The sequence below is a fragment of the Geovibrio ferrireducens genome (genome assembly GCF_026226615.1).
Lineage (GTDB): Bacteria > Chrysiogenota > Deferribacteres > Deferribacterales > Geovibrionaceae > Geovibrio > Geovibrio ferrireducens.
Genome location: NZ_JAJAPB010000012.1, coordinates 1 through 57,671, shown reverse-complemented (window position 1 = coordinate 57,671; position 57,671 = coordinate 1). Strand labels below are relative to the sequence as shown.

Annotated in this window: 49 protein-coding genes (1 of these 49 running past the window's edge); 13 read left to right on the top strand and 36 right to left on the bottom strand. The window is 48.5% G+C overall.

Features of this window, described 5'->3' with window-relative positions:
• From OSQ85_RS11550 to OSQ85_RS11515, 8 genes are all read right to left on the bottom strand, one after another.
• A protein-coding gene (locus tag OSQ85_RS11550; RefSeq protein WP_265823257.1) for a hypothetical protein crosses the window boundary here: on the bottom strand, positions 1–112 show its start. Its footprint begins 749 nt before the window's first position; the window shows 112 of its 861 coding nt (coding positions 1–112); it begins with the start codon at positions 110–112; its stop codon lies off the left edge, out of view.
• A 13-nt stretch (positions 113–125) separates the two neighbouring features.
• Positions 126–824, bottom strand: coding sequence for an FkbM family methyltransferase (locus OSQ85_RS11545; protein ID WP_265823255.1), 699 nt, complete (start codon positions 822–824; stop codon positions 126–128).
• A 177-nt stretch (positions 825–1,001) separates the two neighbouring features.
• A complete protein-coding gene (locus OSQ85_RS11540; RefSeq protein WP_265823254.1) occupies positions 1,002–2,147 on the bottom strand; it encodes a radical SAM protein in 1,146 nt (381 codons plus the stop codon).
• Positions 2,144–3,541, bottom strand: coding sequence for a B12-binding domain-containing radical SAM protein (locus tag OSQ85_RS11535; protein WP_265823252.1), 1,398 nt, complete (start codon positions 3,539–3,541; stop codon positions 2,144–2,146). The genes OSQ85_RS11540 and OSQ85_RS11535 overlap by 4 nt, the downstream gene beginning before the upstream one ends.
• Positions 3,538–4,155, bottom strand: a complete 618-nt coding sequence (locus OSQ85_RS11530) for a class I SAM-dependent methyltransferase (RefSeq protein WP_265823250.1) — start codon at positions 4,153–4,155, stop codon at positions 3,538–3,540. The genes OSQ85_RS11535 and OSQ85_RS11530 overlap by 4 nt, the downstream gene beginning before the upstream one ends.
• Positions 4,148–5,866: an FkbM family methyltransferase gene (locus tag OSQ85_RS11525; protein ID WP_265823249.1), complete on the bottom strand. Its 1,719-nt coding sequence runs from the start codon at positions 5,864–5,866 to the stop codon at positions 4,148–4,150. The genes OSQ85_RS11530 and OSQ85_RS11525 overlap by 8 nt, the downstream gene beginning before the upstream one ends.
• A 32-nt stretch (positions 5,867–5,898) precedes the next feature.
• Complete coding sequence (locus OSQ85_RS11520; RefSeq protein ID WP_265823248.1) at positions 5,899–9,072, bottom strand: hypothetical protein; 3,174 nt, start codon at positions 9,070–9,072, stop codon at positions 5,899–5,901.
• Positions 9,073–9,080: 8 nt separating this feature from the next.
• A complete protein-coding gene (locus OSQ85_RS11515) occupies positions 9,081–10,079 on the bottom strand; it encodes a PilZ domain-containing protein (protein WP_265823247.1) in 999 nt (332 codons plus the stop codon).
• Positions 10,080–10,556: 477 nt separating this feature from the next.
• Here OSQ85_RS11515 and OSQ85_RS11510 point away from each other — a divergent pair, with 477 nt between their 5' ends.
• Positions 10,557–10,955 (top strand): hypothetical protein, encoded by a 399-nt coding sequence (locus OSQ85_RS11510; protein ID WP_265823245.1) that lies wholly within the window; start codon positions 10,557–10,559, stop codon positions 10,953–10,955.
• Between the two features lie 8 nt (positions 10,956–10,963).
• Entirely contained in the window at positions 10,964–11,164 is a 201-nt protein-coding gene (locus tag OSQ85_RS11505; RefSeq protein WP_265823244.1) for a cysteine-rich CWC family protein, read from the top strand.
• A 241-nt stretch (positions 11,165–11,405) separates the two neighbouring features.
• Here the strand turns inward: OSQ85_RS11505 and dapB are convergent, their stop codons facing one another.
• The 6 genes from dapB to OSQ85_RS11475 form a co-directional block, all read right to left on the bottom strand.
• Positions 11,406–12,212, bottom strand: coding sequence for a 4-hydroxy-tetrahydrodipicolinate reductase (dapB, locus tag OSQ85_RS11500; RefSeq protein ID WP_265823243.1), 807 nt, complete (start codon positions 12,210–12,212; stop codon positions 11,406–11,408).
• Positions 12,213–12,219: 7 nt separating this feature from the next.
• Positions 12,220–13,101, bottom strand: coding sequence for a 4-hydroxy-tetrahydrodipicolinate synthase (gene dapA, locus OSQ85_RS11495; protein WP_265823241.1), 882 nt, complete (start codon positions 13,099–13,101; stop codon positions 12,220–12,222).
• Positions 13,102–13,117: 16 nt separating this feature from the next.
• Positions 13,118–13,933, bottom strand: a complete 816-nt coding sequence (gene dapF / locus OSQ85_RS11490; protein WP_265823240.1) for a diaminopimelate epimerase — start codon at positions 13,931–13,933, stop codon at positions 13,118–13,120.
• Between the two features lie 115 nt (positions 13,934–14,048).
• The gene (locus tag OSQ85_RS11485; RefSeq protein WP_265823239.1) at positions 14,049–14,531 is read right to left on the bottom strand and encodes a HyaD/HybD family hydrogenase maturation endopeptidase; all 483 of its coding nucleotides are present in this window, start codon (positions 14,529–14,531) and stop codon (positions 14,049–14,051) included.
• Between the two features lie 127 nt (positions 14,532–14,658).
• On the bottom strand, positions 14,659–16,359 hold the full coding sequence (locus OSQ85_RS11480) for a nickel-dependent hydrogenase large subunit (protein ID WP_265823237.1): 1,701 nt from the start codon (positions 16,357–16,359) through the stop codon (positions 14,659–14,661).
• Between the two features lie 13 nt (positions 16,360–16,372).
• Positions 16,373–17,482, bottom strand: a complete 1,110-nt coding sequence (locus OSQ85_RS11475; protein ID WP_265823235.1) for a hydrogenase small subunit — start codon at positions 17,480–17,482, stop codon at positions 16,373–16,375.
• 424 nt (positions 17,483–17,906) lie between these two features.
• Here OSQ85_RS11475 and OSQ85_RS11470 point away from each other — a divergent pair, with 424 nt between their 5' ends.
• Positions 17,907–18,851 carry a radical SAM protein gene (locus OSQ85_RS11470; protein WP_265823233.1) on the top strand — a complete coding sequence of 315 codons (945 nt, stop codon included), beginning with the start codon at positions 17,907–17,909 and terminating at the stop codon, positions 18,849–18,851.
• Between the two features lie 186 nt (positions 18,852–19,037).
• On the opposite strand, the gene OSQ85_RS11465 is transcribed toward OSQ85_RS11470, so the two are convergent.
• The 4 genes from OSQ85_RS11465 to argB all read right to left on the bottom strand — a co-directional run bounded on the left by OSQ85_RS11465 (position 19,038) and on the right by argB (position 23,005).
• Entirely contained in the window at positions 19,038–20,210 is a 1,173-nt protein-coding gene (locus OSQ85_RS11465; RefSeq protein ID WP_265823231.1) for a M24 family metallopeptidase, read from the bottom strand.
• A complete protein-coding gene (locus OSQ85_RS11460; RefSeq protein ID WP_265823229.1) occupies positions 20,210–21,169 on the bottom strand; it encodes a sigma-70 family RNA polymerase sigma factor in 960 nt (319 codons plus the stop codon). The genes OSQ85_RS11465 and OSQ85_RS11460 overlap by 1 nt, the downstream gene beginning before the upstream one ends.
• 340 nt (positions 21,170–21,509) lie before the next feature.
• On the bottom strand, positions 21,510–22,127 hold the full coding sequence (locus OSQ85_RS11455) for a protein-L-isoaspartate(D-aspartate) O-methyltransferase (RefSeq protein WP_265823228.1): 618 nt from the start codon (positions 22,125–22,127) through the stop codon (positions 21,510–21,512).
• Positions 22,127–23,005: an acetylglutamate kinase gene (gene argB, locus OSQ85_RS11450; RefSeq protein WP_265823227.1), complete on the bottom strand. Its 879-nt coding sequence runs from the start codon at positions 23,003–23,005 to the stop codon at positions 22,127–22,129. Before argB ends, OSQ85_RS11455 begins: the two co-directional genes overlap by 1 nt.
• 151 nt (positions 23,006–23,156) lie before the next feature.
• On the opposite strand from argB, the gene OSQ85_RS11445 reads away from it, so the two are divergent.
• Complete coding sequence (locus OSQ85_RS11445; protein ID WP_265823225.1) at positions 23,157–24,482, top strand: S41 family peptidase; 1,326 nt, start codon at positions 23,157–23,159, stop codon at positions 24,480–24,482.
• 34 nt (positions 24,483–24,516) lie between these two features.
• Here the strand turns inward: OSQ85_RS11445 and glmS are convergent, their stop codons facing one another.
• The 12 genes from glmS to OSQ85_RS11385 all read right to left on the bottom strand — a co-directional run bounded on the left by glmS (position 24,517) and on the right by OSQ85_RS11385 (position 39,167).
• Positions 24,517–26,340, bottom strand: coding sequence for a glutamine--fructose-6-phosphate transaminase (isomerizing) (gene glmS, locus OSQ85_RS11440; protein WP_265823223.1), 1,824 nt, complete (start codon positions 26,338–26,340; stop codon positions 24,517–24,519).
• A gap of 67 nt (positions 26,341–26,407) precedes the next feature.
• A complete protein-coding gene (gene glmU, locus OSQ85_RS11435; protein WP_265823222.1) occupies positions 26,408–27,763 on the bottom strand; it encodes a bifunctional UDP-N-acetylglucosamine diphosphorylase/glucosamine-1-phosphate N-acetyltransferase GlmU in 1,356 nt (451 codons plus the stop codon).
• A gap of 95 nt (positions 27,764–27,858) precedes the next feature.
• The gene (locus tag OSQ85_RS11430) at positions 27,859–28,293 is read right to left on the bottom strand and encodes a hypothetical protein (RefSeq protein ID WP_265823220.1); all 435 of its coding nucleotides are present in this window, start codon (positions 28,291–28,293) and stop codon (positions 27,859–27,861) included.
• Positions 28,277–29,245: a PilW family protein gene (locus OSQ85_RS11425; RefSeq protein ID WP_265823218.1), complete on the bottom strand. Its 969-nt coding sequence runs from the start codon at positions 29,243–29,245 to the stop codon at positions 28,277–28,279. Before OSQ85_RS11425 ends, OSQ85_RS11430 begins: the two co-directional genes overlap by 17 nt.
• Positions 29,242–29,748, bottom strand: coding sequence for a type II secretion system protein (locus OSQ85_RS11420; protein WP_265823217.1), 507 nt, complete (start codon positions 29,746–29,748; stop codon positions 29,242–29,244). The genes OSQ85_RS11425 and OSQ85_RS11420 overlap by 4 nt, the downstream gene beginning before the upstream one ends.
• Positions 29,738–30,178 carry a pilus assembly FimT family protein gene (locus OSQ85_RS11415; protein WP_265823215.1) on the bottom strand — a complete coding sequence of 147 codons (441 nt, stop codon included), beginning with the start codon at positions 30,176–30,178 and terminating at the stop codon, positions 29,738–29,740. The genes OSQ85_RS11420 and OSQ85_RS11415 overlap by 11 nt, the downstream gene beginning before the upstream one ends.
• Positions 30,175–35,379 carry a pilus assembly protein gene (locus OSQ85_RS11410; RefSeq protein WP_265823214.1) on the bottom strand — a complete coding sequence of 1,735 codons (5,205 nt, stop codon included), beginning with the start codon at positions 35,377–35,379 and terminating at the stop codon, positions 30,175–30,177. The genes OSQ85_RS11415 and OSQ85_RS11410 overlap by 4 nt, the downstream gene beginning before the upstream one ends.
• 1 nt (position 35,380) lies before the next feature.
• A complete protein-coding gene (locus OSQ85_RS11405; RefSeq protein ID WP_265823213.1) occupies positions 35,381–35,671 on the bottom strand; it encodes a hypothetical protein in 291 nt (96 codons plus the stop codon).
• A 181-nt stretch (positions 35,672–35,852) separates the two neighbouring features.
• The gene (locus OSQ85_RS11400) at positions 35,853–37,139 is read right to left on the bottom strand and encodes a nickel-dependent lactate racemase family protein (protein WP_265823211.1); all 1,287 of its coding nucleotides are present in this window, start codon (positions 37,137–37,139) and stop codon (positions 35,853–35,855) included.
• Entirely contained in the window at positions 37,099–38,088 is a 990-nt protein-coding gene (gene moaA / locus OSQ85_RS11395) for a GTP 3',8-cyclase MoaA (protein ID WP_265823209.1), read from the bottom strand. Before moaA ends, OSQ85_RS11400 begins: the two co-directional genes overlap by 41 nt.
• On the bottom strand, positions 38,081–38,848 hold the full coding sequence (gene tatC / locus OSQ85_RS11390) for a twin-arginine translocase subunit TatC (RefSeq protein ID WP_265823207.1): 768 nt from the start codon (positions 38,846–38,848) through the stop codon (positions 38,081–38,083). The genes moaA and tatC overlap by 8 nt, the downstream gene beginning before the upstream one ends.
• Positions 38,841–39,167, bottom strand: a complete 327-nt coding sequence (locus OSQ85_RS11385; RefSeq protein WP_265823205.1) for a twin-arginine translocase TatA/TatE family subunit — start codon at positions 39,165–39,167, stop codon at positions 38,841–38,843. The genes tatC and OSQ85_RS11385 overlap by 8 nt, the downstream gene beginning before the upstream one ends.
• A 137-nt stretch (positions 39,168–39,304) precedes the next feature.
• Here OSQ85_RS11385 and OSQ85_RS11380 point away from each other — a divergent pair, with 137 nt between their 5' ends.
• The 4 genes from OSQ85_RS11380 (at position 39,305) to OSQ85_RS11365 (ending at position 42,096) form a co-directional block, all read left to right on the top strand.
• Complete coding sequence (locus OSQ85_RS11380; RefSeq protein ID WP_265823203.1) at positions 39,305–39,988, top strand: JAB domain-containing protein; 684 nt, start codon at positions 39,305–39,307, stop codon at positions 39,986–39,988.
• Positions 39,989–39,999: 11 nt separating this feature from the next.
• On the top strand, positions 40,000–40,878 hold the full coding sequence (locus OSQ85_RS11375) for a complex I NDUFA9 subunit family protein (protein WP_265823201.1): 879 nt from the start codon (positions 40,000–40,002) through the stop codon (positions 40,876–40,878).
• 80 nt (positions 40,879–40,958) lie between these two features.
• Complete coding sequence (locus tag OSQ85_RS11370) at positions 40,959–41,450, top strand: TlpA family protein disulfide reductase (RefSeq protein ID WP_265823199.1); 492 nt, start codon at positions 40,959–40,961, stop codon at positions 41,448–41,450.
• A 166-nt stretch (positions 41,451–41,616) separates the two neighbouring features.
• Positions 41,617–42,096 (top strand): bifunctional nuclease family protein, encoded by a 480-nt coding sequence (locus tag OSQ85_RS11365; protein WP_265823197.1) that lies wholly within the window; start codon positions 41,617–41,619, stop codon positions 42,094–42,096.
• Positions 42,097–42,378: 282 nt separating this feature from the next.
• Here the strand turns inward: OSQ85_RS11365 and OSQ85_RS11360 are convergent, their stop codons facing one another.
• From OSQ85_RS11360 to OSQ85_RS11350, 3 genes are all read right to left on the bottom strand, one after another.
• Positions 42,379–42,897, bottom strand: a complete 519-nt coding sequence (locus tag OSQ85_RS11360) for a metal-dependent transcriptional regulator (RefSeq protein WP_265823195.1) — start codon at positions 42,895–42,897, stop codon at positions 42,379–42,381.
• Positions 42,898–43,077: 180 nt separating this feature from the next.
• Positions 43,078–44,394 (bottom strand): hypothetical protein, encoded by a 1,317-nt coding sequence (locus tag OSQ85_RS11355; RefSeq protein ID WP_265823193.1) that lies wholly within the window; start codon positions 44,392–44,394, stop codon positions 43,078–43,080.
• A gap of 127 nt (positions 44,395–44,521) precedes the next feature.
• Positions 44,522–47,545 (bottom strand): hybrid sensor histidine kinase/response regulator, encoded by a 3,024-nt coding sequence (locus OSQ85_RS11350; RefSeq protein WP_265823191.1) that lies wholly within the window; start codon positions 47,543–47,545, stop codon positions 44,522–44,524.
• Positions 47,546–47,759: 214 nt separating this feature from the next.
• On the opposite strand from OSQ85_RS11350, the gene OSQ85_RS11345 reads away from it, so the two are divergent.
• Entirely contained in the window at positions 47,760–48,500 is a 741-nt protein-coding gene (locus OSQ85_RS11345) for a M15 family metallopeptidase (protein ID WP_265823189.1), read from the top strand.
• 40 nt (positions 48,501–48,540) lie between these two features.
• Positions 48,541–50,571, top strand: a complete 2,031-nt coding sequence (locus OSQ85_RS11340) for a PAS domain S-box protein (protein WP_265823187.1) — start codon at positions 48,541–48,543, stop codon at positions 50,569–50,571.
• Here OSQ85_RS11340 and OSQ85_RS11335 read toward each other — a convergent pair.
• Together OSQ85_RS11335 and OSQ85_RS11330 are read right to left on the bottom strand one after the other, a co-directional pair.
• Entirely contained in the window at positions 50,562–51,311 is a 750-nt protein-coding gene (locus OSQ85_RS11335; RefSeq protein WP_265823185.1) for a lysophospholipid acyltransferase family protein, read from the bottom strand. The two genes, OSQ85_RS11340 and OSQ85_RS11335, sit on opposite strands and share 10 nt — an antisense overlap.
• A complete protein-coding gene (locus OSQ85_RS11330) occupies positions 51,292–52,173 on the bottom strand; it encodes a GNAT family N-acetyltransferase (RefSeq protein ID WP_265823184.1) in 882 nt (293 codons plus the stop codon). Before OSQ85_RS11330 ends, OSQ85_RS11335 begins: the two co-directional genes overlap by 20 nt.
• A 190-nt stretch (positions 52,174–52,363) precedes the next feature.
• Here OSQ85_RS11330 and OSQ85_RS11325 point away from each other — a divergent pair, with 190 nt between their 5' ends.
• From OSQ85_RS11325 to OSQ85_RS11315, 3 genes are all read left to right on the top strand, one after another.
• Positions 52,364–54,775 carry a glycosyltransferase gene (locus OSQ85_RS11325; RefSeq protein WP_265823183.1) on the top strand — a complete coding sequence of 804 codons (2,412 nt, stop codon included), beginning with the start codon at positions 52,364–52,366 and terminating at the stop codon, positions 54,773–54,775.
• Entirely contained in the window at positions 54,775–56,034 is a 1,260-nt protein-coding gene (locus OSQ85_RS11320; protein WP_265823181.1) for a radical SAM protein, read from the top strand. Before OSQ85_RS11325 ends, OSQ85_RS11320 begins: the two co-directional genes overlap by 1 nt.
• 90 nt (positions 56,035–56,124) lie before the next feature.
• Entirely contained in the window at positions 56,125–56,574 is a 450-nt protein-coding gene (locus OSQ85_RS11315; protein ID WP_265823180.1) for a MarR family winged helix-turn-helix transcriptional regulator, read from the top strand.
• Positions 56,575–56,680: 106 nt separating this feature from the next.
• On the opposite strand, the gene OSQ85_RS11310 is transcribed toward OSQ85_RS11315, so the two are convergent.
• Complete coding sequence (locus tag OSQ85_RS11310; RefSeq protein ID WP_265823179.1) at positions 56,681–57,538, bottom strand: glycine betaine ABC transporter substrate-binding protein; 858 nt, start codon at positions 57,536–57,538, stop codon at positions 56,681–56,683.
• Between the last annotated feature and the right edge of the window lie 133 nt (positions 57,539–57,671).

Below are 57,671 nucleotides of genomic sequence, written 5' to 3'. Positions count from 1 at the left end.
TCAGAATGTACGCCGTTTTTCCGGTGTATGCTCCCTTGAGAACGGAGAGCTTTTCATATATGCCGTCACATTTCTTAATTTTTTCTCTGATCAATGCTGTTGCTCTGTCCATATATCAAACCTTTTTATATATTTGGATTAAGTTTCCTTACTCTTTCGGCGGTCAATGTTTTGCGTTGTTCAAAGGATGCATAATGGTGTGTTTCTCTCAATACGCTTCCATTTGCAACAAAAACAAGATCAACCTGCCCCAGAGCATCATCCAGAGGCCTGTATGTGGCTCCGAAAATATCGTAAACTGAAAAATTTCTTTCATTCATAAATGCGACCACATCAAAAAATGTTGGCGATTCTTTATAAAACTGAAATAAAGAGACCTCCATAATCACGATTTCAGTCTCTTTAAGAATTTTCTCTGCACCTTTAAGCACTTCAAGCTCAAAACCCTGAACATCGATCTTTATTACAAACGGTCCCTTAAGACCGTATTTTTCAGTTTCACCGTCCAAGGTCACCACCGGAACGGTTCTTTCCACACCATCTACATGAGCTCCCTCAGACTCCTTCAAAACAGATGAGCCGCTCATATCAGGATGCACATTCATCGTAATGCTTCCTTCTCTGCTCCCGGCAGCAGACAATGTGTAAACTGCCGGATATTCAGATGCAATTTTATCCAGAACTCCTTTGTACTCCTCCAGCGGCTCTACCATAAGATAACGTACAGAGTCAAAGATTCCGTACAGTCCGTTTGTTCCGTAGGCAACTCCCACATCTATAATCGTCTGAGGATTTACACCCTTGTTTTTTATATGGGTAAGCACTGATAAAAGACCGTTACGTTTAAACATTTTTCTCTCCCGCTCAAAATTGTGCCGACTCGGTGCACTCAGGCATATATGCCTTAAGAAACGAGTCTATTATATATTCTATGGAACAATGAACTATTCTATCGTAAATATCATTTTTTTATTCCGGAAGAGTTACTCATATGAATTCCCTTATAAAAAGATCTCTGTTTTGCATCCATGTGCTGATATTTTTTCAGCCAGAAGCATTTGTCTTTCAGCTATATCCGCCGGTCTGTTCTGCCCTGTCAGCCCTGCCGCCTTTGTGCCCGCATTTGCAGAATATCTGAAAATGAAGGCAGAATCTATTTTTACTTTCCTGAAAATATCCGCTGTAAGTTCAATATCCTCTTCAGTTTCACCGGGAAAACCAGCGATAAGATGAGTTGAAATCACAAGCTCAGGTTTTTCAGTTCGCAATCTGCAAAGCATCTCCGTCACTTTCTCTATATCATAAACTCTGTTCATCCGCCTCAACACGTCCGGACTGCCTGACTGCAATGGAATACCTATCTGAACCACCCGCCCTTTTTGAATAAACCGGATGATTTCAGCACCGTATTTCAGCAGATAACGAGGGTGCACGTCATTGAGGCCCCACTTTACACTTTCATCATCGGAAGCTTTATCCAGTGCGTTCAGCAGTTCGGGATAGCTCAGCCCTATGTCCTCTCCGTAGGAGGCAGGATCATTTGCATGAATTGTTACCCGTTTATGCCCGCAGTCCAGTATGCGCAGATAATCGCTCACGCATTCCTCAAGGGGCTTGCTTTTCAGGCGTCCAAGAGCCATAGGGTGGGAGCAGTAGCTGCATGAATTATTGCACCCTTCGCTTATCCTGAGGATCGGCGCGGGCTTTTTTGATTTTACATTGTTCCGCACTTCAACCGGGTTCAACGCATCAGGATCAAAAGGACTCATAACTCTGATATCCGGCTCAAACGAATCCGGAACATCACAGAGTTTCACGGTAAATTCAGGGAAAAACTCTTCTAGCCCTTCCGGATTTTTTGTGCTGAAAAATTCGCCGCTGAAAACCTTCTCAAACTCATCATGTGCCATATCCGGCAGACAGCCGTAAACTATCAGCCTTTTGCCCTGTTTTTTGAGTTCCTCAAGCATACCCACAGCAGTTGCGGTATATGACGAGACAAAGGCGCATGTAACGGCTATAACCGCATCAGCACTCTCCGCTGTTTCCGCCTCTGTCCATCCGTTGGCGGCGAAGTATCTCTTAAAGCGTTCCGTGTCAAGCCCGCGTTTCATGCAGACCTGATTACCCGCAAAGTATATTTTCATAAGAACAATTCTTTTATTTTGGAATGATTTTTATACGCATTTTCCAAAGAATAATTCCCTTTATTTTTCTTAGATCCGAAATGATAAAGCCATACCTCTGCAAGATTTTTATAGAATTCCGCCATATCTCCTGTCATCCACGGGCGTATTTGAAGATTTATCATATCATTAGGAGGAACAGGCACAACTTCCACATCAGACATATTCTCAAAGGCAAAATCAAGCTTGACTCCTTGCCTCTCATATTCCTCAACAATACGGTCTTTGGGCTGCGGGGCATAAAGATAAAACATTGAAACCGCTTTACCGTCTGAAACTCCATCGATGATTTTAGCAAGCCCCACACTCTGCCGTATATCATCAAACTCTTCACCCGGAATACCAAAGAGAAATGCAGTAACAAACGGTACAGAGGCTGAAGTAAGATTTCTGATCAGTGCAACGGCTTTGTCCGTGTCTATATGTTTATTCAGAATTTTCCTTATTCTAGCGGAACCTGATTCAATACACATAGTTACGCCGATTTTCCCTTTTATCAGCGCTTCTTGAATTTTCGGAGTAAAGTTATTCAAATGTCCGTAAACCCTTTGTATTCTATATCCTTTTTTCTCAGCATGAGCAAACACATCCAGAGCACGGTTCTCATTTATAAGAAAATTGTCATCAATAAAGCTGAAGTTCGTGCATGAGAAACTCACAGAATTGCTGTCCATCTCGTCAATAATTGACTGAGCTGTTCTCAGGAAATATTTCCCTTTTTCATTAAAGGTGTTATAGCAGAAACTGCATTTGTAGGGACAGCCTCTTGAGGTTATTAAAGGGATGGAATTCATTTTCTTGATCCCTTTTTCCCACAACCTCAAATCTATTGCCGGAAGATTTTCTATATCTCCATTGAAACTGTACAGACGGCCTATTTCATACTTATTTTCATCTTTCCTAAAAGATATATAAGGGTTGAACAGAACTTTACCCGGTTCTTTATCAGCAAGGTAGGCCGCAAGCTGAACAATAGTCTCCTCTCCTGCACCCATAACAATAAAATCGACATCGGCCTTCCTGAAGCATTCCTCAGGAAGAGACGATGCAAGAGGCCCTCCCCAGACAACCGGTAAATCTGGACGCATAGCCTTTACTTCCCTCGTCAGCTTTAGACAATTTTTCAGATTTGCCCCCATATACGCAGACATACCGACAAACAGCAGTTCATCGTCAAGAGCAATACGGATCATCTCTTCATAATTTTCCTCAACTTGAGGGTCGACAAAGATAACCCTATAGCCGCTCTCACGGAGTGCCGATGCAACAGAGATAATACCCAAAGGAGGGCCGAATGAGGAATAACGGCGTTCACTCACAGAAAATGAAGAGTTTATAAGAAGCACCTTTTTCACTTTGCCTCCATGCTCATCATGACAGTGTATTCATCAAATATATTGATTTTCCTGAAGAGGCTCATTCCGAGTTCATAACGTTTCCGCCATGAATCATGCAGGATTACGAGCCCCTTTTCGGCAAGGCACCTGCTGGCCGCAAACATACATTCGTTCCGCCTTCTTCCGTCCACAAACACAAGATCAAATTTTTTACCTGTTGAGAAGGGAAATGTTGCATAATTATATTCCTCAGCATCCCAAGGCCATATCTGCCCTGTCTGAGAAATGCTGCAAGCCTCCAGATAAGGCTGGCAGGGCCTTAATTTCTCCAGAATATCATCCTGATATTTCTTGTTATCGTCTATGCTCAGAATATACTCCGTACCCCATATGCCTGCAAAATAGCTGAAAAGATAGGTGGAATACCCGCTGCCCCATTCCAGAATATGGCGGGGTTTAATATCAAGCGAACACAGAAGAAGGTAAAATTCGTTAGCATGAACTCTTGCGTAAAAGGGCATAGCCTCCCATTCCGAAACAGACAGCATCAGAATATCAAGCACTCTGCTGTCCGGTTCCGCATAATGTCTGAATTCGGGTTTCACCACCCTTACATCATTCGGTTCAGTCATCCGACTTTCTCCGTGATGTAAAAAAGATATTCATAGACCATTTGTCAGCAGGAGCGGCATTCTTACGCCGGATGCGCCTGCCGCTTATTTCATATTCAAACCCTTTATCTTCGAGAAGATGTAGAATACTTCCCAAACTGTTCTCTGCCGTTTCAGAATCATAATGATACTCAATGAAGCCTGCTCCGCAGTTTTCAATCAGCTTATCCTCCGCTTCCCTGCACACAGCTTCCTCAGCTCCCTCTATATCCAGCTTGAGGAAGTCGGTGTATTCGCTCATGTGCCTGCTGAGGCGAACGGTCTGAACATCTATTGTACGGGACTCAAGGGCTGAGAACCTCCCTGCTATCCCTGAGCCCATAGGCATGGCCGGGTAAACGGTGAACTGGACCGTTCCTTCGGAATCACTCAAGGCATAAGGATGCAGGGTAATGCCCTTCCACCCGTTTGATTCTATATTCTCTTTGCAGATTTCAAAAAGTTCGGGGTTCGGCTCAAAAGCGGTTATAACAGATGAGGGATAAAGCCATTTGAAATAGGCAAGTGCCATTCCAGCATTCGCACCGCCGTCTATAATGAAAGGTGCTTCCTTCTCGCTTGTAAAATAGTAGTTTTCTTCAAGGAAGATCTCCCTGAACTGCACAAGGACATCGAAAGGACTGGCAATTTTCAGTCTGAAACCAAGAACATCAGCGAAACCCGCCCCGGCATTTTCCCGAACCATTTTCTCCAGAGCCGCATACTGCAAACCAACAGACATTCCGAACCGTTTTTCTGCCCGCTCAATATCAGCAAGCAGTCCATAGTTTTCTGACAGTCTCTCGGCATCAGCCTCAGCATAAATGCCCGTGGAGCGTCCGCGCCTTTTATCCTCTGCCAGAAGATACGCATAACGCGGAGTATCAAACACTGATGAAAACCTGAACAGCCGAGAATAACCGTCTCTCAGAGAGGAATCTGCACTGTACGCCGTTTCAGTATTTTTCTCGGCATCTGCCGTTCTGCCCTTACGGGCAAGCAGTTCAGCATATTTCAGCCTCTGCTCAGGCGACATTCTGCCGCATGCATCGTCCTTTTCAAACCATATGAGGGCAGCGGCATAATTTTTCATCAGCAAAAACTCTGCGGCAGCCATTGAGAAACCGTCTTTCAGAGAGGAATCTGCACTATATGCCTCGTTAATCAGCTTTTCTGCCATGTCTGCCTGCACAGGCGCAATAATACGCCCAGCTACAAGCTTAAAACCGTTTGTGATGCGGCCGAGTTCAATATCCCTTTTTATAATTTCAATAACTTCCGCGCGTTCAGCTTTCCCCGCACGGAGAAGAGACCAGCCCATATGACCGAAGCCGTTCACCGCCGCAGTATTTTCGGAATACGTTTCCAGAACTATTGCGGAAGCAGTGGCAGCGTCACCGCTCAGCGCAATACATTCAGCATGACGGAGTTTTCCCCACCATGTCTGCCTGCCGGAGGCACTGTCTTTTTCAAAAAGTCTGAGCGCATCATTGTACTGTCTGATATGTGCCAGAAAATAGGCAAGGCGGGAGAGGGCATTTTTATATTCAGAGTCTGTTTTATTGATTTTATCCGCTGCGGCCTCAGCCTCGGCAAAGTCAAAATATTCTTTATCAGCAGCTTCTTTCAGCATCATAAGCCAGCGGTAATCTGCAGGCATTGAACCGAAAAGCAGTTCCATGAATCCGTTCAAAAAACACTCCGTTTTCTAAAGATAGAGATAAGCTATGTATCGTAAATTCCGGTGAAATGATAAGCCTGAAAAGCATTCTCAGAAACAGGTATCTTATCCCAGAGATGTTCTTTATAAGCGTAAAAATTATCCCGATGGGCGAAAGAATCTCGAATCCGTGATGCATCCTGATACCCAAGGCCTCTGGAAACCAACGCAAGAAGAAAATATAAAGCCGGCAGATTGGTATTCAGAAAAAACTCTTTATCTTTCTCATAAAGCCGACCCATAAAAGCGTGGGCAGAGTCAAAATCTTTCAGAAAAACCTTAACGAACGCAGCCTGAAGGAGAGAAAGCGATGCCAGAGGTCTGCCTGTGTCCGCTTTCTCAATAAACTGTCTTGCCGCACTCAAATCACCGTATAAAACAAAAAGAGCAGAATAAACAATATACTGCTCATTTTTTATATTTCCGGCGGCAGTCTCCCTTGCGAGGGTGTCCGATGCCTCTTCTGCCCTGCCGCTGTGGATAAGCGCACGAATCAGGAAATCCAGCCCTGCGGAGTCAAGATTTCCGGCTGCGTATTCCGTCAGCATCATATCCCTCAGCAGTCCTACCGCTCTGCGGTCGCCTTCGGGAGTTTTGTCACGCTCAAGGTATTTATACATCAGCATCAGAAGCGGGCGGAGTTTTTGTACCGTAATGTTTTTCCCTGACATTAAACTGCCGGGCAGAAGCTCCTCTTCTGCTATTTCAGCACCTTCATCCAAACGAAGATAATTCCGCAGAAACAGCGCCGGAACACCTCCGGTTTCTGAAAGATCTCCGTAAAGATGCCCCATCCCTTTAATCTCATCGTACAGCCCTGCGAGTACCAGGGTAAAGCAGTATTCATACGTATGTTCCGCCTGTTCCGTGCTGAAATCCGCTTCACGGATAAACTTACGCACTGTCGGCAAGAGAGCGGGCACACAGCAGAACTGCAGAAGCTTAATAAGCACCATAGCAGGGTCTGCCGCATATCCTGCCATGTCAATGTTAAACAGATGGCCGCGCACCGAAGCAGTAACTGAGCCGAACGGCATATGAACAGCCTTCTCCCCAAAGGATGCGAAATACTCAGCATCGGCAGGGTCATTATACACAATAACAGCATTTTCCGTCAGCCGCAGAAAGCTTTTTAGTCTCTCATCCGCATGGCTTATGCTTCCGTTCAGACCTAATAGAACGGTCCCCGCCGGGTATTTTCCCTTTAACTCTGCGGCATCTGCCCTTATTCGCTTAACGATTACCGAAGCCCCGTTCAGAGTCCGGTTTCCGCCGCTTATCCGATATATCTGCCTGACCGCTTCACGACCGTATGTTTTATGCAGGAGGTAGTATTCCTCCGCCTTTGATTTATATTCCCCGGTGAAGGCTATGCCGCCGGATAAATCCCTGAGCGCCACACCTCCGGCTCCGTTATTCAGTTTTTCATACTCGTTAAAAGCCTCTCCGCTGGGGGAAGGAAAGGTGCTGAGATAAATATCGATAACATGAGCATAAACCTGCGGTTCCACCCGCCCTTCAAAGAAAAACCGTTTTTCAAGACCGTATTCTTTCAGCTTCGGCAGTATGTTATCCGTGCCCCCGTCCCCGCAGGCAGCGTAAACAGAATCCGGGCATGCACGCATAATCTCCGCCACAGTCTCCAGACAGCCCTCCCCTTCAAGCTTGATAAGTCTGCCTATGCTGCCGAAAACCACCGCACCTTCCGGGAATTTTTTCCTGACGGCATCCGCCTTCTTCTTCGCCTCAGCCAGTTCCTCCGCAAAGAAAACATCGCTCTGCTTCAGGGAAAAACGCTCAAACCCCAGCTCATTCTCCTGCATATTTGTTCCGATATGGGTTATGCGCCTGTCTATGCCGTCCACATCGTACTCGAAATTGCCGTGGCACCAGTAAACCTGCTCCGGCGCGGTGCGGCAGGCAAACAGAAAATTGAATATCTCCCTGTTGTTGCACATTATCAGTTCCTCAATGCCGTCATTCATGATCCTTTCACGGAAAATGCGGCACTTTTCAAACCTGCTGTAATAACTGCCTGTGCTTCTGTCAGGTATCAGGGAATGGGCGCTGACATATTTCACGCCCAGCATAGTTATCATCATTATATATTTCTGTTCGGACGGACTTTTCTCTATACATTCGTAGTCATAGACAGTGTATTCGTCTTTACTCCCCTCTTTTTTAAGCTTTTCAATGAGAGAATAGAGGAGCTTCACAGGGGAACTCCCCACTATGCGGTCAAAAACAAAGCCGACTTTTTTCACGCCGTCGGTTTTCTTCCCGCGGGTGCAGGGTTTTATGCCGTATTCGGGCACTACTCTGTCTGTTATATATCTGCTGAAAGGTTTCTCCACATCTTCATTAAACTGCCTGAATTCGCCCTGAGTGTGCGCGAGGTTCATATAGACGTGGGAGAGGTGCAGGTGCATGAAGAACACAAGCTCAGTCATGTTTTTCTGCATGGCTTTTCTGAAAATATCCAGCCAAACGGGGTAGACCGCCTTAAACTCCCTCTCTATACCGAAGCATGTCCACAATATTGGAAATACCCACAGGAAGCAGGACTGCTTAGCCTTGAGATCACCGTTCCAGAACCTGCCTTTGAAGATTCTGTTTATGAAAATATCCAGAATATATTCCCTTGTGAAAAGAGAGCGCATAAGCTCCATAAATCCGCTCAGGTACTTATATTCCGGAAGAAACGTATTTGTGTTCAGAGTGCAGATCCTCTCCAGAAGATCAGACTTCGCGTCTTTTGCACCCCTCAGCGCGTCCAGAACGAACATGCAGAAGGCTAGGTTCAGTTTGGCGTAATGCTGTTTTTCGTCCTTTAGTGCTGAAAAAGCATCGGACAGTTTTTTATAATAAACTCCGTCCGAAGGGTTTTTCTGCACCTTGAATCCGCTTCTGAAAATCATATCGGCAATGCGGATAAGGTCGTGGTTTATGCTGCCTGCCTGAGCAGCGGGGTAGAAGTATTTCTCCCTAAGTACGGAGATAATTTTCTGCTGAATATTCTCCGTCTCTTTCCGACAGAGGAGGGAGTGTTCCTTCTCATAAACAAGCCAGCTGACAGGGGCATGGGCAGCCCCGGAGGAGAGGTTCAGGCAAATGCTTTCCAGATAGTTTATATGTCCGTCAAAGTCTGTGCGGGCAGCGGAATTTTCTAGATTGTCCATGTACAGGCTCAGGTCAGTTCTTTCTCTATTTTTTTCATTCTCTCAATGAGGTATCTCTTAATGAGAGCCTCCTGCGAATGATCCGGAAAAGTCTCAAGCCCCATCTTGCATATCTCCTCACAGAAGATATATTTCAGCTTGCCGCGCAGGATCATGTCCTTCCCCTCATCAAGCGGAAGGGTGAAGCTCAGCCTCACCTCTGATTCCGAAACGGAAATATTCTCTTTCAGGCTCAGTGAGACACCACGCAGGGAGACATCCACAATCTCCACATCCGTCCGGCTGCCTTCGGAAAAAAGCGCAGCGGGAATTGCCTGCTCCGGCTTAAGGCGGTAAATCTTGCGCCTGTCAAAGGGTTTTTTCAGAACAACAAGGTTCACCAGTTCAACAATACACTTTTCCGCATCAATGCTCTTCACATCCGCAGTTATCTGCTGCGGCAGAAGCTTGTGCGTTATGCATGTGTAGCCTTCCATCTCAAGTGCCTTGATCTGCTCCGGATGAACCTGCATTATGATACTGTCATCATCGCGGATCTCCGTAATCTCAGCCGCATGGAACACACGCAACCCTTTATATGAGTTGAGAAGCTTCGCTGTTGTATCGTTATTTTTGATAAAGCGGAACAGTTCGCGCACTTCCGAGCTGTCAGCGGTTTCAAACTTTTTAAGCGGTCTGCACAAAACCTCAAGGGCTTCCAGAAGGCGTATATGCATATCCGGTTTCACGGGACCGTTTTTTATATCCTCGCATATTCTGCACAGTGCCCAGGATATGGCTCTGGAAAGGGGAACCACCACGGAGCCGCCGTTAACCCCGGCATCTCTTACAGCATTGCTGAAATCCTCCGCAGGTCTGCTGCCGGGAATGCCTGTGAAGCAGTTGTCAAAAAACTGCCCGACACCGAAAAGAACTTCATGGTCAGGCGCAGAGCCGTTTATGTTTTCATAATATCCGCTGAACACCGAAATAAATTCGCTTTTTTCAAATGTGCAGTCTTTCAGCATAATCCACCTTTATGAGATTCTTTATATGTCAGAATTTTTTTACATTATAAAAGCCAGAATACATTAAAACAATGATGAAACCAACACTCATTTAAACTGTTTATTACGGCTGACCCCGAAAACCGTAAACCGCATGTATTAAATGTGTAATAATTTATTTTTAATGAATGCCCTTTTTTATTATCAAAGAAATAATAGTTGTTTGATGTGATTTTATGAAAAATAAGTTTGAATTTCTAAAAATTGTGTTATAGTAATCGCTGAGGGGGGAGTCCTTCTTTTTTCGGAAGGCTCTCATGAAAATAGCTTTATTTATCTGATTCGGGCTGTTTTCGAAACTGAGTACCGATAGCTGACCAGAAAATGAAGGAGGCGGATGCCTCCTTTTTTAATATACAAACTTATTCTGAACAAAACCTCTCCGGTATGTTCAAATCATATAATTCATATAAGCAGTGCTTAATTTACGGAGGAAAAATGAAGAAGATTTTTATACCTGTTTTTATTCTGGCAGTCGGAGCCATGATTCTTATTAGCGCATGGCCGTCTATCACTGAATCAAGAAAACCGATCAACATGTTCATCGCAAAAGCAAAGGCCGAAGGCGCACTGCCCCTGCTCCAGTTTGTTAACACACAGCAGGAGGGGAGCATAACTCAGGCTGAGATCGCAAAATTCAACAGCATGTCCGGCGGAATCAAACTTTCCGCAGGTGTTTTCATTGCATCAGAAAATATGGACTCACTCAATCACTACAGGATGCAGTCACCCGGCTTCATAATATTTGACGCGGACGGAAAAGTTGCCGTTCAGCAGAACGGGCTCGCAGAAGCCGCAGCCCTGCTGAGAATGACACAGGATGTCCATACCCACTAAGAGGATAAATGCGCGAACCTGCTGATGTATGCCCCATCTGCGGGCAAAACAATAAATGTGCCGCCCATGACAAATCAAAAGGCACATGCTGGTGTGTGGGCAAACCGCCGCTCCCGGCGGAAGTGCTTACGCAGTATGAGTGGCGGCCGTGCTTCTGCGAAAGCTGTTATGATAAAATAATTGCGCAGACAAAAAATAATCAGCAGTAAAAAATAACCGATAAAACCGTTTTAGAAAAAAATCTCTCTCTGCGGGAATCCGCCCTCACACCCTCCCTTGCGGAAGGACGGGGTTTTCTCATTGTCAGTAATAACTTCCCCCTTTTATAAAGAGGGATTTAGGGGGATTTTATAGAGATGAATAAGCATGTTACGGTGTTTGTCGTCAGTCTGTAAAGGGAACCCGCAGAACAGGTTCCCTTTTTTATTTAATATAAGACAGTTTACTTAACTACAGTCCAAGCACATCGTACATATTGTACAGACCCTTATCTTTCCCTTTCAGCCATGCGGCGGCGGAGATTGCTCCCTGAGCAAAGGTGTCTCTGGTGTGCGCACGGTGGGTTATCTCGATCCGCTCACCCTGTCCGCAGAACATCACCGTGTGCTCGCCGACTATGTCACCTGCACGGAGAGTCTGCATGCCGATCTCCCTGTCAGTGCGTTCGCCTATTATGCCTTTACGGCAGAAAGCCCCGTCCTTGTCTATGTTGCGGCCGGTGGCGCTTGCAACCACCTCACCCATCTTCATGGCTGTTCCGCTGGGGGCATCTTTTTTGAGCCTGTGGTGCGCCTCCACTATCTCTATGTCGTATGTGCTTCCGATTGCTTTCGCAACCATCTCAAGCACCTTGAAGGTGAGATTCACGCCGAGGCTCATATTCGGGGACACAAGAAGAGGCATTTTCTCCGATGCCTCCTTAAGCTTCGCCGTCTGTTCCGGAGTGAAGCCTGTGCTTCCGATTACGGCGGGTACACCGAGGCGGACATATCCGGGGAGGGCGTGCATTGTGGGCTCGCATCCTGTGAAATCTATAATGACATCGCAGCCTTTCACTGCCGTATCAAGATCAGATGTAATGTTCACGCCGTTTTTGCCGCAGCCTGCCACTTCACCCGCATCCATGCCGAGAAATGAGCTCGCCGAATGTTCCAGCGCGCCCTTAAGCTCTGCCTTGTCACTTTCCGCCAGAAGGCAGATTATGCGGCGCCCCATTTTTCCGGCCGCGCCGACCATACAAACTTTTGTTTTATCCATTAATCCATTACCTTACAAGTTTAATACCCGCGGCAGTGAGCGCGGTTCTGAGTTTTGCTGTTCCTTCTTCCGTCATGGGAACGAGAGGAAGCCTGATCTCATCCCCGATGAGCCCCATGAGGTAAAGGGCTTTTTTCGCAGGGATAGGGTTTGTCTCAAGGAAAAGGGACTTGAAAACAGGGAGCAGCTTGTAGTGAAGCTTTTTTGCCGTCTCCATGTCACCCTTCTCAAAGGCATCCCACATATCGCCCATATCCTTTGCCACAACGTTTGTGGAGGCGGAGATGACCCCTTTTGCGCCAATGCAGTACAGAGGGTAGGTGAGTGAATCCTCACCGCTGAGGAGTGCGAAGGATGAATCTGTCCCGGCGATTATTTCCCCCGCCTGATCCATGGAGCCGCTGGCCTCTTTTATACCGACTATATTGTCGATTTTCGAAAGCCTGATAACAGTCTGCGGAAGCACGTTGACCGCTGTTCTTCCGGGAACATTATAAAGCAGAAGGGGGATCTTCACTGACTCGGCTACAGCCTTAAAGTGCTGATAAAGCCCTTCCTGCGTGGGTTTATTGTAGTAGGGAGTGATGACAAGCGCGCCGTCAGCACCGGCTTTCTGCGCATGCTGAGTGAGAAATACGGATTCGTGGGTGCTGTTTGAGCCTGAGCCTGCGACAACAGGAACACGCTTCTTCACCTGATCTATGACTATCTCTATTACTCTGCAATGCTCTTCATAAGTGAGAGTGGCGGATTCTCCGGTGGTTCCGCAGGGAACAACACCGTCCGTGCCGTTCTCTATCTGAAACTCGACAAGGTTTCTTAAGCTTTCCTCGTCCACCTGTCCGTTTTTCATGGGGGTCGCTATAGCTACAAAGCTGCCTCTGAACATCTATTCCCTCCGTTCATCAGTACATATAGGATTCTTCGGTAAATTCTCCGGTGTAAATCACCCTTGCCTCGCCCTCAAGGAAAACTTTTTCATCGCTTTCGATGTGGACTTTGAGGTCTGTTCCGCCCATAGTGCGGAGAGTTACCGGACTTTTCGCAATGCCGTCTTTAACGGCGCATATGGCGCAGGCAACGGAGCCTGTGCCGCAGGCGAGAGTTTCGTTCTCCACGCCTCTTTCGTATGTTCTTATCTTAAATGAGTCTTCACCGGTTCTGGCATAAACATTGAAGTTTGTTCCCTTCGGTGCGAAGTACTCATGGTAGCGCACTGCTCTGCCTGTGTTAAAAACATCAAAGGCATCAACATTATCAGTAAGAATAACAGCATGGGGTACGCCGGTATTCACGAACGAAAGCTCCCGTTTGCTGCCTGCAACGTCAAGCTCTATGCCCTTTTTATACCCAAAAGGTTTGGTCATAAGCACCTTGACGTTAACGCTCTCCTTGATCTCCGCTTCTATTATTCCCGCCAGAGTCTTAAAGCGCATGGTTTTTCCTGCTATTCCGTTGAGGAAGGCGTATCTGGCGACACATCTTGCGCCGTTTCCGCACATCTCCGCCACGGAAGCGTCAGAGTTGAAAAACTGCCACTGAAAATCCGCTTCGTCCGAATTTTCTATGAAAAAAACACCGTCTGCGCCGACGGAAAGGCTCCGTGCGCATATCTTCGGTATAAACTGTTTGGGATCGAACTTATTCATTTTGCCGTCACGGTTGTCAATGATGATAAAATCGTTCCCGCTTCCGCTCATTTTCCAGAACGCAATACCCATGTTCACCTTCTGCGAGATTAAAAGATTCCGGGGCGCAAGTTCCCCGTCTTTAGAATAATACTTTTGAGGTAAAAATAACACTGAGGGCTTTTTTTGTCAAAATAACATTTGGAATTTATTCTGTCCCGGCACGGGCGGAGAGAAAATTTTCTATCTCATCCTCAAGATATTTGCGGAGCTTGGGGCAGTTTTCCGCCACTTCCGGGGAAAGTGTCATATCCATCTGGATCGATTTTACCTGAATACCGTAGAGAACTACCTCAGGCGGGCGGTATCCGGCAAGCTCGGCAGTGAGCAGCATATCCTTCATCCCCATCTGGTGGGGGGAAAGCTTGTTTTCAAAAACAGGGGAAACATCTTCTCCCTCAATCTTAACAACCGTGCCTGCGGGAAGATCCAGATCAACGGCATCCGCAAGCACAAGCCTGTCCGCCCATTCAAGCATGGGGAGCAGATCAAGTCCCAGTGTTCCGCCCTCAATCACACGCAGATTTTCGTCAGCATCCGCGTATTTCTCCTCCAGACTGCGGACAACAAGCGCACCCGCAGCATCATCATTCATAAGCACATTGCCGATTCCAAGCACGAGAAGCTTCATTAAACCACCGTTAATAATAGTTGATATCTTCGCTCCCGTTTGCAATGTCCGAACTGCGGGGAGCGTAAGCGGCGCAGCAGTCTGCATTTGCAGAAGGCAAGGGGAGCCCGGAGGCTCCCCGTTTTTCCTAGAGTATTTTAACCTTGCTTTTCAGCTCGTTCTTTTCATCATACACATGCACTGCGCATGCAAGGCAGGGGTCGTATGAGTGTATGGTTCTGAGTATTTCAAGGGGCTTTTCGGGATCCGCTATGGGCGTACCGATGAGAGCTTCCTCATAGGGGCTTCTCACTCCCTTGTCGTCTCTGGGTGCGGCGTTCCATGTGGAGGGAACAACAGCCTGATAGTTTTTGATCTCTTTATTCTGAATAACTATCCAGTGGCCGAGGGCTCCTCTGGGTGCTTCATGCCATCCGTAACCCTGTGCCTGTACCGGCCATGTGGAGGGATCCCACTTGGAGTTATCATGTATGGCGTAGTCGCCTGTGTTTATATTGGCAGCCAGAGCCATAAGCCAGCTTTCCATCTTTCTGGCGACTATGAGCGTTTCCACCGCCCTTGCGGCTGTTCTGCCGAGGGTGGAGAACAGAACCTCAGGCCCCACTCCGAGAGTTGTGAGCACATGGTTCACCACATCCTGAACCTCTTTATGTCCGGAGGCGTAAGCCACAAGCATCCTTGACAGAGGCCCCACCTCCATGGGTGCGCCCTCATATCTGGGCGACTTCACGAAGGAGTATTTCTGTTCAACATCAAGATAGTCATAGGGCGGTTTCGGGCCGATGTATTTTTTATCTGTCGCGCCTTCCCACGGGTGTCTGGGGCCGGTGTCTTCATACCATGAGTGGACAACATCCTCTGTTATTTTGGTGTGGTCAACGGGATGAACTGTTGAAAGATCGCCGTTTTTGATTATTCCCGCGGGGAGCCACAGATTGTTCGGGTGACCTTCCCTTCCGTCAGGGAATTCACCGTAGGACATATAGTTGCCGGAGGTTTTGCCTATGCCCGCCCAGTCGAGATAGAAGGGGGCAACGGCTATAATATCCGGGATATATACTTTTTCCACAAACTCTCTGGCCGTTTTGTTGCACTCCATGATCATCGCTATCTTATCAGCGTTGATCGCGTTCTGGCTGTTCGGGTCGCAGGGGATGGACATACCGCCCGTGAGGAAGGTCTGCGGGTGCGGGTTCTTGGAGCCTAAGATCGCATGAACCTTGATTATCTCCTTCTGCACCTCAAGAGCCTGAAGATAATGTGAAGCAGCCATAAGGTTGGCCTCAGGCGGAAGCTTATACGCCGGGTGACCCCAGTATGCGTTGCCGAAGGGTCCGAGCCTGCCTGTTTTGGCAAAGGCAGCGAGCCTGTCCTGAATACCTTTGAAATAGTCTGCGCTGCTGTACTTCCAGTCTGATATGGATTCCTGCAGTGCCGCTGTCTTAACCGGGTCTGCGGACAGTGCGGAAACTATATCAACCCAGTCCAGAGCGTGGAGGTGATAGAAGTGTATCACGTGGTCCTGCACATACTGCATCCCCATGATCACGTTTCTGATCATCTCTGCGTTGAAGGGAACCTTCATGCCCACAGCATTTTCCACTGCCCTGATTGAGGCTATGGAGTGAACCGTTGTACAGACTCCGCAGAATCTCTGTGTGATGTACCACGCATCACGGGGGTCACGCCCCTGAAGGATTTTCTCTATCCCGCGGAACATGGTGCTGCTTGACCATGCGTCTGTTATGACGCCGTTTTCTACCTTTGCTTCTATTCTTAAATGCCCCTCAATTCTGGTAATGGGGTCAACGACAATTCTGTCAGCCATCTAAACACCTCGCCTACTTCTCTTCTTTTTCGTAATACTCTTCTTCCACTTTCTTCACTGTGCCGCGGTTGCGGATTATGCTCACCACGCCGTGAACAGCAAAGAACGCCGTTGCCACGCCCACAAGCTTCAGACCGACGCTTGTCGCGCTGGATTCCACACCGAAGCCCGGAACCTCAGGCAGCCTTCTGTAGAACGGGCTCATAGTGTCTATGAAGCCGGGTTCGGAGCAGCCCACACAGCCGTGCCCCGCCATAACAGGCCAGCTGAGGCCGTCATTCCAGCGGAGGGTCGGACAGTTGTGCCATGTCTGCGGGCCCTTGCAGCCCATTTTATACAGACACCAGCCCTGCCTGTGCGCTTCATCGCCCCATTTTTCCACATACTGACCGGCATCGAAGTGGCCTCTTCTCTCGCAGTTGTCATGAATGCGTTTGCCGTGGGCGAATTTCGGACGGAGCTGATTGTCAAGCGCGGGCAGAGTGCCGAAGATGAGGTAATGCACAATAAGAGCGGTGAGGTTGTCGCAGTTCATCGGGCAGCCGGGCAGGTTCACAACCGGCACACCGCTGACAAGATCCGCAACCCCCTTTGCCCCTGTGGGGTTAGGGTAAGCGGCGGGTATTCCGCCGAAGCTGGCGCAGTTGCCCACAGCTATCACCATAGCTGCGCCCGCGGCTGCTTTTTTAAGCTGATTAAGGGCGGTATCGCCCGCAATACAGCAGTAGATTCCGTCATCCTCAACAGGAATGGAACCCTCTACTATAAGAACATATTTGCCTTTATTCTTTTCCATTGAGTCATGCTTTGCCTGTTCTGCCTGATGCCCGGCAGCAGCCATAAGCACCTCTGCATAATCAAGGGAGATCACATCAAGCACGAGATCGGCCGCTTTGGGGCGTCCGGAACGGAGCAGTGATTCGGAATCTCCCGAACAGCTCTGAAACTCAAGCCAGATAACGGCCGGACGATTGTCGTCCTCCAGAGCCTCGGCAACTTTAGGAGCCATAGCAGGCGGAAGAGCCAGCGTAGCGCTCACGGCTGTACAGAATTTCAGAAAGTCCCTTCTGCTGACACCCAGCAGTTCCAGTTTCTCACGCAGTCCCATGAACAGTACCTCCATTCCGGATAAACTTATCCTGTAACACTGTTAATTTTAATATATTTTGATATTGCCAGTTTTATAATTTTTGCCTAAAACACTTTTCTGATACTTAACAATTAACACTATGAATTATCTTTTCAAACGCACAAAAACAGACTGCGCCGCACAAAGCGCCTGCCTGAGAAAAATTCCTATACAAACACTGTAAAAATGCCCCGTTTACCACGTCTTTACCTTAAGATTATCACCATACGCTCACAAGATCAACTCTAACAGTGTTATAAATTGTTTTTGATCAGGGGCTTATCGTAACACAAAATAATAAATTCGTGCAACCGCACGTGACATATGTTCATAAATTATTGAGGATAATAATCAATGCTCCCTTCGGGTTTGAAAATTATTTTTTTTGGACTATATTGATTTCCTGCGGAGAATTTTTATGACAAACAGATACATTTTTGGCCCTGTCCCTTCGAGGAGACTGGGGCGTTCCCTCGGCGTAGATGTTATTCCTTCAAAAATATGCAGCCTGGACTGTGTTTACTGCGAAGTGGGAAAAACCACTGAGCTTTCCTGCGCGCGGGAGAAATATTTTAAAACTGATGATATTATTGATGAATTTGCCAAAGAATATGCAAAGGTGAAGGGTTCTCTGGATGTGGTGACAGTGACAGGCTCAGGTGAACCGACACTCAACAGAGACCTTGCCGAAATAGCCCGCAGGATAAAGGCGATCTCCTCGCACCCGCTGGCGATACTCACCAACAGCACCACAATCACCGACCCTGATGTGCAGGCAGCTCTGATGCTTTTTGATATTGTCGTACCCAGTCTCGATGCTGCCACAGACAGAGCCTTTCAGGCAGTAAACCGTCCGGCGGCGGAGCTTGATATAAACGAAATAAACTCCGCACTGGCAGATTTCACCCACAGGTTCGGCGGCGTGATATTTCTCGAAGTGCTTTTGGTAAAAGGCATAAATGACAGCAAAGAGGAAATGGCAGCCATAGCGGAAGTGATCCGTAAATGCAGATACGACATGGTGCAGGTGAACACAGTGTTCCGCCCGCCCGCATACTCCGGCACAAAAGGCCTGAGCGAACAGGAGCTTATTGACGCTTTCCTGTTTTTCAAAGCCTTCGGAATCAATGTTGAACCTGTGGGCAATTTCGTGAAGGCTCTGGCAGGAGGGGATGACGCTAACCTGCCGGAAAAAATCACAGCACTGCTGAGAATGCGCCCCTGCACTGTGAAGGATATATGCGCAGTCTTCGGAGCGGAAGAGGCGTCAGTGGTCAAAATTATTGAAAATATGCTTGAGTCAGAACAGATTGAAGAAAAAATTTTTGAAAACGAACGTTTCTACTTCGGCAAAGCATTGTAACTCTTTGTTATCAATACAGCCCTCAGGGAAACTTTTAAAAACTCACCTGCTCCGCAGAGAAAGCATAGGCTTGTATTTTAGAAGTTACAAAGAACCGGTTTCTTGGGAAAGAGTCTGAGAGAACCCTTCTTTTTCGTTAAAGAAAGGTTCTTTCAGGATTAAGACGTAAAAAATATTATGAGCTTATCAGACTTCGATAACGCCGAACCTGTGCCCGGTGATGCTTCTTCCGCCGTCAGGGGTTACAACGAAGGTGTTCTCCACACCGACCATCCCAAGCCCCGCTATGCCGCGCTTGGGTTCCACCGCCAGAACCATATTCTCCTCAAGGGGTTCCTCGAACCCTTCGGCAAGAACAGGGTACTGATCTATATGCAGGCCGATTCCGTGGCCGAGAAATTTTACCTTTCCAGCACCGAAACCGTTATATTCACTCAGAAATTCCTCACTGACACCTTCCAGATGCTTCCTGAAAATCTCAGAAGGAAGTGCGCCGGGTTTAAGCATTGCCGCAGCCCTGTTCTGCATATTCACGCAGATTTTATGAAACTCCAGCGCCTTGTCAGGCAGACTGCCGACAGAGTATATGCATGTTTTATCAGTATGATAGCCGCCCACATTGCAGCCAATATCCACAAACACGGGAGAATGCTTTTTCAGCTTTATGTGGTGATTGCCAAACAGAGGCACGGCGGGGTGCAGTCCGCGGATTCCTCCGGGGCCGTCAAATGTATTGAAATAGAGGGCGCTTTCGCCGAAGCAGAACAGCCCTAAGTGAAGCTCGCTGCCGAAACCGCCTGTCCTTGTCACGGCGTGGTGACCTCTTCTGAGCATTTCACCCTGAACCATGGCTCCCAGTTCGACCTCGCTCATCCCTTCCTTCAGAACCGAGGGGATAAACTCTTCCAGAACGCTCCTGTGGATCTCGCCGCTGGCCTCCATAAGCGCAAGCTCAGCAGCAGACTTCACCGCCATAGCCTTTGCGACCGCAAGGTCTGCCGACTTCACCTTCTCAAAGGTGAAATATTTGCTGAAACGCTCAAAGTGGGCGAGGGGTATTTTCTCGGTGTCGCAGTAGAGGGTTCCGCCGCTTTGAAGCTGCAGTTCCTTAAAGCTTTTGAAGGGGGTAATTTCAGGAAAAGCCGATTCCTCCACAGCCCGCTCAAAGCTTCTGCGTACATAAAAAACGGCGGCTCCGTCACGGGGGATGACAAGCACGCCGTTCTGCAGTGTTCCTGTGAAATAGTAGTTGTTTACTCTGTCCATGAGGACTGCTTTTTCCCAGCCCGCATCCTGCTTAGTGAGGTTAGTTTTAAATTTTTCCAGCCTGTGAGCAAGTTCTTCGGGCGCAAATGTCATCAGAGCAGTTCCTCCAGAGATATATTCTTGGTTTTCAGCAGGTTTCGCAGCTTGCTCAAAACCCGTTTTTCTATCTGGCGCACCCTCTCACGGGTAATGCCGAGATCGCCGCCGATGGCCTCAAGTGTTTCGGGGTCATTCCCGCTGAGCCCGTAACGGCGGATTATGATTTCTCTCTCATTGTCGCTTAAGAATGTGAGCCATTTGAATATTGTGTCCTTTTTGCTTTCGGACTCTATCTTCATGTACGGATCGAGATATTTTTCATCATCAGCTATAAACTCGTGCAGAGTGCTGCTTTCATCCCCGCCTACAGGCATATCCAGCGATGTGTCCTGCTTTATGGCATCAAAAACCTTTTTCAGGGCGGAAAGGGGCATTTTTGCCGCTGTGGAAATTTCAAGGATGGACGGTTCACGCCCGAACTTCTGCTGGAGATCAGCCTGAACCTTGAGAACCTTGCTTATGTTCTCAGACATATGCACAGGAATACGCACCATGCGGCACTGGTTTATGATGGCTCGCTCAATGGCCTGACGTATCCACCATGTGGCATAGGTGCTGAACTTGAACCCTTTGGTGTAGTCGAACTTTTCAACAGCCTTAAGAAGGCCGATGTTCCCTTCCTCCACCAGATCAACCAGCGTCATGCCGCGGTTTATATATTTCTTCGCGATGGAAACCACAAGGCGCAGGTTGCACTTTATCATCATTTCCTTGGAAGCTCTGTCGGACTGTTCGATTCCTTTGGCGAGATCAACCTCTTCCTCTCTGGTGAGAACAGGATAACGGGAGATTTCATTAAGATAGATTTTGAAGACTTCCAGATCCTCTGAATTGTAATCGGGCTTTATGTCCTCGATCTCAATTTCGACAGGAACAGCTTCCTCATCCATGTCAATTTCGACTTCTTCATCAATTTCCGGTTCACTTTTTTGCAGTATATCATCGTTGATCATAAACACTCCGTAAAACAATAAATAAAAAATGATCAAAACTGTGCTGCCACGAACTGCGGTAAGGTCATAGAGGAATACACCGTTCGCAATATACAGAACGTGACAAATCCTGCGGTTGATCCAAACAAAGAGGATGAAAAAAAAGTTAATTTCATGATCAACTTCGCTTGACAAGTAATAATTTAACGCAGTTCTATTGAAATGGGAAGGGGAAAATTACCATTTGGATTATTTTGATCCGATTTGACAACTTTAACACATAAGTTTGGTGCACAAAAGAAATTGACAGGTGTAGAACGATTGAAACAGAAATACCTGGCGAATATAAGAAAATACCGTTCTATTTTCCGCAGACAAAGTCAACAAAACTGCAGTCTGCAATTTTGCGCTGGCGGGTTTCCCCGTTTTCCTTAATGATTTCAATAATTGAGCCGCCAAGGGGGATTAACATTATTCCGCCCTCCGCAAGCTGCGAGGTAAGCTCCGGCGGAAGGTTTTTTGCCTCCGCAGTGGCTATAATCCTGTCATACGGGCCGTTTTCCGCCCAGCCGAGGTTGCCGTCGTCCAACTTGAACTTGATATTCACAATCCGCATTTTGTGAATAATGCTCATTGCCCTTCGGTATAGTTCGGGAATGCGCTCAACAGTGTAAACCCTAGTGCAGAGCCTGCTGAGAATAGCAGCCTGAAAGCCTGAGCCGCTGCCTATTTCAAGCACACGGTGAGAGGGTTCAAGCTGCAGTGCTTTTGTCATAAGAGCAACGGTGGAAGGCTTTGATATTGTCTGCCCGAAACCGATAGGGAGCGCATCATCCGCATAGGGGCGGCGGCACATTGCCTCATCTATGAACTTAGCTCTGGGCGTGGTAAGAAACGCCTCTATGATCCGTTTGTCGTTCCCGCAGGCGGGCGCAACTATATCAGTAATAAAGCTCTGGGGAATGAGATTTCTGTGCATTATTCAACTATCTGCGTGCCGATGCCGGAAGTTGTGAACATTTCAAGCAGAACAGAGTGCTGAACACGCCCGTCTATAATGTGAGCCTTTTTTACACCGCCTCTCACTGCCTCCGCAGCACAGTCCACCTTGGGAATCATTCCGCCTGTGACCACTTCATCAAGCTTCATTCTGTCCACATCATTAAGGTGAATTGTGGAGATTCGGTTTTTCTCCTTATCCATAACATACGGCACATCAGTAAGCAGAACCAGCTTCTCTGCCTTAAGAGCTGCTGCTATGCTTCCCGCAACGAGATCCGCATTTATGTTGTACGCTTCGTAATCATCACCCACGCCCACCGGCGCAATAACGGGGATATAGCTGTCAGCAAGCTTTTCCAGCACGCCCACATTAACACTTTTCACTTTACCCACATGGCCGAGATCTATTATCTCAGGCGTTCTGATAAAGGTAGGGTCATCCTCAAGGCGGAGCTTCTCCGCACGGACAAGGTTTCCGTCCTTGCCGGAAAGCCCTATGGCCACACCGCCGTTTTTATTTATAAGCCTTACTATGTCTTTATTTATTTTGCCCGCCAGAACCATCTCCACCACATTCATGGTTTCGGCATCTGTCACACGCATTCCGGAAACGAACTCGGTCTTTATATTCAGTTTTTTCAGCATGTCGCCTATCTGAGGCCCGCCGCCGTGGACAATCACCGGACGTATGCCTATGTACTTCATCAGCACTATGTCATTGGCGAAGCTGAGCTTGAGATCCTCGTCCACCATGGCGTGCCCGCCGTATTTGATAACTATGGTTTTGCCGTAAAACTTCTGAATGTAAGGAAGCGCCTCTATGAGCACATCCGCCTTTCTAATGAGTTCTTCCATTCTCTTCTCTCCGGAAAAAAAACTGTGCGGGAATCCTCATGTATAAACCGAAAACGGAGCAGAATAAAGCAAATTTATGCCTAAACAGGCTGACGCATACTCACAACAGGTATATAATGCCTGTATCCGGACATTACAAATGAGGTCTGCCATGAAACTGCGCCGTCTGTTCTCTTATATTATACTCACTCTGTCCATTACCGCATGCGGCGGAAGCAGCGGCGGCGGAGACAGCTCACCGCAGTCATCCGATATAACCGCTGTCATCAGAGGCTATCTGCCCGCAGACTGTTCGGTAACTGAACAGAACAGGTTCATATATGACATAATGCGTGATCCCTATTTCTGGCGGGCGGATGTTCCGGCGCTGAATTATGCTTCTTACCCTTCGCCGGAGGCCGTTCTGACGGCTCTCAGGCCGCAGAAGGACATCTATTCTTATATACGGAGCGCAGCAGATGTGGAAAACAGCAATGCGGAAATCGCAGTCGGGATAGGTGTCAGGTTTATGTTCACCGGCGGCGGAATCTACCTTTCACATGTTTATGAAGGCTCCCCCGCCCACACAGCGGGGCTCAGACGCGGAAACAGAATAATCAATGTTAACGGCTGGCAGGCGGAGAATATAGCAAGCTCTTCACAGCTTTCGGATATTCTGGGTGAAGCTGCGGCGGGGGTACAGGTATCTGTCACATATCTTGATGCGGATTCCGTTCAGCACTCTGCGGTAATCACTAAGGCGCAGTTCCATACACCCTCAATAAATAATGTCTCAGTCTTCGCTGATGCATTGAGCGGCAAAAAGACCGGATACTTCTCATATGATTTCTTCGGTTCCTCCCTGAGTGAGGTTTTCTCTGCTCTTAATCTTCTCCGGACAGAGAATGTTAACTATCTCATAATGGATCTGCGGGCAAACGGCGGCGGCTCGGTCAACATGGCGGTAATACTGGCAAGCGCATTCGCAGGCAGGGAGCACATAGGGAAACGTCTTCTGACCGGGCGTTTCAACCCTTCTTATCCAGATATTGCTTATAAAATAATGGACACAGGGCACGACTTTGTTCTGGAAAAAATTGTGTTCATCACCTCCGGCGGAACAGCCTCCGCCAGCGAGATACTGATAAACACCCTTAAACCATACAGAGATATTTCAATTATCGGCACAACCACATACGGCAAGCCTGTGAGCAGTATGCCGACAAAGTTCTGCGATAAATACTTTTATCCCATCGTGTTTGAAAACCTGAACTCACTGGGGCAGGGAAGATATTACACAGGAATGCAGCCGGACTGCACTTTTTATGAGGATTACACGGCAATGAAGGAATACGGCGATGAAGATGAGCAGCTTCTCGCCGCGGCCATGGATTACACTTTGAACGGTATTTGTCAGCCTTCTGCCCCCTCATCTGCCGAAAGAGCAAAAGCGGAAAAAGCTCCCTACACTGACCTGCTGACAAACAGAGTGCGGTAACAAACAAGCCCCCGCATCGCGGAGGCTTGGCAACTTACTCCACAGTAACCGATTTTGCGAGGTTTCTCGGCTGGTCAACATCAAGGCCGAGAAGATTTGCGCAGTGGTAGGCGAATATCTGCGTTGCAGTTACCGTGAGGAAAACTGAAAGCTCCTCCGGCACATCGGGAACCTCGATTACATGATCCGCCTTTCCGGCAAGTTCAGCATCGCCTTCGGTAACTATGGCGATGACTATGCCGTCCCTGGCCTTAACCTCCTCAACATTTGAGGCGGTTTTATCATAAACGGAGCCCTTCACCGCTATGACAAACACAGGAAGCTCACTGTCTATGAGGGCAATGGGGCCGTGCTTCATTTCCCCTGCGGGGTAGCCTTCGGCGTGGATGTATGAAATCTCCTTGAGCTTAAGCGCACCCTCAAGAGCTATGGGGTAGTTTACGTTTCTGCCCAGATAGAGGAAGTCTGATGCGTCCTTATATTTCTTCGCCAGATCTTCAATAGCGCCGTCCTGTTTAAGTACATGCTCAAGCTTATCGGGTATTGAGACAAGCGCCTTGAGAAATTCCCTGCAGTCATCCGCATTCAGTGTTCCCTTCATTCTGCCGAGATACATGGAGAACAGAAACAGGCTGGCTACCTGTGTGGTGAAAGCCTTTGTGGAGGCAACGCCTATCTCAGGCCCTGCGTGGGTATACACCACGCTGTGAGATTCCCTTGCGATGGATGAGCCCACCACATTGCATATGGAAATAACCTTTGCTCCCATCTTCTTAACCATGCGCATGGCGGAAAGAGTGTCCGCAGTTTCCCCGGACTGACTGATGGCGATAAAAAGCAGTTTTTCATCGGCTATTAAGTCCCTGTAGCGGTATTCGGAGGCTATATCCACCTCAACGGGAATACGGGCAAACTTCTCTATATAAAACTTGCCCACAAGCCCTGCGTGCCAGCTTGTTCCGCAGGCGACTATGACTATTCGGTTTATATCCCTGAGCGATTCCTTAAGATCTTTGGAGAGATCAAAGAACACATCGCCTGATTCGAGGCTGTATTTCCCCCTGATCGTGTCTATCAGCGCTCTGGGCTGCTCGTTTATCTCTTTCTGCATGAAGTGGCGGTATCCGGCCTTCTCCGCCATGACGGGGTTCCAGTCTATATTTTTCACATCTCTGTCGACGGCGTTTCCTTCGCCGTCATATATTGTGTAGCCGTTTCTGGTTATCACGGCCACATCGCCGTCCTCAAGGAAAACGAATGTGCGGGTGTGGCTCAGCACAGCGGGAATATCGCTCGCAGCGAACATCTCCCCGTTGCCCACACCGAGAACCAGCGGGCTGTCTTTTCTGGCGACGATAACCTTATCCGGCTCTTTTTCTGAAATAACACCGAGGGCGTATGAGCCTTTCAGCTCTGCCAGCGCCGCCTGAACAGCTTTAAGCAGGTCGCCTTCATAAAGTGATTCTATGAGGTGGGCTATCACCTCCGTGTCTGTCTCTGATTTGAAGCTGTAGCCCTCTGACGCGAGCCTCTCCTTAAGCTGAAGGTAGTTCTCTATTATGCCGTTATGAACAAGGGAGATATACGTCGATTTATGCGGGTGGGCATTCTCGAAGGAGGGCTTGCCGTGAGTTGCCCAGCGCGTGTGCCCTATGCCCGCAGTCGCCTTGAAGTCCCTGTCTTTCAGTGCTTCCTTAAGGTTTACCAGTTTGCCCACACTGCGGGTTATCTCAATGACACCGTCTTCGAGAAGGCAGAGCCCTGCCGAGTCATACCCTCTGTATTCCAGTCTGGAAAGACCTTCCAGAAGAACGTTAGATGCCTTTGAATTTCCTATATATCCTACGATTCCGCACATATTTTTACCTTTCCTTATAATTAATAATCAGAAATCCGCACACTTTGCCTGATTCTGATTCACGGCTTTATTTCTTCTTTGTACTCTTCCAGCGGGAGACCCAGCCTTCCTTGATCTTCATATCCGCCCTTGTCATGGCGAGAGCATCCGCGGGCACATCCTTTGTGATCGTGGAGCCAGCCGCCAGAAGGGCGCCTCTGCCTATCTTCACAGGAGCAACAAGCTGAACATCGCTCCCCACAAAAACACCGTCTTCTATGACAGTCTTATACTTGTTTATACCGTCATAATTACAGGTAATTGTACCGCAGCCTATATTAACATCTCTGCCTATCTCAGCGTCACCGAGATAGGTCAGGTGGCTGGCCTTGCTCCCCTGCCCCATGAACGCTTTTTTTGTTTCCACAAAGTTGCCTATCTTATTATCACCCTCAAGCACAGTGCCCGGACGAAGCTGAGCCATAGGGCCCACTGAGCTTCCTGCGCCTACCTTGCTTTCGGTTATATAGCAGTTGTCCTTGATTTCGCAGTTTTCGCCGATAACGGAATCCGTTATGCGGCAGCCGGACATGATCACGCTTCCGGTTTTTATTATATTTTTCCCGTGGAGATAAACATTAGGGTATATCTCCGCATCGTTTTCTATTTCGGTTTCCTCATCGGCATAAAATGTATCGGGATCGAGTATGCTGACCCCCTGCTCCATGAACCTGACCGCCCTGCGCTTCCAGAGAACTTTTGCGCTTTCCGCAAGCTGAACACGGTTGTTCACGCCTAAAAATTCGTTTTCGTCCTCCGCCTTGTATGCGAATGCGCCTTCCTTCACTATATCGGTAAGATAAAACTCGTTCTGGGCGTTATCGCTCCCCACGCGGGAAAGCCTGTCCAGCAGAACGGCTGAATCACAGAAGTATATTCCGGTGTTTATCTCGTTTATTCTTTTTTCCTGATCGTTTGCGTCCTTTTCCTCAACTATTTTAATGACTGAACCGCCCCCGCCGCGGATAACACGCCCGTAGCCCGCAGGGTTTTTAACGCTGACGCTTATGAAGCTCACCGGATGCGCCTCTGCCGTTTCCATAAACTTCTTCAGGGTTTCAGCCCTCACAAGGGGCATATCCCCGCAGAGGATAAGCACACGGCCGCCGTGCTTCTGTATGACGGCTTTCGCCGCCAGAACCGCATCCGCCGTTCCGCGCTGACTCTCCTGAAGGCTGAAGGAGGCTCTTTCGCCCACATGGGTTTTCACATCCTCTGCGCCGCTGCCCACTACAATGTTCACCTCATCCGCACCGCATGCTGAGGAGGCGTTTATAACATAATCTATCATCGGCTTCCCGGCTGATTCGAAAAGAACCTTCGGTTTTGAGGATTTCATGCGGGTTCCCTTGCCCGCAGCGAGGATAAGAGCGAGAATTTTCATTATTTCACCGTATAAAAAGCAATAGATAAGAGTTTAGGCAAATGGAACAGAAAAATCAATTGTGGAATATAATTGACAGTGTATACAGATATTCCCTAAGGATCCTGCAAGGCGCTTTTCATATAGCCGAAATCCACTTCCGCGCGCTCCTCTGTGTTGTTACGCTGAACAAGTACAGTGAAGATATAGACCTCTCTTTCGCTGTTTTCGGTGTAGAACCTTTCGCACCTGTAAGAGCTTACAGTTACCGTGTGTGTGGAAGTATCTGCACCGTACGGCGCCATAAACTCACGCACATCATCAATATAGTCCGCATCGTCCGAGCACTCTATCTCGTCATCATCCACGCCTTTCATAATAAGCTCTGAGGCTCCCTTGGCTATTTCCAGCGAGCTCTTGTAGGAGTCCAGAGAGGCGGCTGTTCTGGAGCCGGACTGAACGAAATATATAAGCGCACTGAGGAAAGCCAGCACAACAGCGGAAAGGATAAGAGTGGTGAGCAGTGAGAAACCTTTATTGCTGAGCTTCATACTTGTCACCTATGTTGTACGTTTTTGTATCTATCGTCATAATATTCCAGCGGTAGTTCCTTCCGTTTGCCGGGATGGGGAAACTTAACTGGTCCAGCGCATTATTCTCAGCATCGAAATCAAGATTTTTCACCATCTCATCGTCCCCGAAGTTGAATTTGCTGTCAAACTGTCCTTCCTGAACCAAAACGTAGACCACAAGTCTTCTGAGGCTGAAAAGGTTGTCCGGGCTGTCAGCGATTACATTTGCCAGAGTGTCATAAACAATGTCCCCGCCGTCATCATAGCCCGCATAAACAGCCCAGCCGCCCACACAGTCCACAACAGGCACAGTACCTCTGCAAAGCACCGCAGTGTTCGGGTTGCATCTGGCTGATCTGTCCGGGGTTCCGTCATCGTTGCAGTCTTCGGCCATGCGGTATGTTATGGTTCTGAATTTTTCCGCAGATGCAGCATCATACGGATAACCGACGGCATAGCGGAAATCCAGTGTTGAGACGCTGTTTATGTCATGATCGATAATTCTGTTAGTTCCTGTATCAATAACCTTAAGCCCGCTGAAATGGTTTGCCTCTCTCCTGTCGGAATCATTGTCGATTTCGCAGTCCGTACCTTCTTCCTCGCATTTCAGCAGCACCCAGCCGTGGGTTCTGGGCTCCAGCCTGTCGTAGGTGGTGAAAATATCCAGTGTACCGTTATCCCAGTCCACAGGGTAGAGAGTATCTCCTGCCGCCGTCTCTTCGTCTCTTGCAAGCCCGAAGCCTGCGTTGCTGAGATCAACTCTGACGATTTCGGAGCTTATAATATTCTCTATGTTGGATTCACTTATCTTTGAAAGCTGTTTAGTGCCGGAATAGAGATTTATATAGGTGGTGTAAAGCGCAGTGACAAGCACCCCGGCTATGACAAGCACAACAAGAAGCTCAATGAGAGAAAAGCCTTTTTTTATCATAACATTCCTTCTTTCATTACCACGGATTTTCTGGAAAGAAATTTCAGTTCGCCCTTATGCCGCCAGCAGATGGTGGCTACAACCGTTGCCGAATTTTCGAGCCCCAGGTTGTCGTCTTCACTATCGAAAACCTTATAGACCACCTCATAGGGAACTCTGCCTATGTTTTCCCCTGATGAACTGCGGAAAACAAAGTTCCCTGTGCATACGGGGTCAGCCGGAACATCATTGTCATCCGGATCGCAGTAGGTGTTAAGATTTGCCGTTTCATTAAGATCCATATCAGGCAGGCTGTCAGGCTGATCCTCCAGATCGTCAAAATCCATTGTCCTGAACCCCTCAAAAACCGTCTGGATAACCTCTTCCGCTTTCTGCCTCATAAGGTCGCTGAGGTTGCGCTGCTTCACCACTATATAACCGTAGGCGAGGCTGAGCATGATTACCGCCATGATCACCATGGAAACAAGAACCTCCATGAGTGTAAAGCCTCTGTTATCGCGCATCGCACGCTCCGTTTGCAAATCTGCCCGCCTTAATCCTGTTTGTTTCAAACAGTATGCAGTCATACTCGGCACGGCTGCCGCCTCCGGATCTGATGGTTCCGGTTACAGTGACAAAGCCGCTCACAAATGTTATATCGTCCTCTGTTTCAAAATCTGTTGAGCCTGTGAAGCTGAGCCCCTGATACAGACTGCCGTCTTCTCTTTCTATCCTCACAGTTTTGCCGTCAACAGCTACCTGAAGGGGAATCTTCCTTGTGAAGGAATACTGTCTGGCTGCGGAAACCATAGCCAGCACCTGTCTCACATCAGACTCAACATTGGCCTTCACCATCAGGTTACGGTAACTGATCACGCCGAATGCAAGGATAATTCCTATAATCGACATAACCGCCATGAGCTCTATAGCTGTAAGCCCTTTTCTGTTTATCATCTCTCAATCCAGAAAAGCAGTTTGCCTCTGCGTGAGGTCTTAACAGGTTCAACCGGGGTGGGCGGACCTATGGCGGCTCCCGCTTCTATTTCAGGATCCGGCGCTTCCCCTGTTGTATTCTGGTGAGGGCTTTCCACAATGGGAATATCACCTGAGGTTGTAGGCACTATCACAGGCGGAACATAGGTAACATTATACCCCTGGCATGTGTAGTCCGGGGCATTTTTCCCTGTGGCGCAGTTTATTGACCATGTCCTGTGCTTGCCGCCGAATGTGCACACATCTGAGTTAGGAATGGTCGTGGTATAAAAAACTATATTGGAGTAATCCGTACCCGCAGGGTCGGAGATCAGCCTTTCCATAAGGTCGCCGGAACTCCTGCCGAGAAGGGTTTTCCTCCACGCATATTTGTTGCTTCCCCCGGTTATATCGCTGCATACATCGGTTTCCCCTCCGTCAAGGTCGCAGTTGCCGTCCTTGCAGCCGTCAATCCGCACACCGTAGAGGTAGTTCCGGTCGCTTGAGCCGCTGCCGGATTCGTCTGTCTTGTAAAACCATCTTCCCGTTCCGAAATAGATATAATTCATTTTGAAGCAGCTCATGTGCTCAATGCTTGCCGTAACCGGCTTTGCCGCGCCGTAGCTGCTGTCAAACACATTATTGAACGTCCATTCGGAAGGGTTTTCCGATGTGACGGACACGCCGATGACATTCCCTGTCCATGCACTGTTTTTATACTGGCTGACACCGAAAAACACTGTGTCCGTGTCTCCGTTGCCTCCGTAGTCAATACCTCTGTTAAACAGCTTTCCGCCGAAGGTATTGGTATAAGTGGCAAGGGCGGAAACATTATGGTAGCCGCTTCTGCTCTCTCCGGTGAACTTAACCACACCGTTGGATGATTTCAGGGTGAAGTCACTGTTGAGATTAAGCACAAAAACACTGAGCCTCTGCGCGGAGGAACCTGCATAGTCCGTAGGACCTGAGAGGAACATGATATAACGGCTGTTTCCTTTCTTTATGTAGGCAGGGCCTGAGAAGCTGAACCCAAGGTGAGGCTCGCTGAACTCCCACAGGAGAGCGGGGTTGTTTTGGTCGGTTATATCAAGTGCATAGTATGACGAAAGCCCGACACAGCTTGAGCTTGACGTATCAGAGCATGTATCGGCAGGGGGCCTGACTGAGTCCGAACCGCTCGCGCCGCATGCGCCGCCCAGCCTCATTCCGCCTATGAGTATGCGTTTGTCTATGTAGCCGTCCTTATTGGAGTCCTCTTCTATGACATAAGGGGTGAGGTCATTGTAATACAGGTGGCAGTAGTCAGGATCGGCCAGATACCGCAGATAGGGGAGGGCATTCTTAGGGATAAACGCCCATTCCTCTTTACCGAGATTTGCTCCCGTGGTTACGCTTGTGTCATCACTGAGCTTCATTCCGCCTATGGCGCTCATGACTCTCCCTGCGCGGAAGGCATGGAGCATGCCGTCATTCGCGCCGACATAAGTCATTACATAACCCGGCTTGCCTGTCTTTTTCGGATGGTTGACAGTCACCGGGCTGGAGTTAAGAATATCCCCCAGCTTGTACACAACCTGATTGCCGTCTGAATCCGTGTATGTTCTTGAGCGGCATCCGGCCACATCCACACCGAGAATATAGCTTATAAGGTTTGATGCGCTGCCGAGGCAGGTTCCTGTGAGATCACCGAAGTTGTCTGAGAACTGTGCGGAGTTTCCGGTTGTGAACCTCACCAGAGAGCCGTCCACGTTTGTATAAACAATTCTGGAAGCAGCCGGGGTCTGGGCAAGGTAGTTTCCGCCCTCCCAGAGGTAAGCCACGTCATCCAGAGAGGTATTGTAGTTGGTTCTGGCTCCTCTGCTGCCGGAAGATAATGTGGCGTATTTATCTATTTGCAGAGTTCCTGCATCGTCTATGTAAAACTCAAGTATTTTATCCCCGTTCTCACCGAAATTAAGCATCCTGTTTTTGTCAGTGTCCTCAATGATGCTCTGGTAGCTGCCCTTTGAGTGGAACCAGTAAGCAAAAAGCTGTCCGACCCATGAGAGGGTGGTTTCGCTGGCAGCATCGCCGAAGTCTTTATTCGGATAAAACACGGCATGGTTAATCAGCATGCCGTCATTCTTGGTTTTATCAATAGAGACAGCCGTACCTGATGAAACCTTTTTGAGAATGTCCTGAAAAACACGTGCAAGCTTCTGCTCAAGCTCAAGCGGGTTTGTAATAAAGTGGTAGTTGTCCGGCACACCGTCTCCGTCCTCGTCCCACTCAGCGTTCAGATCCGGCAGTCCGTCTCCGTTGGAATCGTTAAACCCGCCGTACTTAGCCGCATACCAAAGGGGGTCTTTAAGCATTGATGCATTGGTTCCGCCGGGGCTGAAGGTCTTTGACCAGGTCAGGGGCAAACCGCTTATGGCTGAGCTGCTTGACCCGTCCGCTATGTCTGATATGGGAAGATAGACACCGTCTGCCGTTGTTCCTGTGATGATGAAACCCATGGCCTGATTTATACCGCCCGCGGCATACTCTGAGGTGAGGCTTATGGTCACTGTTCCGTTTGCATTCACAACATAGTCATATCTTGCTATGGCATCCATATCATGGTCGGCTCCCTGCTCAACGTCCTCAAAGTTGATGCGGAAACGGCCGCTTGTTTCTGTTATCGTCTCAGCATAAAAGTCAACTATTCCGTTTGAAGGGCAGAAACCCGTTCCGTTGAGTATAAGCCCGTACGTGCTGTTATTAATGGTGTAGCCGCAGCTTATTCCGCTGCCACCCACAGATTTGCCGAGGGGAACCAGCTTAACCTGCCTGTTATTGACATTTATCACTATCTCCGGCAGGGGGGAGGCAAGCGCGACAGAGTGAGTATCCACATTCGGCAGGTAGCTTGTCACGGGGTGGTCAGCCGAGTTGTCTGTAAATTTTGTTTTTGCGTAGTAGGCAAGCGCCGCTGTGTTGTATGTGCCTTTCTTAGTGGGTTCCTCCGGGCACAGACCCAGAGCGCTGCCGAGGGATGAAAGTGCTTTTGCGGAGCACATGAAGTCATTCGTTATGCCGTTATTGCCTATGAAATAATTGCCGGAGAGGCTTTCGTTCTGGGAAATTTCGCTGAACAGATCGCTTTTATTGTAGCCTGAGAGCGTCCCTGATGACGGCACACCATCATCATAGCTGGGGTTAACATCACTCAGAATTATTATATTCGGTTTGGCACATTGCGGGAAGTTGGAGTAGGGGTCAACCCACGCAGGCTTGGGCAGGCTCAGTCCACCGTCTGTGGTGCTTGTGTAGGTATAGCCGGAAGTGGCAGAACCTTTCCCCGCCAGATAGCGCAAAGCCTCCCAGTACATTTCACCTATGGGGTTGCCCCACGCCTTGCATTCCCCCTCGTTGAGGGCTCTGGTGGTGATCCATCCGCAGTTGCTGTTGTATGAATCGCTGCCGTAGTCATAGTCATTTATCTGCAATGTGCTGAGTGTGCGTATTATGCTGCCGCGCGATGGTGATGATGTGACAAAGGTTCCGTTGGCATTTATCTCTTCCGCGATGGAGGTGATGTTTTTTCTTACCACACCGCCGGAGAGGTTCTTTTCGTATGATCCGGTTATCAGCCCGAAATACATGGGGGATTCCTTCACAGCAAAGCCGTCACCGGAGGCGCATGTGGAAGTTTTTTCATTGGTTTTGGAGCATATGGTGTCGCCGCTGCCTGTACCGTATCTCTGGAGAAGCCCTGTGGGTTTCTTGCTGCCTGAGCCGTAGTCATAGCAGTTGGTTTCCTCACCTATGGACGAGTCGCAGACTTTCACACGCACATATCTCTTTTCGTCAGGAGTTACAACACTGTCGGAGCATACCGGTCTCTCGGTGGAAGCCCATTCCCATTTGCGCTTGGTCTGGTTTTTTGCAACCTTAATGATGTGATCCCCGTCCTTGGCATCTGAACTCATGCAGAAGAGGTGGCGTTTGGAAACAGTGTTCACATCTGCGCCGTAAAAAGGCTCACCGGTATTCACGAAATCCGTTGTTTTAAGGCTGCACTGCCCCTGAGTGGTTGAGGGAACATTAGGAGCGCGGAAGGTTATGCTGTCTGTGTTCATGTTGGTCTGGCTGAGTATTTTCCAGTCGGTTGACCAGCCGCTGTTAGCTGAATTTCTTATTCTGTACTGCACTCTTGCGCCGTCATCCCCTGCGCTTTCACGGACTCTGACTATCAGAGTGTGATCCACTCCGGATTGAAGATATATGCTGCCGTTATAGCCTGTGCCGCCTGAATACCCGTGGCAGCCGTAATAGGAGGCGATTATGGTGTTGTTAACCTCCAGTTCGCCTCCGTCATCCGAGTCGATTGAAAAATAATAGTACCTGCTGTTCGGCACACGGAATTTCATTACATACATTATGTTTCCGTGTGAGCTTATCTGGTTGCCCTGTCCGGTATCGCTGTAGTTGATTGAGGTAACAAACTTATGCCCTGTATAGTCCTGCGGGCTGAAAGTTGAAATCATGTTGTCATGGTTTGTGCCGCAGCCCTTGTCAACACCGTCACGGTAGGTCACAAACAGTATCTGGCTGTTAGCGTTCCACGGAGTGGCTGCATCAGGCATATCGCAGGAGAAGTTTGACGGGGCATCATACGGAGTGAGGTCTCTGGTATCTGCCCCCCAGTACTCTTTTCCCCAGGAGTGCGCATCGCGGGGTATATAAGTGCTGGTGAGAACAGTTTCGCTTGCTCCGTCAGTGCTTCTGTGCCCTCCGTAGAGAACCTTGCGCAGGACATCAATGCGGGACATGGTAAGCCAGTTCATGAAGTTGCCGCTCCACTCTCCTGATCCGCCGCAGTATTTGTCATTGGTCACACGGGAGGGGTTAAAGCGCGCAGTGCCGGAGGCGGAATATGTGTAGCATTTATGCGAATCAAAATAGCCGTAGTAATCTATTTCATGCTTGTAGCCTATGTCTATAACCCCGTCACCGTCGAGGTCGGTGGCATCGTTGTACGCTTCATAGTAAAGCTTGTGGTCGCGCCCCATAACAAACATCACGAGTGGGGACACGCTGGAAGAAAGAAAGGGGGGAATACTGATATTGTTACCGCTTCCGCAGTAATCCATCATATCTGCGGAGGCAGAACTGAAACATAAAAAAACGGCAGTGAAAAAAAGACTTATCTTTTTCATGTCAGTCACCTTTTATCAGAATATGAACCGCGTAGCTGCCGTAAGCGGTTACAACAACCTCAGCACCTCTGCGGATGTCCCGGAGCGAGGAATATTCCTCATAGTATGCCCCGCTTTTGTAAAACTGCCTCACAACACGCAGTTCAGAGCCATAGGTGAACGCCCTGTCACCCACATTTATTGTCTCTTTGTTATATCCGCTGAATACACCTTCGATAAGCATTGGGTTTGCCGCATGAACACTTAAAGTAATAAAAAGAACGGCGAGCGCCGCAATCAGGGATTTTTTCATAAGAAACTCCTGCAGAAACTGCGCGGAAAGAGTGCTTTCCGTTTAAATTATATTTCATAGCTCAGCGGTTTTCCACCGAAATAAAGGCAGATACAGCTCTGCTGTAATATAATCAGCAGTTTTGCGCAAAAATGAAAGGGAAACCGCACAGATTATACAAATTTTTGATCAGACTGAGTTATCAGCCGAAAAGGAATGAGTAGGCCGATGGTATGAAGGCTGTCTCCCCCTGTCTGAGAAGGGGAAGCATATCAGAAGGGGAATGAAGCTTTTTAAAGCCCATCCGCGCGCATTCCGCTTCGCTGAAACTGCTGTAGAGATAAACGTTGAAGCGCTCCGTAAGAGTTCTCAGGTTGTATGCGGTCTGGCGGTTTATCTGATAGTCCGTCAGGAGGCTTTCAAGCATCGCCTTTGAGGACGGCAGGTCGAAGAAATCACGGAAGAATGAGTTCCCGCTGCCGTCTGCGCATTCCGCGAAGAAAAATATATCCGCCCCTTCCTCCGCAACTGGAGCAGCCCTGTCCAGTGATTTCTGAGCCTGAACCATGTTTATGTCCTTCGGGAAGCCCCCGCAGGAAACTATGAGCGAACGGTATTTTCTGGCAGGTGTTATGCGGAACCTGCTGTCCAGAACCTCGCAGGCCTTGTGATGCGCCATGAAGAGATCACCGCATACCATATCAAGAAGCCGCCCCTCTTCATCCAGAACAGTGTTGACAGAGAAGAAGTTACGCCCTGAGCGGCTTATCATAAGCGCGTCCACTATGTCGCGGTGGACAGGGTTATGGTTAAGCTCACCGGCCTTTGCAAGCGGGTGTCTTCTGCCGCCGGAAGCGTCCAGAGCAAGCATATGGTTGCGCAGTATGGACTTTTTGGCTGCTATTCCGGGGAAAATAAGTTTCCTGCCGCCGCCGTAGCCTGCGAAATAATGATGGCTCACGGAGCCTATGGAAACTATGAGGTCGTGCTCAAGGTAGATTTTATTGATAAAAACGGGGGTCTTTGATTTTGTAATACCGTAGAAGGCGTGGGCGGTCAGGTCTTCACAGTCGTGGTCGAAAAGCCTGTCCTTATATTTTGAGTAGATAGCGTCACCGAGGATTTTCTTTTTCTCATCCTCCGTAACTGCTCTGTGAGTGCCAACGGCAAAGATTATGCTGACAGCTTTTCCGTGTTTTTCCGCCTCTGCGAGCATGGACGGAAAAAACCGCTCCAGCCCGCTTTTGCGGGTTATGTCCGGAAGGATGAAGAGGATCTTTTCCGCTCTCTCCACACAGTCAGAGTATGACTCCGAATAGACGCACTCATCCAGTGCCCCCTGAATCCCTTCGTCATCAAGGAGCGCATAATCTCCGGAAGCACCGAGGAGATCAACGGGAAAGTCCGTCTGAAGCTCATATGTGCTTTGTCCGCAGAGGATATTCAGCTTATCCGCCGATTTTTGACATTGTGCGTTTGAATCTTTCATTTCTGCTGTCCGCCACTATATGGTGCTCTTCGTCCTTTTTACCCAAAGCGTCCATGATAGCCGCTCTGAGAGCATCCTTGTCCCTGCTCCTCACGGCATCCACTATATCCGTTTCCTTATCAGTCAGCAGACAGGGGCGGATTTTGCCGTCCGCGGTCAGCCTCAGCTTGTCGCATTCGGAGCAGAAGTGGTTTGAGATGGGGGTTATAATGCCTATGGTTGCTCCGTTTGAGAGCTGATAATTTTTTGCCGGGCCTGCGTTTTTGTCTCTGCCCACAGGGGTTACCTTATATCTCTTGGAGATGAGATCCAGAATCTCCGCACCGTACATTATGTTCTCTTTTTTCCATTCACAGGAGTTGCCTATGGGCATGAACTCTATGAACCTGACAACTATGTCGGCACGGGCTGCAAATTCGCAGAAATCGTATATTTCGCAGTCGTTAAACCCGCGTATAAGCACACTGTTGGTTTTAACAGGGCGCAGACCTGCTTTTTTTGCAAGGAAAATACTCTCCATAAGTTTCTGAATGTCGAAACCTCCGGTAATTTCCTTATATTTCTCAGCCTTAAGGGAATCAAGGCTCACGTTGATCCTTTTAACACCTGAGGCGGCAATCTCTTCCGCATACTTACCCAGAAGCGCGCCGTTGGTGGTGAGGGTTACTTCGTCTATGCCTTCTATCTTGTGCAGTTCACGCAGAAAATCGGTCACACCTTTGCGAACCAAAGGCTCCCCGCCTGTAACACGCACCTTATGTACGCCGAGGGAGGCAAAAACCTCAGTAACGAAAAGCATATCCTCAAAACGCAGAATACTGGAATGCTCAAGGTGCTTAAACTCATCACTGGGCATGCAGTACTTGCATCTGAAATTGCATCTGTCCGTAACGGAGATACGCAGGTAGCGCACCTCGCGTCCGAAACGGTCCTGTACTGTGCTATTCATATATCTCGTCTTCCGTTATTTCTCTTTTACGGCCGAAAATCACAGCAATAAAAATGCTCAGTTCATAAAGAACCAGAAGAGGGCCGGCCATCATCATCTGTGAAAAAACATCAGGAGGGGTCATTACCGCCGCAACAATGAAAATACCCAGAATGGAATATCTTCTGTATTTACGCATCATATCCGCTGTGACAAGCCCCATCTTAGCGAGGAAGAACGTAAACACCGGAAGCTCGAAAACTATGCCGAAGCCCAGCACCATTTTGGTGACAAAGCTCAGATACCACTCTATGGAGAGATTGGCGATTACATAACCCTGCGCATACTTAAGGAAGAATTTAAACCCGAAAGGGAACACAAAGTAGTAGGCGAAGGCAGAACCGAGGAAAAACAGCAGCGAAGCGCTGACTACAAAGCCCAGCACATATTTTTTCTCATGAACATAAAGCCCCGGAGCTATGAACTTCCAGATATGAAAGAAAATAAAGGGCATACTGAAAAAGAGAGCCGCCATAAAACAGAGCTTAAGCTCCATAAAGAAGCCTTCGGTTATTTTCAGCATTGCCATGCTTGATTTCTCAGGCATCACATCCACAAGGGGCTTAGCCACAAAGTCCATGAAGAACTGGCTCTGCCAGTAACACACGCAGAACACGGATATGACTATTATCAGGATATATATAACTCTCTTTCTCAGTTCTTCCAGATGCTCCATCAACGGAATCTGGGATTCCACACCCTGATTTTTGTCCTTAGCCATTTGTTTCCTTCCCTTTCACTTCCGCAGTGTCAGATGTTTCCTCTTTAGCGGTCTGAGCCGTTTCCGCTTTAGCTTCGGCGGATGCTTCCGCTGCGCTCTCTGTGCTCTGCTTTTTCTTTTCCCAGTGATCCCTGTATGCATCTTTGACCGTCTTGTTAGGGGCGATGTCAAGATCATCTATATTCACGGCGGATTTAAGGTCGTTCAGCGAGCGTTTAAACTGAGCGTATCCTTTCCCCAGCGTTTTAGCCAGCTCCGGCAGTTTTCCGGGGCCGACAACCAATAGCGCTATTACAAGAATCAACAGTACTTCAGACATTCCGAATCCAAACATACGATTCACCTCAACTGCATAATATGTATTTACAGCTAAAAATCAAGACAAGCTTCCGCCGCAAATAGTTCCGCCCTGTTCTGCATTATCGGCCGGACAGCTATTTACACCCGCATTGTCAGATGATATGCTTCTTCTCCATGGAAGATCATAAAAAAGGACACAGACAAAGGCTTAAGGAAAAGTTCAGAAGCGGCCCATCCGCCCTGCATGACTATGAGATCATGGAGCTTGTCCTTTCCTATATCATTCCCCGCAGAGATGTCAAAATCCTTGCAAAGGATATAATTGATAAAACGGAAAGCCTGCGTAAAGTTTTCAGAACGGATCTCACTGCCATCAGCGGGGCAGGGGATGAGGTTCAGCTTTTCTTCAATATTCTCCGTGAGTTCTATGTACGCATGGAACACGGAAATCTTAAATTTGAGCCCCTTGTTCTGGACTCAGGCTCCATTATCTTCAAATTTCTGCGGATGCTCATAGGCATTTCAGACAAGGAGAACTTTGTAAGCCTGTTTGTGGACAAAAACAAGCGGCTGATAAGCTATGAGGTGGTCTCCTCCGGCACGGTGGACAGAACCGCAGTCTACCCCAGAGAGATAGCCGAACTGGCACTCAGGCGGAAGGCCTCATACGTGATTATCGCACACAACCATCCTTCCGGTTCGCTGATCCCCTCCGAGGAGGATCTGAACATCACAGAGCGCATATCAAAAGCGCTTGAAACCCTTGATATAAAGCTTCTGGATCATATCATAGTTACAGATACATCTTTTTTAAGCATGAAGGCTCAGAAACTTATTTAAGGAGAAATCCCATGAAAAAAGTTTTCGTAACAGGCGGAACAGGCTTTGTCGGTTCATACGTTATATGCAGGCTGATCGAAAAGGGCGTCCATGTAAAGGCGCTGGTAAGAAGCAAAACCCCGCACAGAGAGGCGGAAGCCGTGCAGGGTGATATACTCCGGCCGGAAACCTTTAAAGATGCCCTGAAAGATGTTGATGCCGTAATAAATCTTGTCGGAATAATCCGGGAATTTCCCGAAAAGGGCATAACTTTTGAGAACATGCACTATGTTGCAGCAAAAAATATAACGGATGCGGCAAAAGAAGCGGGCATAAGCCGCCTTATCCATATGTCTGCCAACGGAACACGGAAGAACGCAGTATCCGGCTATCATAAAACAAAGTACATGGCAGAGGAATACATCAAAAACAGCGGGCTGGACTTCACAATATTCCGCCCGTCACTTATATACGGCAGGGGGGATTCCTTCATCTCCATGCTGGCAGGCTATATGAAAAAGACTCCGGTCTTCACTTACTTCGGCGACGGCTCATACCCAATGCAGCCGGTGAGCGTTTACGAAGTGGCGGAAGCCTTCACCGAGGCGGTCTTCAGCAGCACTGCCGCGGGCAAAACTTACCACCTGTGCGGCAACAGGGTTTACACTTACAAGGAACTTCTGCGGGAAATTTCAAAGGCAATGAACCGCAGCATAATTCTGCTCCCCGTGCCTGAGGCAGTCATAAGCCTTGCAGTATCGCTTCTGGGCGGTTTCTCCTTCTTTCCCATCACCCGTGATCAGTTTATAATGCTGAAAGAAGGAAATACCTGCAGCGAAACATTCGCCTTCACGGAGCTTGGAATAAAACACAGAGAGTTTGCCGATGAAATTAAAAAGTATATCGGGTGAACATTTTTAAAGTTGAAAAATCGTATTATTTGAATATTATTGAACTTTGACCCGCAAGGGGCACAAAGGGAGCAGAATTAATGAAAATCAAAGTATTGCTTTTCGCGGCACTGTTAATGGTATTTGCCGCATGCAGCAGACAGGAAACGGGGGGAAGCGAAAACTCCGTCTCAGTGGACTCAATCGAAACTCTTAAGTCCGGCGCAATGGCGCGCATAAAGGAGGAGCATCAGGGCAAGGTGCTTCTGGTAAACTTTTTTGCCTCATGGTGTCCGCCATGCAGAGGTGAAACGCCTGACTTTGTTAAAGTTTACGGTGAAGAAAAAGAGCGTTTTTCCATAGTTGCCCTCTCCACGGATGCGGATAAAAAAGATCTCGCCAAGTATATAAGCGAGTTCGGCGTAAACTACCCTGTTTATATGGCTGACCAGTCCCTCAGCATGGAGTTCGGCATAAGCACAATCCCCACCAGCATTATTTATGCCCCGGACGGAAAGCTTGTGGACATAATAGTCGGCTCTATTCCTGAGAAAGATCTTAAAAACATTATCAATAAATTATCAGCTAACTGATAAACAAACGGCGGAGCGCTTTTCATAGCTTTCCGCCGTATTTTCCTCTAAAAGCTGTTTAACCTGATTCAGGCCTGTGCCTGAGGATCATTTCCTATTGAAGTTTGAATGCATGCGTGTATTTTTAAAGTGTCACCCACATGCATATTCCGGAGGTCAGCGCTTTATGTTTGAAGCGGGAGTTAAATGCGTAATCAAGGAACCCATAACATCGCGCTACGTGATGATGCTCGAAACAATATGCGGTCAATACCTCATTCCGATAACAATAGGAACCTTTGAAGCGGAAGCCATATATCAGGAGCTCAACCGGATCCCCAGCCCCAGGCCCATGACACACCAGTTCATAGGCGGAATTCTGGGCGTTCTGGAGGATGTTTATGTTGAAAATGTAATAATAGACAATGTTGAAAAAGGAATTTTCACCGCCAAGCTAAACATCAACACCGAAGGAACCTCAAAAACAGTTGACTGCCGCCCGTCCGATGGAGTAGCCCTTGCTCTCCACATGAGCATACCCCTCTTTATCGAAGAACAGGTAGTATCAAAAAGCTGCTGTATAGAGCGTACCGGACTCACCATAGCAGAGGAAAGGGCACTCTTCGGCATTATAGACGATCAGGGCACTACATTCTGGAATGTTTAACAAATATCAGGAAGCAGTATATATAAAGACCCATCCTTTTTTTTCAGGAAACATTAACTGACTTATGCGTATCTGAAAATCCCCCTCGCTCCCCCTTTATCAAAGGGGGAAGTTATTTTCCGATGAAAGCAGGACACCCTCCTTTCGCAAAGGTGGGCAGGGGAGGATTTATGCATACATCCCCAAGGATGGGGATGCGCCGTGCGGAGCGAAGGCGGGTTTATCCCGCCGCGAGCGTGTACGCAAACCCGACACGATGTTCGGGTTTGCGTTATCAAGCCGTCATTTATTGCGTTTTTCGGTTACAGCCCCTTTGTGAATCGGGGTCTCTCCGATGCCGAACTGGTAAACTTCTTCTCTGTTTTCAAATCCGGCATCAATCTTCCTATGGAGCCCTTCAAGCCATGACGGATCTGACACTGCGTAGTGAACCAGAATCTCAAGCCTTGGAAGAACTCTTCCGCTTATAAGATGTTCAAGCCTGTGCACCTCCGGATCCGCGTCTTCCGGTTCCATTCCCAGTATATCCACGAGGAGCTTTGTGAGGCATTTATCCCGTCTTACTATTGATTTGCCTATGGTTTTTCCTTCTTCGGTCATGCCTATTTTTCCATAGGATTCATGTGTCAGAAGCCCCATTTTAGCCAAGGTGCTCACTGCCCTGCTTACGCTGGGAAGGCTCACACCCAGTTTTTTTGCTATATCGCTGACTCTTACATCCCCGTTTTCTGAAAACCTGTAAACCCACTCAAGGTAGTTTTCCTGACTTGGGGTGAGAGGAGCTGAATTCACTGCATTCATCGGAAACCTCCCGACTTGTATTTATCTAACAAGATATGAAGTTTCCTGATTCAGGCAAGGGTTAATTAAGACTTTTTTAATCTTTTAGACAAATAGCTGTCAACCAAAAGAAAAGGCGGGGTTAAAGAACCCCGCCCCTGACTGATGGTAAACTCCTGTTTGTATAGTGATAAATGAAATTTATTTGTAGCCCATGTTAACTGAATACAGCGACCACTGGGGTTCGCCTGTTTCCTCATCCTCAGCATACTCAAAATAGTAGCCGGTTAACGGATCAACTTTTGCCATGGGTGCAGACGCAGCAGAGCGGTACGTGTAATCACTATTTACAGCAATCATGAAAACAGAATAGCTTCCGTTGTCACTATCCTCTGACATGAATATGCCTTGCTTGCTCATATCCGCATACCCTTTGAAATTCTTCTCATAAGCAGCTACCCACTCACTCAACGATTCATCATATACCATGAAACGGCCCACTGCAGTTATGCTGCAGCCGCTTAAGCTCATATCAAGCTCAATATAGCTGGGGATGTTTTCATAGTCATCCTCGCCGTAAACATTTGTAGACACAATATTTATATCGTATTCAACATTTCCGGCATCTTCAGGCATAACAGGGCATGTCTCGCCGTTTTTCGCATCAGCTATTCTCACCATGAAGCCTGTTCCGCTACATGTTTTATCAGGTGATGATATGCTTGTGCTGAAAACCTCAGTGGAATTCGCAGAAATTTTATAAATAAGATCTGATTCGCCCATGAGACTGGTAAACCTGAAAGAGTCCTGAGAGGTTCTTTTGCCGCTGTAAACCCCGACAGATCTCCTCAGAGCTACAGAAGGTGATGAAACGGAATCCGGAAGATTTAAAGGTTCATAACCGCCGACATTGAATGCGAAGGTTTTTCCTTTATCAAAAACCATAACGGAGTCAACCGATTTATAACCTGCGGGCTCGCAGCGAAGAGCAGTGTAACCGTTGTATGCACCGTAGATGGAGCGGGTGTTCATATGCTCAAGGGCATCCTCTGCGGACTTGGTTATTACGTTGCCTGTTTCAAGTGCATCCAGAGCATCCCGGAGGTCCATCCCGCCGCTTACTATTCCGTTCACAGCCGCCTCGCTCTGGGAGCCAAGCACTATCACACCGCCGCTCACACTGCCCACACTCTGAAGAAGGCGCGCTATATCCACCGCCTCACTGTAAGATGCGATGTCGAAGGGAGTAACAAATGCCGTTGCTTTTACTGAACCTAAAACCAGATTGCCGATTCTGAAAGTTACATTGTCCCCTTCGCGGAAATCGAACTCACCCTTTTCATTAGTAAAACCTGAAAGACCGCTGGGAACAGCAGAATAAGCAAGCCCCTGAACAGGCGCATCCGTAAAAACACCCTTCTGCGAAGACGGAGAAGATGAGCTGCTGCCGCTGTTGCAGCCGATAATAAAGAATACCGAAAGTACCGCACACAAAAATAATACCCGAATACTGCGCATTGAACGCCTCCATTTAATCACACGTTTTTTCTACATTGTTAATAATAGCACAAATCGTCATGGGATCTGATAAAAAATATCATTATTGCAAAATAAATTTAAAAATAAATTAAAGGAAACTGCCCGTTTATTTCCCGGTATAGACCGAAGCTTCTTTTTTAAACTCATAAAACTCTTTCACAAAGGCGTTGTAACATTCCTCTGCCCCGGTCATATCCTCAGCATTGGCACATTTTTCCATCCTTGCGGCTATGCTTTCAAGACCGTATGCGGTGAGATCGCCTGCGGAGGAGCGGAGATAAACCGCTAAATCAGCCACCCGCCACGGGCTTGCTTCCGCTATGGCGCGCCTGAGTTCGTCCAGCTGCTTCTCTGTGTCGTGAGTGAATATTTCCAGAACCTCGGTGAAGTACTCCCGTTCGCCCATGATGGACATCAGTTCATCCGGACTGAAGGTTCCGCTTATGCGTTCCGCCGAAACATCGGCAGCGTCCGAGCTGTAGAGAAATTTATTCAGAATGGCCACAAGCTCCTCATACCGGAAGGGTTTGGAAAGGTAATCATTCATTCCGGTGCTGATAAACTTTTCCCTGTCTCCCTTAAGGGCATGGGCTGTCATAGCCACAACGGGAATATCTGGTCTGCGGACACCGCTTTCACCGCTTCTGATAGCCTGCACCGCCTCTATGCCGTTCATCACAGGCATCTGTATATCCATGAAAACTATATCATAATCATCATTCCGCAGGGCTTCCAGAGCCTTAAACCCGTTTTCCGCCGCTGTAACCTTATAGCCCAGCCGCTCAAAAATAGTTACCGCCAGTTTCTGGTTCACTATGTTGTCCTCAGCGAGAAGAATCTTTTTATTTCTCACCTCTGTGACGCTGGGAATAAAGCTGCTGCCGTTCATGCCGTGGGGAGAGTCATTCTCGGCTTCAAAACCGAAAAGCTCCAGAAGGCACTTTCTGAGGTGGTTTGTTTTAAGCGGCTTGAATATCCTGCCGTTGAATCCTTTTTCCGTAAGATAATCGGCAGACACATGCTGCCCCATGGGGTAGACAAGCACGGTCTTAGTACCGGGGTAGTGCTTTATCTCCTTCATCACAGCGTCAAACTCAGCCTCGCTCTTCTTAATGAGAGCATCAGCGATCAGGACGACCTCAAACGGCTTGTTGCCCGCTGCGGATTTATGTATCTGATCCGAGGCTTCCCTGAAACTGCACGCCTTTTCGGCATTAATGCCCAGAGTTTTCAGCATGTCCGCTCCGGCGCGGGCGGCAAACTCGTTGGAATCAACAATCAGCACTCTGCGTTTATCCAGCCTTCTGTCCGCTTCCTTACGCACATCAGCCGCCGCAACACGCTCAAAAACTGCGGAGAACCAGAACTCGGAGCCTTCACCCACGCGGCTTTTACAGCCTATTTCTCCGCCCATCATCTCAGTGAGGCGTTTGGCGATGGCAAGTCCGAGACCTGTTCCGCCGTATTTTCTGGACATGGAAAGATCCGCCTGCGAGAAGGAATCAAAGAGGTTGCTCATCCTGTTTTCAGGCACGCCTATGCCTGTGTCCCTGACCCTGAAAAACAGCTTAACATAGCCGGAGGTCTCCTTCTGGAGGTTTACCTCTATGGACACTGCACCTTCATGGGTGAACTTGACAGCGTTGCCTATTATGTTAAGCAGAATCTGCCTGAGCCTCCACGGGTCACCCGCAAGGAGGCGGGGTATTTTCTCATCTATATTGAAGGCTATATCCAGATCTTTCTGGAAGGCCTTGTAGGCTATGGAATCCACACTGTTCTCCACAACCTCCCTGACAGAGAAATCCAGATATTCAAGCTCAAGCTGGCCAGCCTCTATCTTTGTGAAGTCCAGTATATCGTTTATCACCACCAGCAGCGCCTCGGCGGAGGAGGCCACAGTCTCGGCGTATTCCCTCTGCTCGTCACTGAGCTTTGTATTCAGAAGAAGGCTGTTCATGCCTATTATGCCGTTCATGGGAGTCCTTATCTCGTGGCTCATGTTCGCAAGGAACACATCCTTGGACATGCTGGCCACTTCCGCCTCCTCTTTTGCTTTTTTCAGTTCCCTCTCAAACTCTTCCTGCTCCTTTATCTTTTCTTCAAGCTCGCTGTTTGCCAGCACAACTTTGTGCCTGTTGGAATCCATTACAAGAAGAACAAGGAGCAAAAGCAGCACACAGGCATTGAAAGAGGCAGCCTGCTTAACAAACCGCATGTAGGCCGCATCAAACTCCCTGTCTATGGTATAGCGCACCAGATAGGTTTCATAGTCTCCGGAAATGCTTTTTATAGGGAGAAACGAGACTATCACCCCGATCCCCTGAGCCTTATGAAAAACAGAGAAAGCTTCATGAGCCGCCAGACGCCCCGCAGTTTCCGCACGGAGTTTGGAGTTTATCAGCGCAAAGGCCTCAGCAGGCATAATATCCTGAGAGAGCTCAAAATCATAACCGGAGAGACCCGCCTCGGTAATATAGCCCTCAGAGAAGGAGGACTTTGTACAGTCCTTAAGAAAATCCGCAAAAAGCTTCTTCTCCGCCACTTCCTTTTTTACACCCATGGAGTAGTAGTTTCCGTAGCTTTCCAGCATCCCTGTGATGAAGCCCTTCACATCAAGACTTATTTCAAGAGTCCCCACATGTGCGCCTCCGTGGGAAAGGGGGTAAACAAAACGGAAGGCATTCCCGCTCCTGCCCATTTCAAGCCCTTCGATGAACCCGTTTTTCAGATTCGCTATGTAGACGGAGTATCTTTTATCGCCGAGAACATCCCCGTAAAGCTGCCGTTCGTGCAGACGGAGAAAACTGACTGTATCGGGAAAATGGAACTGAATCTTGGTATAACCAAGCCTTTTGACTGTATTATAAATAACGGATGTTTTCTGAACCGTGTCCTCACGCATCGCATCCCGCATTTCAGGATGCAGCCACGCCTCGGCAACTGCCTCCGTGAGACCGGGGATATTGACTATGGACTGGTAAACCTCGTCCACATGGCGGGAATACATGGAGAGAGAGCGCTCATATTCGCTTTTCAAAGCGGAGGACGCATTCTCAAGGGCGCTCCCGCGGGATTCCTGAAGCTTGCCGTAGAGAAAGATACAGCCAGCAATATCAATAAGAAGCAATAAAACCGCGATAGACTTGCGAACCAACCCCGAACCTCGTACCAAGCGCATAACCTTTACATACAAATAATACAGTAAAAACTCATCCGTATACAGTCAAATTATTGAACCTATGCGGATAAACCGTCACAAGGCAAATGGGTTGACATATAATGCCTTTATGGGAAATACTTTAAAGATACGTGCGCATGCCGCAGCGGGGAGGTAGCAGTATATGAAAAAACTTTTTACGGCTCTTTTTGTTTTTGCTCTGGTTTCACAGGCTTATGCGGAACTCCCCAAGGGGTTTGTTTATCTCTCCGATGTTAATTCCTCCGTTGTACAGGAGATACGCTACCACTCATCCCATAACTTTGTGGGAACAAGGGTTGACGGCTATGTCTCCCCCGTATGTATACTCACCCGTCAGGCTGCAGAGGCTCTGGACAAGGTGCAGCAGGATCTTGAACTGATAGGCTACTCTCTCAAGGTTTATGACTGCTACAGACCGCAGAAGGCTGTGGATCACTTTGTGCGCTGGTCAAAGGATGCGAAGGATACAAAAACAAAGGCCGAATTTTACCCCAACGAACCAAAGGACACCCTGTTTAAGAAGGGCTTTATCGCTTCAAAATCGGGTCATTCAAGAGGGAGCACGGTGGATCTCACCATAATCCCGTATGAAGCGCCGGAGCAGGAGGAATATATACCCCACATTAAGCAGAGAAGCTGCGAAAACAGTGCTGAGAACCGCTTCGGCGACAACAGCATAGACATGGGCACAGGCTTTGACTGCTTCAGCCCCCTTTCCGCCACAGAGAATGAGGCGATAACGGAGAAGCAGCTTTCCAACAGAATGCTCCTGCGCGATCTGATGAAAAAATACGGTTTTGTGAACTATGAAAAAGAGTGGTGGCACTACACTCTGGAAAAAGAGCCTTTCCCGAAGACTTTTTTCAACTTTGACGTGAAATAGCTTGCAAACGGGGCCGCTATCCCCGAAAATACTGTCTGTTATGAGCATTAAGCCATCCCCCGCGGACAAAACCAATTTACTGAGCGTGAAGGCTGCCGGATTCTACCGCCAGTTCAGCCGGGTAACTGCAGGCGCCTGTGATGAGGGCGAGCTGCTGGATGCCCTCTGCCGTCTTTCCGTGGATGTTCTGGGCTACAGTGTCTCATGGGCGGGCTTCATAGTGGAGTTCGCCGACAAACGCATAATCCCCACCTCATACGCCGGAGAATATGAAGGCTACATAAACCCCCACGAAATCTGCATATGCTGCGATGACCCCTCCTGCGGCCCCATTGGCGAAGCTGTTATCAAAGGGGAGGCAATAACCGTTAACGACATCTCCCTGATGGAGGACTTCTCCTTCTGGCAGTATAAAACCATGGCAAGCGGGCTTCATTCCTTCTGCTCCCTGCCTGTGAAAACAGATGGCAAAGTCACCGCCGTGTTCAATGTTCTCAGCAGGGAGAAAAACGGTTTCAGCGCGGATGAAATAAACCTTCTGAAAGAGATAGCTCTTGAGGCTGCCGCCTGTATGAGCATTATCGCCGCCAGAAGCAGGATGCTCATGGCGGAATCCGGCAACAGGGATCTCATAGAAAAATTCGGGGTGCTTTTCAACAATACATCAGACGCAATCTTTGTCCATGAAATGCCGGAGGAACAAGCATTCAGCGGCAGGTTTGTGGAAGTTAACAAAACTGCCTGCGAGAAGCTGGGCTACACTCAGGAGGAACTGCTGAACCTCAGCCCGGAGCTCCTGAACCACCCCTGCGGCAAGTTTGATATTGAGGAAGCCTCCGCAACCCTCATTAAAACAGGGCACGCGCACATCGAGGCTCTTATTAAGTGCAAATCCGGCGCTCTGCTCCCTGTGCGCATAAGCTGCCACACCTTTTCCATGGGCAAGCACAGATACATAGTCTCCATAGTGCGCGACATAACAGAAAAAATACGCACCATAAAACAGCTTAACCTGCTGAAAAATGCCATAGAGCACAGCACTGTCTCAGTCGTGATAACCGACAGGGAAGGCGGGATAGAATACGTCAACCCGGTCTTTGAAAAGTTCACCGGGTACTCTGCGGATGAGGTAATCGGTCAGAACCCCAGAATCCTCAAGTCTGACAAAATGGACCCGAAAGTCTTTGTGGATCTCTGGGCGGCAATAGCGGGCGGCAAAATCTGGAAGGGCGAGTTCTGCAACAAGAAAAAAAGCGGCGAACTGTACTGGGAATCGGCCATCATTTTTCCGGTTAAGGATCAGAGCGGTGAAATAGTGAACTACATAGGCCTCAAGGAGGACATAACCGATAAAAAAATCCTTGAGGAACAGGTGCGCCACGCCCAGAGGCTGAACATCATAGGCGAAATGGCGGGAAGCTTCGCCCATGACCTTAAAAACATCATCCTCGTCATAGGGGGCTTCGCGAACAGGCTTCAGAAAAAGCTGGATGAAAAATCGCCGGAGCATGAGTACGCAGTGCACATAATGAAGGCCGTCACCAGAGCGGCGAAGCTCACGAACGGCCTTCTCACCTTCGGCCGCAAACAGCCTAATCACCCGGAATGTCTCGACATGAACATTCTTCTGCGGGAATACACTGATCTTATTGAGAAAATAGTTGATGAAAACATAAAGGTCGTCCTGCATCTTTCGGAAGACCATATGCCGGTAATGGCGGACTACATACAGCTTGAGCAGGTGCTGATGAACCTTGCCTCCAACGCAAAAGATGCCATGCCTGACGGCGGCACACTCACAATAACATCATACGTTAAAGAGTGCGGTGAGGCTGATTTCGCCTGTATTCTGTTTGAGGACACAGGCTGCGGAATGTCCGCCGATGTCCGCAACAGGATATTCGACCCCTTTTACACCACAAAAGACCCAGGAAAGGGCACAGGGCTTGGCCTCTCTATCGTTTACGGTATTATAAAACAGCACGGCGGCAGCATAACCTGCTCCAGTGAAGAGGGAAAAGGCACTGTCTTTGAAATATGCCTGCCTCTGAACGCGCCCTATCAGGTGTGATAGGCTGCTGCAACCTCTGAGAACAGATAGTCTCCCAGCTCTTTTCTGTCCGCGTGGGAAGCATCCGCCGGTTCCATAATCCTTACCGATGCCTCAACCCTTTCCACGGAGAACAGCCCCTCAAAATGAGGCTCAAACTCCATATCCCCGTACCAGCATACCAGATCCCTGTTGCCCTCGCCGAAAGGCTTACCGTCTATGCTTTCGTACTTAAGGCATGCCGGATACACAGGAACACCCGCTTTTCTGGCGGATTCCATGAACGGCGCGCGAAAAGGGAGCACTCTTGAACCGTCCGTACTTGTGCCTTCAGGAAAAAGCATCACTGCAAAGCCTTCCTTCATAAGTGCCGCCAGTTCTTTTATCTCCTCCCTGAGCCGGGAGGCGTTGCGCCGCTCCACAAAATATGTTCCGCCCAATTCCGCCATCATCCCAACAAACGGCTTCTCATGCATATCCACAGAGGAAACGAAGACAAACGGCCGCATGGAGGCCATTATGATAATATCCAGATAAGACATATGGTTGCACACAACAAGGCAGCCGCCCGCCTTTTTCAGGACATCTCCGCCGCTGAAAGCAGTGCTTATACCCAGCGGCCTCAGTCCTATGCGGCAGAAGAAGGATGTCAGCCATATGCGCATTCTCCGTTTCCGGATTTCATCCCTCACAAATGCGCTGACCGCCTTGCCGGTGATTATATACAGGTATATGAGGAACTTAACAGCAAACTTCCTCATTTTTCTTCTCCGTAAATTTCTTTCTGAATGATTCATCCATGGTTTTTATATCCAGATAGGTGAGGTAGTCATAGCACTTGAAAGCCTTATCATAGGCAGGTTCGCCGCAGATGACCCCGCCCGCCTTAAAATATGAGAGCATAAGCGGCGGCACAAGGTTCTCCGCCGCCTCGCGGAACGGTGCGAAGCGCTTTTCCTGAATCATCTCAAGCATCTTGTGGTATCTGTCCGTGCGGAACTTTGCCTTGGGCATGGCTCTCAGCTCCTCCGGAGCGAGGAAGTTTTTCTCAAGGTAGTAATGCACAAGGGCGATGGTGAGATTATCCGTTGTTTTGACTGATGAACAGCCGAAAAGGCAGTCCGTGGAGGTTTCGCTTATGTATGTGCCCAAGCCTTTCCAGAGAGCGGCGATTGTCGCTCCGCTGCGGTAGTCTGGGTGTATGCATGCTCTGCCCAGTTCCAGTTTTATACCGGGCAGGGCGGTTATGTTCTCCATTTTAAACTCAGAGCATGAGTAGAACTTATCGCTGAAAAGAGAGCTGTTCAGCCTGTATGTGCCTATTATCTGCCCCGCCTCTTTGTCGATAACCGCAAGGTGGTCGAACTGAAAGTCATATTTGTCCACATCTTTCCCGCGGAAGCGCTTTTTTTCCAGCAGTTCGCGGTAGAATACCTCGTGGCGGAGGCGGAGAACATCGCTGAGCTCGTCCCCGTTTTCCACAGTTTTAACAAGATATTTGCGTGAATCCAAATTAATTGTGACATTCGGTCTGTAGGTTCTCAGGCGGAACCTGAACTTTTTTGAAAGTTCCTGAAGAAAATCCGCGGCTTTTCTGATTTTTCCCTTTTTAACAGCGTTCATTCTGCCACTCCGTGTGTTTTCTTATGTCAGGAGGATATTATTTTGTTGTCAGGGATTATTGCGTCTGTTGTGAAAAATTCTTCAAATCAAATTAACCTGACATTTGTTTTACACTGCCGCGACATAAAACTGACAAGGGAGGCTTATAGAAAACATTAGCAAACAGATGACAATACATAGGAGAGAACAAATGGCAAAAGCAGATTTGCACTGTCACTCCAAATTTTCAAACCACCCCACAGAATGGTTTTTGCAGAGGCTCGGCTCCGCCGAATCATACACCGAACCCGAATACATATACCGCACAATGAAAGAAAGAGGGATGGACTTTGTAACCGTCACAGACCACAATAAGCTGGACGCATCCCTCATACTCAATGAAAAATACCCGGAAGACACCTTCACAGGGGTGGAATCCACAGTCTATTTCCCGGAGGACGGCTGCAAGATACACTGCCTTGTCTACGGGCTGAACGAAAGCCAGTTCGCCGTGATACAGAAGATACGGCGCGATATTTACGACTTCCGTGACTACATAAAGGAACAAAACCTCGCCTACTCAGTAGCCCACGCCACATACTCCGTCAACAACAGGCTCAATATTGAGCATCTGGAAAAGCTGGTTCTCCTCTTTGATGTTTTCGAAGGGATAAACGGCGGGCGGGGCAAGCTCCACAACATGACATGGGTGAATGCGCTGGAGGGGCTCTCTCCTGATAAAATAGAAGACCTCACCGCCAAGCATAAAATTAAATCCTTCGGCACATGCCCGTGGATCAAGGGCTTCACCGGAGGCTCTGACGACCATGCGGGTCTGTTCCTCGGCAACACATACACCATAACAAAGGCAGCAACGCCTCAGGACTTTCTGGAAAAAATAAGAACCAAGCAGACAAGGCACTCAGGCAACTACAGCAGCTTTCACTCACTGGCTTTCACAGTGTACAAAATCGCTTACGACTTCACCAGAAACCATAAAAACATGGCAGGTGCAGAGGGGCTTTTCAACAACATAACCTCGTATATCTTCGAGGACAAAAAGCCCACTCTCCTTGAGCGCCTTAAGCTGAAAAGCATGAAAATGCGCAAATCAGCGGACGGAAGCAGGGTGAAACGCCTCGTGACGGAACTCATTGAGGATGTCCGCGGACTGACCGACGGCAGTATAAACCGCAAGCTCTCAGTGGTTTACAGCAAAGCAACCGACATAGCGGATGAATACACAAAGATGGCTCTCTCAGGCATAACCGGAGATGCGAAGAATTACAGGCCGGAGGAGCTGGTGCGCAGCATCACCTCATCACTTCCGGGCATATTCCTCAGTGTGCCTTTCTTCACCTCATTCGGCCATATGTATAAGGATCGTCACCTCGTGGATGAGATAGAGCAGCGCTTCTCAGTCCGTTCCACAAGAACAAAAAAGAAGATACTCTGGTTCACGGACACAATAACCGACCTCAACGGCGTTTCCGTAACTCTCCGTACCATAGGCAGACTTGCCCATGAGCAGGGGTATGACCTTAAAATAGTCTCCTGCCTTAATGAAGACGAGATAGACCACCGCCTCCCGCCGAACTATGTCAACTTACAGCCCATACATTCATTTACTATGCCGTACTATGAAAAACTTACAGTCAAAATCCCGTCAGTGCTCAAGGCACTGGAAGACATATACGCCTTTGACCCTGACGAGGTATATATATCAACCCCCGGTCCTGTGGGGCTCACCGGGCTCCTCGCCTCAAGACTGCTGAATGTGAAAAGCTCCGGCATATACCACACGGATTTCACCAAGGAGGTTTACGAAATAACCTCAAACGATTCGCTCAAGGTGCTGGTGGAAACATATACCCGCTGGTTCTTTGACTCCGTGACTGAGCTTAAAACCACCTCCGCGGAATACATGAGCCTGCTTTCCGAACGGGGGATGGCACGTCACAAGATGAGCGTTTTCCACAGAGGGATAGACGCAAGGCTCTTCTGCCCCATGAAAAAGGATGAGAGCGGCTTCTTCACCCTCGCATACGCCGGGAGAATTTCCAGAGACAAAAACCTCGATTTCCTGCTGGAACTGTTCGGCAGACTTAACGGGAAATACTCAAACCTCAGGCTGATAATGGCAGGGGACGGGCCTTACCTTGATGAAGTGAAAAACAAAACAAAAGGGATGACAAACGTCCTGATCATGAACGAAATAGAGCATGCGCGGATGCCTGAGGTTTATGCAAAGGCGGATCTTTTCCTCTTCCCCAGCACAACGGACACCTTCGGCATGGTGGTGCTTGAGGCGCAGGCATGCGGCGTTCCGGCAATCGTCTCTGACGAAGGCGGCCCCAAGGAGATAATAGCGGATAAGGAAACCGGACTGGTTGCCTACGCTAATAACATGGAAGACTGGCTGCACAAAACCTCCCGCATGATAGAGCTCGCTGCATCAAAGCCTGCGGAATATGCCGGATTCTCCGAAGCGGCAAGGACAAGGGTTATGTCCGTTTTCAACTGGGATAAGGTTCTGCGTGACATCTTCGCCAAAAATAAAGCGGAAAACACACCGGAGAAAAGCGGAAGCGTGCTCAGGGAAATTTCCGCCTCGGTAGCCTGATGTCTCTTGGAATAAATGATTTTCTGAAAAATACAGGAACATTGCTTAAGGGCAGAGCACCGGGACAGGCAGTAATCCAGCTTACCGACAGCTGCAACGCGAAGTGCCCCCAGTGCGGAATGCGCGCTCAGGAAAAGTTTGAACGCCACCGTCTGAACGATGAACGGCTCTTTACAATGATAGACCGCGCGGCGGAGAACGGCGTAAGCGCAGTCTCCTTCACCGGCGGGGAACCTTTCCTCCACACTGGCTCGCTGATAAGCTGCATAAACCGGGCATCATCAAACGGAATAAAATTCATCCGCACAGGCACTAACGCCTACTTCCTCACAGGGCACGACAAGCCGGACTTCGCGGACAAGATAAGACGCATGGCGGAGAAGATAGCCTCCACAAAGCTTTACACCATATGGTTCAGCCTTGACACATGGAACGCAGAACTCCACGAGGAGATGCGCGGGCTTAAGGGAGTGATAAAGGGGATGGAGAAGGCGCTGCCCATCTTCGCCGAATACGGCATATACCCCTCCGCCAACCTCGGCATAAACAGAAATGTATCCTCCGGCGAGCTCCCGGAACTGGCTTCTGATGAATCAAAGGCGGCTTTCCGTGAAAGCTTCAGGGAAGGATTCAGACGGTTCTACACATTTGCGGAAAATCTCGGCTTCACCATAGTAAACGCCTGTTACCCCATGAGCGCGGACGGAAACACAGTCTACAGGGCAGAATCGGCCGACCGGATAGTCCGCTTCACCGCCGATGAAAAAATCGAACTGTTCAGCGCACTCTTCGAAACTATCCCCGAATACCGCTCCCGCCTCCGGATTTTCACTCCCCGCTCATCCCTCCTCAGTCTGCTCAGGCAGTACAAAGGGGACGAAACGGCAGATTACGGATGCCGCGGCGGAATAGACTTCTTCTACATCGACTCACAAAACGGACACACCCACCCATGCGGTTTCCGTGAAGGGGAGGACATGGGCAGATATGAGGACTTCGAGGCAAAAGGCTTCGGCCTCAGGGCAAACTGCCGCAGCTGCGACTGGGAATGCTTCCGCGATCCCTCAACCCTTTTCGGCCCTGTTACCGAATTTTTCGCTCACCCGGCAGGTCTCATAAGCCGTTTCGCCAATGACCGGGAGTTTTTCCGCCTCTGGCTGGAGGACATACGCTACTACTCAGCCTGCGGCTATTTCAACGGACGTGAAAAACCCGACCTCTCAAAAATGTCACGTTTTAAAATGACAAAACAGCCCTAATCACCCTCTTTGTTCACTCATACCCTAATTCTGTTGACTTTTATAACAGGAAATCTTACAACATCACCATTTGAACGAGGTATTTTTGAGATGAACACCGAAACCACCGTAAATATCATTAACGAAATAAGAAAACTCTCCCGCTATCTGGACAAGTACTCAAAATACCTCAGCAATAAGTATCACATCACCCTTCCGCAGCTTCTCTGTCTGAACGAGCTCCGCGCAGAACCCGAACTTAACCTCACTGAGCTTACCAGAAGACTGAACCTGAACAACAGCGCCATTACCGGCATAATTGACAGGCTTGAGATAAAAAACTATGTCCAGAGGGTTAAAACCGGAAAAGACAGAAGAGCTATCCACCTCCGCCTCACGGAAGAGGGTAAAATTTTCGCTGAAAAATCACTCCAGATATTCGATCACGACTGTTTTTTTGATAATACTAAAGTGACGGAACAGGAAACGGGAGATCTCCTCCAGAATCTCGGCAAGATAATAAGCCTCCTTGATCCCGAAGTTAAAAAAATAGATTTGTAAAACTAATTACACCAGTAAGTTAATAGTGAGAAAACCTTTCTTTAATGAAAAAGAAAGGTTTTCTCAAACTCTTTCCAAAGAAACCAAATTTTTGAAAACGGCTGCCTTATTTCACTGCTTTCAATAACTCGTCTATTTTGGTTCTGTTGGCTTTTACGAATTTTTCGGCGCTTTTTGCCGGTTCCATGCCGTTTTTGTTATCGACCATGGCACTGCTGAGGTCGAGCTGCTTCCAGTCAAAGTTCTTAAAAAAGGCATAGACCTCAGGCATATCCTTATCGAGCCCTTTTCTCACTATTGTATTAATGGTTTCCGCACCGCCGAATATTTTGTCAGGGTCATCCAGTATCTTGAGATCCCACTCGCCGAACATCCAGTGCGGCTGCCAGCCGGGAACAACTATCCACTCCTTCCTTTTAACCGCGTTTGCGAGGGAAGCCACCATTATGGCATCGCTCCCTGAAACATACTGAAACTTGCCCAGGCCGGAGGTATTTTTTGCTATTGCTTCCTCAGCCGCCTGCGACATTCCCGCTCCGGGATCGATTCCTATTATTTTGCCTTTAAACTTATCTATGTTCGCGCCCATTTCCGTTACGGAATTAATCGTTACATACGCCGGCACAACGAAGCCGAGCTTCGCATCAACATAGCTGGGGCCGAGATCCACAATCTGATCCTTATATCTCGCATAAAGATCAGCGTGGGTCATGGGAAGCCATGCAGCAAGGTGCGCATCCGAATCTCCCGCGGCTACCGAAGCCCACATAGCGGCATTTGCCACTGAACTTATGCGGACATCATACCCCATTTCTTCCAGCAGCACTCCCGCCACATGGGTTATGGCAACCTCTCTTGCCCATTCAACATAAACGAGTTTCACTCTTTCCTTTGCGTGCGCCGCACCCGTGAAAATCACGAGGCTGAGGAGCGCCGCAGTAAAAAGCTGTGTAATCTTCTTCATAGTTTCCTCCTTTATTGATAATCCGAAATTGCTCATCCTGACAATTTCGGATACACACTCGCGGCAGGATAAACCTGCCTTCACTTCGTTCGCAATGACCGTGTTTTACGTCACTGCGAGGAGCGTCAGCAAC

Coding starts and splice junctions, on each gene's coding strand:
- OSQ85_RS11425 (WP_265823218.1), bottom strand. CDS start 29,245: ATGATAAAAAAAGGCTTTTCTCTCATTGAGCTTCTTGTTGTGCTTGTC.
- OSQ85_RS11360 (WP_265823195.1), bottom strand. CDS start 42,897: ATGAATGCAGTGAATTCAGCTCCTCTCACCCCAAGTCAGGAAAACTAC.
- OSQ85_RS11445 (WP_265823225.1), top strand. CDS start 23,157: ATGAAACTGCGCCGTCTGTTCTCTTATATTATACTCACTCTGTCCATT.
- OSQ85_RS11310 (WP_265823179.1), bottom strand. CDS start 57,538: ATGAAGAAGATTACACAGCTTTTTACTGCGGCGCTCCTCAGCCTCGTG.
- OSQ85_RS11355 (WP_265823193.1), bottom strand. CDS start 44,394: ATGCGCAGTATTCGGGTATTATTTTTGTGTGCGGTACTTTCGGTATTC.
- dapB (WP_265823243.1), bottom strand. CDS start 12,212: ATGGATAAAACAAAAGTTTGTATGGTCGGCGCGGCCGGAAAAATGGGG.
- OSQ85_RS11335 (WP_265823185.1), bottom strand. CDS start 51,311: ATGAGGAAGTTTGCTGTTAAGTTCCTCATATACCTGTATATAATCACC.
- OSQ85_RS11375 (WP_265823201.1), top strand. CDS start 40,000: ATGAAAAAAGTTTTCGTAACAGGCGGAACAGGCTTTGTCGGTTCATAC.
- OSQ85_RS11475 (WP_265823235.1), bottom strand. CDS start 17,482: ATGGAGGTACTGTTCATGGGACTGCGTGAGAAACTGGAACTGCTGGGT.
- OSQ85_RS11510 (WP_265823245.1), top strand. CDS start 10,557: ATGAAGAAGATTTTTATACCTGTTTTTATTCTGGCAGTCGGAGCCATG.
- OSQ85_RS11465 (WP_265823231.1), bottom strand. CDS start 20,210: ATGACATTTGCGCCCGAAGAACTTGCTCACAGGCTGGAAAAATTTAAA.
- argB (WP_265823227.1), bottom strand. CDS start 23,005: ATGGAAGAACTCATTAGAAAGGCGGATGTGCTCATAGAGGCGCTTCCT.
- OSQ85_RS11400 (WP_265823211.1), bottom strand. CDS start 37,139: ATGAAAGATTCAAACGCACAATGTCAAAAATCGGCGGATAAGCTGAAT.
- OSQ85_RS11325 (WP_265823183.1), top strand. CDS start 52,364: ATGGCAAAAGCAGATTTGCACTGTCACTCCAAATTTTCAAACCACCCC.
- OSQ85_RS11320 (WP_265823181.1), top strand. CDS start 54,775: ATGTCTCTTGGAATAAATGATTTTCTGAAAAATACAGGAACATTGCTT.
- OSQ85_RS11385 (WP_265823205.1), bottom strand. CDS start 39,167: ATGTCTGAAGTACTGTTGATTCTTGTAATAGCGCTATTGGTTGTCGGC.
- tatC (WP_265823207.1), bottom strand. CDS start 38,848: ATGGCTAAGGACAAAAATCAGGGTGTGGAATCCCAGATTCCGTTGATG.
- glmU (WP_265823222.1), bottom strand. CDS start 27,763: ATGAAAATTCTCGCTCTTATCCTCGCTGCGGGCAAGGGAACCCGCATG.
- OSQ85_RS11430 (WP_265823220.1), bottom strand. CDS start 28,293: ATGAAGCTCAGCAATAAAGGTTTCTCACTGCTCACCACTCTTATCCTT.
- OSQ85_RS11345 (WP_265823189.1), top strand. CDS start 47,760: ATGAAAAAACTTTTTACGGCTCTTTTTGTTTTTGCTCTGGTTTCACAG.
- dapA (WP_265823241.1), bottom strand. CDS start 13,101: ATGTTCAGAGGCAGCTTTGTAGCTATAGCGACCCCCATGAAAAACGGA.
- OSQ85_RS11505 (WP_265823244.1), top strand. CDS start 10,964: ATGCGCGAACCTGCTGATGTATGCCCCATCTGCGGGCAAAACAATAAA.
- OSQ85_RS11480 (WP_265823237.1), bottom strand. CDS start 16,359: ATGGCTGACAGAATTGTCGTTGACCCCATTACCAGAATTGAGGGGCAT.
- OSQ85_RS11530 (WP_265823250.1), bottom strand. CDS start 4,155: ATGACTGAACCGAATGATGTAAGGGTGGTGAAACCCGAATTCAGACAT.
- OSQ85_RS11330 (WP_265823184.1), bottom strand. CDS start 52,173: ATGAACGCTGTTAAAAAGGGAAAAATCAGAAAAGCCGCGGATTTTCTT.
- glmS (WP_265823223.1), bottom strand. CDS start 26,340: ATGTGCGGAATCGTAGGATATATAGGAAATTCAAAGGCATCTAACGTT.
- OSQ85_RS11540 (WP_265823254.1), bottom strand. CDS start 2,147: ATGAAAATATACTTTGCGGGTAATCAGGTCTGCATGAAACGCGGGCTT.
- OSQ85_RS11380 (WP_265823203.1), top strand. CDS start 39,305: ATGATATGCTTCTTCTCCATGGAAGATCATAAAAAAGGACACAGACAA.
- dapF (WP_265823240.1), bottom strand. CDS start 13,933: ATGGGTATTGCGTTCTGGAAAATGAGCGGAAGCGGGAACGATTTTATC.
- OSQ85_RS11370 (WP_265823199.1), top strand. CDS start 40,959: ATGAAAATCAAAGTATTGCTTTTCGCGGCACTGTTAATGGTATTTGCC.
- OSQ85_RS11470 (WP_265823233.1), top strand. CDS start 17,907: ATGACAAACAGATACATTTTTGGCCCTGTCCCTTCGAGGAGACTGGGG.
- OSQ85_RS11415 (WP_265823215.1), bottom strand. CDS start 30,178: ATGATAAACAGAAAAGGGCTTACAGCTATAGAGCTCATGGCGGTTATG.
- OSQ85_RS11485 (WP_265823239.1), bottom strand. CDS start 14,531: ATGAAGCTTCTCGTGCTTGGAATCGGCAATGTGCTTATGAATGATGAT.
- OSQ85_RS11420 (WP_265823217.1), bottom strand. CDS start 29,748: ATGCGCGATAACAGAGGCTTTACACTCATGGAGGTTCTTGTTTCCATG.
- OSQ85_RS11315 (WP_265823180.1), top strand. CDS start 56,125: ATGAACACCGAAACCACCGTAAATATCATTAACGAAATAAGAAAACTC.
- OSQ85_RS11460 (WP_265823229.1), bottom strand. CDS start 21,169: ATGATCAACGATGATATACTGCAAAAAAGTGAACCGGAAATTGATGAA.
- OSQ85_RS11405 (WP_265823213.1), bottom strand. CDS start 35,671: ATGAAAAAATCCCTGATTGCGGCGCTCGCCGTTCTTTTTATTACTTTA.
- OSQ85_RS11520 (WP_265823248.1), bottom strand. CDS start 9,072: ATGGACAATCTAGAAAATTCCGCTGCCCGCACAGACTTTGACGGACAT.
- OSQ85_RS11515 (WP_265823247.1), bottom strand. CDS start 10,079: ATGCTGAAAGACTGCACATTTGAAAAAAGCGAATTTATTTCGGTGTTC.
- OSQ85_RS11365 (WP_265823197.1), top strand. CDS start 41,617: ATGTTTGAAGCGGGAGTTAAATGCGTAATCAAGGAACCCATAACATCG.
- OSQ85_RS11340 (WP_265823187.1), top strand. CDS start 48,541: ATGAGCATTAAGCCATCCCCCGCGGACAAAACCAATTTACTGAGCGTG.
- OSQ85_RS11455 (WP_265823228.1), bottom strand. CDS start 22,127: ATGCACAGAAATCTCATTCCCCAGAGCTTTATTACTGATATAGTTGCG.
- moaA (WP_265823209.1), bottom strand. CDS start 38,088: ATGAATAGCACAGTACAGGACCGTTTCGGACGCGAGGTGCGCTACCTG.
- OSQ85_RS11410 (WP_265823214.1), bottom strand. CDS start 35,379: ATGAAAAAGATAAGTCTTTTTTTCACTGCCGTTTTTTTATGTTTCAGT.